The organism is Streptomyces sp. NPDC006798, assembly GCF_040635975.1.
Lineage (GTDB): Bacteria > Actinomycetota > Actinomycetes > Streptomycetales > Streptomycetaceae > Streptomyces.
Genome location: NZ_JBEYIS010000054.1, coordinates 1 through 47,879, shown reverse-complemented (window position 1 = coordinate 47,879; position 47,879 = coordinate 1). Strand labels below are relative to the sequence as shown.

Genomic DNA, 47,879 nt, shown 5'->3' with positions numbered 1-47,879 from the left:
CCCGCCGGGGGGGCCCCGGGCCCCCGGGGGGGCGGCCCCCCAGGGCCCGGCCCCGGGCCCCCCCCCCCCCCGGGGCCCGGGGGCGGGGCGGACGGGGGGCGCGGCCGGGGCGTCGGCCCGGCCGCCGTACAGCTCGGCGGCCGTCGCCAGGACCCGCAGCGCCGCGGGCGCGTCGAGGGCGGTGTGGTTGACGGTGGCGAACAGGGCCGTACCGCCGGGCCGTCCGGGGTCGGCGACCAGCTCCAGCCGGATCGGCGGGGACGCCGACAGCGGCGGGGCCGAGGCCAGACACCGCTCCCTGGCCCGTTCGAGCGCCCCCGGCTCCGGCGCCGGGGCCGCCACCAGGGCGACGTCCGGGTCCGGGGCCGGGGTGAGCTGCCAGAAGTAGCGGCGCCGGTACCAGGGGCCCGGCGCCTGGCGTACCCCGGCGCGCGGGTGGCGGCGGAGCGCCTCGGCGAGCGCCTGCCGGAGCCGGTCCGGATCGGGCCGCCCGGGAAGCCGGATCTCGATGTGGATCGACTCCGGCTCCTCCTCCCGCAGGCAGTGCCGCGCCAGCTCGTCCACGACCGGGAACGGCACCAGGACGGGCCGCCCGGCGGCGGCCGGGCGCGCGGGTCCGGCGAGTGCGGTCACCGGACGTCTCTTCCGGAGGCGCCGGGGGAGCCGGGGTCGTACGGCCGGGTGGTGCCCGGGGCCGTACCGCTCGGGGGAGCCCCGGGCGGGGGTACGTCCGGGTATCCGGCCGCCTCGTGGGTGCCACCGGGAGCCGGTGCCGTACCCCTGCTCTTTCCGAGGCGGAAACGGGAGCCCGTACCGGAGCCGTTGCCGGGCTCGGCCGCGGGTTCCCGGCCGTCGCGGCCGATTCCGCCGACGGTTACCAGGGCGGCGAAGAGCGCGGTGAACGCCAGCACCTGGGCCGTGTGCCCGAACGGGCCCGTCCCGGCGGCGAGCGGCTCACCCGCCCCGGTGGCCGCGACGATCCCCGCCCCGGCCATCGCGGTGAAAGCGACCGGCACCAGCAGGGTGTGCCGCCACAGGGCGATCAGGGCCAGCACCGGCACCAGCAGGGCCAGCCAGCCCGCGACCACCACGGCCACCAGCGTCAGCGCCACCAGCCCGAGGACCGTACCGGGACCGCCCGGAACCGGTACCGCCTCCGTACCGTGGTCGGGGTTCTCCTCGCGCCTGCGGTAGAGCACCAGGCCGATCAGGGCGAGCAGGGCCACACCGCTGACGATCAGCCCGACCTCGTACACCTGGTCCGGCTCGTACGCCAGCTCGATCGTGCCGCCCTCGCCCGCCGGGATCTCGAAGCCCTGCTGCCAGCCGTCGAGCCGGAGCGACTTGAGTTCCTTGCCCTTGAGGGTGGCCTTCCAGCCGTCGTTGAAGTTCTCGTACGTCGTCAGATACGAGACGTCGCCCCGGCCGACCGACACCTCGCGGCGGTCGCTCAGCCAGTCGCCGACGGTGATGGCCCGGCCTCCGACGGCGGGCGCGGCCGGGTTGCCCCGGGTGAGGGTGACATCGGTGATCGCGAGCGGACCGGCGTCCCCGGCCTCGACCTTGTGCTGTCCGGCGGCGAGTTCGAGCGTCGGATCCTCCGTGCCGTCCTGGCAGAGCGTCACCTCGATCGGGCGCCGCTGCCGCAGATCCCCGACGGTGCCCTTCGCGCTGGTCGAATGAAGGGTCTCGTCGACCAGCAGGGCCGGCCCCCGGCCGCACGCCAGGGTGAACGGGGTATCGGCTTCGGGCTGCGCGGTCCGGTACTTCGCCAGGGCCGGAACGTGCAGCTCGGAGAGGCCGACGGGGAGCTGGAGATCGTCACCGGCGACCGGGTTGTGCAGGGTCACCGGAGCGGTCTTGGTGATGGTGATGTCCAGCCGGTCGGTCTCGATCGGCGCGAAGCGGGCCCAGCCGTTGTCGTCCACATTCGCGATCGCCGCCCCGTCGGGCGAGCTGATCTCGATCTTCGTGGGGCGGGCCGAGAGACCGCCCGCGGCGGCCAGGACCAGCGAGTCCACTTTCTGCTTCGGGTCGGTCCAGGTCAGCCGGACCACCGGCTTGCTCCCGGCGATCCACGCGGTCGACAGATCGCCGTCGGTCAGATTCCGCGGCGAGAGACCGGTACCGAGACGGGCCGTCGAGTCGGCGGTGGCCGTGATCCGGCCCGGCTGCCCGGGCTCGGGCGGCGCCACCTCGTACAGCAGCTTGTCCAGGGCGTCACCGGGTACCGGGACCGCCTTCGCCTTCACCTCGTACGACCCGGCGGTACCGGTGGTGAAGGAGCGGTGCAGCCCCGGCTCCGTTCCGGCCGGGGAGAGCCCGCCCGGGTCGGACGGCCGGTGCAGGGAGACCAGTTCGCTCGCGGCGTCCGAGTCCACGCCGTCGGTGGGCAGCCGCAGCATCCGGGTCACGGTGACATCGGGTACGGAGATCTCGGCGAATCCGGCCCCGGCCAGGCCCGGCCGCCCGGACTCCACGGCCAGGATGGTGATCCTGAGCCAGCCGGTCTCACCGGCGGGCGCCTCGATCGTCTGGGGCTTGCCGTTGGTCGCCAGCGGGCTGATCGTGCTGCCCTTCTCCGTCTGCACCTTCACCCGGGTCGCGGCGGACCGCACCCCGTCCTGGGGGAGCGGGGTCACGTCCAGCGTCGACGGCAGGGTCTTCTTCCCGTCGAACGCGATCCGCAGCCACTGGCCCTTCGAGCTGCCGGACACACCCGTGGCCCACGCCGTGTCCGGGTTCCCGTCGAAGGCGTTCACCGGGTCGTACTGCGGCAGATGGAAGAGCCAGTTGCCGCTGGACGACGCCGTCACCGTACGGGCCCCGCGCAGTTCGGCGACCGTCTGCCGGTTCGCGCCCTTCACCGGCAGGATCTGCCGGGGCTCGTCCCCGGGGTCCTGCATGCTGCCGGAGTGGTTCCGCTCGTCCTCGGTGTACGTGTACGAGGTGTTGGTGTTGACCAGCCCGAACCGGGTGTCGGCGCGGCGCAGTCCGTCACCGGTCACCTGGAGCGCGGGCCGGTCGACACCGGGATGCCGGTCGCCGGTCAGTACGGTCGGCCGGCCGCGCAGCGACGGATCGGCCGAGAGCGGCAGCAGCGACTCCGGCCCGCCGGACACCACGGCCGTATCGGCGGCCGGGTAGATCCCGGCCCGGTCCGGCCGCCCGAAGCCTTCGGCGGGCGCGTAGATCTCGACCGCCCGCTGGCGCGGATAGAGCCCCTCGACCTGGAGCGGGGTGTCGTCCGCGATCCGGCCGCCGGTCATCACCGGGCCGAGGCCGGTGACCCGCTCGTAGCCGGACTGCTCCAGCGCCCGCTTCACGGTCGGGGTGGGCACATAGCCGATCTGGTCCGGGTCGAGGTCGTTGCGGACCACCACGTAGTGGAGTCCCGCCCGGCCCAGGTAGTCCCGCAGTCCGGGGATCTGGGCGCCGGTGAGCAGGGCCTGCTCCACGGCGTCCATCGCCCGCCGGTTGCCGGGCGTACCGAACGGGACGTAGTCGCGCTGCGCCCACGGCGATTCGGCGAGTACGTCGAGGGGCTGGTCGATGGGGGAGCCCCAGGTGTAGATGCCGTGCGCGGTGGCCGGGACCACCAGGGCCCGGGTGTCCGGGGAGTTCTTCTTCAGCCAGTCGGCCGTGGCCTCCCAGTACGTCGGCAGCTTCTGGAACGAGCCCGGCTGCAGTACGGCCCCGGTGACATACGGCAGGGCGAGCCCGGGGAGCACCAGCACCGCCGCGATCAGCGGCGCGTACCGCCGTCCCCACCGCACCCCGTGGCCCGGCCGCGCCCCGCGCGTCCGCTCGGCGACAGCGGTCAGATGGACCAGCCCCAGCACCAGGGCGAGCGCCAGACCGGGCTGGAACTTGTAGATGTTCCGGAACGGCGCCAGCGCCCCGTCCAGCAGATCCTGTACGGACCCCGCGAACGGCCCGCCGGACTTGCCCGCGTATCCGGCGAGGGTGAGCAGGGCGACCGTCGTGACGGTCAGCACCAGCCAGCGGCGCTCCGGCAGATCCCGCCGGGCCAGCCCGGCGAGCCCCAGCGCGGCGGCCAGCGCCGAGCCGAGCACGACCGGCACCGATGCCGCGACGCTCCATCCGGCGGGCAGCCACGCCTCGCCGAAGTGCAGATACGCCACCCAGTTGCCCGCGCCGCGCAGGGTCTCGGTGGCCGCCATGGTGTCCGTGGTGACCCGGGACGTCTCGATGTACGGCAGGAAGTTCTCACCGTACGTCCCGAGGAGCAGCAGCGGGATCACCCACCACAGCGTCGCCAGCAGCACCCCCGGCACCCACCACACCAGAAGCCTCAGCTTCCGGGGGCTGTTGGGACGGGAGAGCAGATAGAGGCCGACGGGGAGCAGCGACGCCAGGGTCGACGCCGCGTTCACCCCGCCCATGAACGGGATCAGCACGGCGGAGCGCAGCGCCGCGACCCGGGCGGAGTACCGGTCGTCGGTGAGCGGCAGCAGCACCCACGGCAGCAGCGCGCCGGGCAGCGCGGCGGCCGACGTGGAGCCGACGACGATGGTGAACGTCGGCCAGAGCGCGTACACCGCGGCACCGAGCAGCCGGGTCGGACGGCTGCCGACGCCCAGGCGTTCGGCCAGCCGCAGCGCGCCCCAGAATGCGGTGGCCACCACCAGCGACAGCCACAGCCGCTCCGCCAGCCACACCGGCGACTGCGCCAGATCGGCGAGGCCGTAGTAGGGGAGCATCGGGAACGCGTAGCCGATGTACTGGTCGGTGAGTCCGCCGAAGCCGCCGCGGTCGTGCCACAACTGTCCGAGATCGGCCATGAACCCCCAAGGATCGGTGGCGACACCGAGCTTGGTCTCGAACGTCATCCGCCCCGGCGACACCGCCAGGAAGAGCACGAACACCACGGCCCAGAAACCCAGGAGCCACCGCCGCGACCGGGGCCCGTCGGGAGGGTCCTGGGTCGCACCGGTGGTCCGGACGGCCGCCGGAGGGGGAGCCTGGGCCGCAGGGGCCGTACTGGTCATGGGCACCGCCGAAGAATGAGGAGGAGATTCCAGGTAGCGAACTCACGCAGGCCGGGCACCCGGGTCACCGCCCCGGCCAGGAACGGCCAGTAGCGGGACCGGGCCGAGACCACCGTGACGTCGGTCCTGGCCCGTACCTGGCGCAGGGTGGGACCGATGTGCACGGCGAAGAGGTTCTCGCCGAGGGTGTGCTTGGCGCGACGGCCGGTACGCCGCTCGTAGCGGGCCCGGGCCCTCGCGGCGCCCAGATAGTGCCAGGGCGCCCACTCATGGCCGCCCCAGGGGGAGAGCCAGTTGGTGAAAGAGAGATAGATCAGCCCGCCGGGGCGGGTGACGCGGACCATCTCGCTGATGAAGGTCTGCGGATCGTCCACGTGCTCCAGGACGTTGGAGGAGACACAGACATCGGCCGAACCGTCGGCGAGCGGCAGCAGATAGCCGTCCGCGACGACCGCGCCCTCGGGCGGCGCGGGTCCCAGCTCGCGCGGGTCCGGCTCGAAGAGGAGACCGTACGCGCCCCGGCGGCGGACCTCCTCGGTGAGATAGCCGCCCCCGCCGCCGATGTCGACGACGGTCCGGCCGCCGACGGGACCGTCGTACGCCTCGATCTGGTCGACGGCGTCCCGGGCCAGCAGGGTGTAGCACGCCCTCGGGTCCTGCTGCTCCCGCATGAAGGCCCGGAACAGGGCCCACGAGCGGCGGAAGGAGGGGTCCCTGAGCGTCGTGCGGCGATCGGTCGGCCGCGCGAGCCCGGGGGCGGTGCCCGCGACGGCGCGGACGGATGGAGCGGGGGTCGGCATCGGTACTCACTTCCGCCGGGAGGGCGTCGGGGCGGGCTGGGTGGCCTGAGCGGTCCGGGTGGTCCGGGCGGGGTAAGGGGTCTCCTGTGTTCCGGTCCGCCGGGCCCCAGGCCGGGGCACGCCGGAAAGATCGGGCCCGCGGGACTGTCCGGGCATACCGGACAGTCCTCCGTCCGGGCTCCGTTCGTGATCGAGGCCGTGGACGTGGCCGTGATCAGGGCCGCCGACCGGACCGCCGACCGGGCCGCCGGAACGGTCGCGGCTCGCGTCGCGGTGCCGGGCGGCGGCCTCCGCGGCGACGGCGCGGAAAGCCCGCACCGTATTGGTCCAGGTGTATCCGGCCGCCAGCTCCCGGGCGGCCCGCCCCATCGCCGCCCGCCGCTCCGGGTCGAGCGTCAGGGCGCTCCAGGCGGCGGCGAACGAACTCTCGCCCCGGGCCAGGACGCCGCTCACACCGTCGTCGACCGAGTCCCGCAGCCCCGGTACGTCGAAGCCGACCGTCGGTGTCGAACGGATCGCGGCCTCGGTGACCACCAGACCCCAGCCCTCCACGGCCGACGGATGCAGCAGCAGCCAGGCCGAGCAGAGCAGCCGGTGCTTCTCCGCCTCCGTGACATGCCCCGCGAACTCCACACCGGGGCCCGCGAGCCGCTCCAGCCGCTCCCGCTCGGGACCGTCGCCGACGATGACGAGCCGGCCGCCGGTCACCGGCCTGACCCGCTCCCACAGCCGCAGCAGCAGATCGATCCGCTTGTACTCCACCAGCCGTCCCAGCGCCAGGAACAACGGCTCGGGCGAGCGCGGATGCGAAGGACCCGGCTCCTCGACACCGTTGTGCACCAGACGGATCCGGTCCTCGTCGACGCCGATACCGCGGAGCGCGCCCGCCGTGGAGGGGGAGACCGCGACCATCAGATTCCGCCGCTGCGCCTCCCTGAGGGCCCAGTACTCCAGCCGGCGCCCGAGCCGGCCCGCCGGGGCGAGGACCCGGCCGCCGAAACGCATCTCCCACAGCTCGGTATGGACATGGTTGACCAGGCAGAGCGTCGGACCGCGATGCCACAGCGGAGCCAGATACGGCATCCCGTTGCAGACCTCGACCAGCAGATCGCACGGGCCGACCTGTCGCTCCAGGGTTTTGCGGGCTCGCAGGAAATGGCCGAGGTCGCCGCCCGCCGACACCACGCGGTAGTCGCGGTCGGCGGCCGGTCCGCCGCAGACGAGGGTGACTTCATGGCCCTGGCGCTGAAGGCCGTCGGCCAGTCGGTCGACCAGGAGTTCGGAACCTCCGGCGGCGGAGTTGCCGAGGTCCCGGCGGGAGAGGAAGACGATGCGGCGCGGATCGCCGGGCCGCGCCGCGGAGGGCTGAGCGGGCCGGGGACCGGCCGTGCGCAGCGAAGCGGGCACGTGCTGGGGCATGGGTGCTCCGATGCGTCTCGGGGTGCGGAACCGTGCGGCGGCCGCGGTGCGGTACCGCGTCCGGCACGGAAGGGCGGAAGGAAACGGACGGTGCGGGGTCGTGGGGACGGGGGTGAGTTAAGGGCGAGCGGGAGCGGTACGAGGCGGTACGGGACGGGCCGGTGCCGGGAAGTCGTACGGCGATACAGCGGATACGGGCCCTCGGTGGTACGGGTTCGGGACGGGCGGGTCCGGAGGGCGTGCCCGGTCCGGAGCCGCGCCGGGGAGCGACGGATGTCGCGCGCGGTCCCGGTCCCGGTGCCGTCCCGGTCCCGGTGAGCCGGCCCCGGAGGGTACCGGGGCCGCTCGGATGTGACGGGGTACTGCACGGATGGTGTGTTCGGGTGGGTGGGAGGGACAGTTTTCGCCCACCGGTTCATTGCGGCTACTCACCGGGATGACAAATTGCCCAACTGTTACCCGGCGTATCTCATCACCGGGTTGAGGATTCCGGTGCCGGGGCCGCGGCGGGGGACGCCGAGGGGTTCCCGGGACGTCCCCGGGCCACCAGGACCGTGCCCGCCACGGCCAGCAGCAGGCCGAGACCGCCCGCCCCGGCGGGCGCCGTCACCCCCACCAGCCTGAGCTTGCGGTTGTCGGCCTTCGCGATGTCGACCTGGGTCTTCTGCGTCTCCTCGGTGAACGCGATCCGGTCGCTGCGCAGCAGCACCACTTCGCCCTCGCCGGACTTCGCGCCGGGCGCCCGCAGGGTCTTGCGCGGACCGATCGCCGCGTACAGGATCCGCCCGGTCTTCCGGTCCACGACCAGCTCGATCCCCGTGTTGGAGTACCACTCCTCGGCGAGGACCTGGCCGCTCCCGCCCACCAGCACGCCCGGCACCTGCCGCGTCCCGGTCTTCGCCGGGGCGACCTCGCCGGTGAACCGGTAGCCCTCATAGCCCTGGACCTTCTTGGTGCCCCGGAACTCCAGCGGCACGGTGGCGCCCAGCGTGCTGTCCCACCAGCGGTAGGACCGCTTCTCCACATTGAACGGGAACTTCAGATATGCCTCGCCCTCGAAACGGGGCGTCTCCCCGCAGCAGTGCACGGGGGTGTTGGTCTTCCGGTCGGTCACCCAGCGTTCCACGGTCCACTGGAAGGCGTCGGTGGGATCGGACGCGGGCAGCGAGCCCGGGGTGTCGACACTGGTCGACACGTCCCAGACGGCCCGGCCGCTCTTCTCGCTGTCGGCCACGTCGCCGCGGACCTTACGGGTGATGGTGAGCTTTGTCTCATCGACGGTCTTGACCTTCTTGGCATCGAAATAACTGCCCTGACCTGTGAAGACCGTGGTCGCGTCGGTATCGATCGGGGTGCGCTGGGCGCGCGGCTCGACATACCAGGCGAGCATCGCGGCCAGCACCAGCAAGAAGGTGCCTATGCCCAGCAGAACGAGCGAGACGGGTGAGGTGGTACGGCGCATCCGGGCACTCCAGAAGGGGTTCGAGGCGGCTCGACACGGTGTCGGGAAATCACGGTCACGAGGTGACGGAACGTATGCGCGCGGGTGAGAAACGCAGCCGCGGTACGGGGCGGGAACCGTAGGCGCACCCTTGACGAGGTGTCAATGCATTGTTGAAACTGACTCCCGTCGGTCGGGGCCGACGCGCGCCACCAGCGGGACAGCGGGACCGGTAACGGGATCGGGAACCCGTTGACCCCCGCGATACGGGAAATCCGAGGGCACTGGCGCGGATCGTGTGGATGATCCAGGGTGGGGACGACCTTTCGACCGGAAAGGCTGGATCCCCAGCATGTCCAGACTGCTCGCCGCCGCACTCACCGTCGTGGCCGCCGCCGCCCTCGCCGTAGGCGCCGCCTTCGGTGTCGTGGCCGCCCTCGGCGCCACCCCGGACCAGCCCAACACGCCCCTCGTGACCTACGAGACGCCTGCCGGGGAGCGCTGACCGGATGCCCGCACCACCCCCCGGAACCCCGGGCGCGACCACGGCCTCCGCCGGCCCCGGGGACCGGACCGCGCCCCCGGCCGGGGCCCGTTCCGCCTGGCACGACGTACCGCGGAGCCAGGTCCGCCGGTTCGCGGCACTCGCCATGGCCGAGGCCCCCGCCCTGGCCGAGGAGATCCTGGCGGAGATCCGCCGCGAGTATCCGCACGTCCCGGTCATCCTCGACGACTCCGGGGAACCCAAATCCCTCATCGGCATCCGGCGTGCCATCGAGGTCTTCGTCCTCCATGTGGAGACGGGCGAGGACCGGCCCCGCGTCCACCCCGAGGTCTTCCAGGACTTCGGCCGCGGCGAGGGCATCGGCGGCCGCAGCCTCGACTCCCTCCAGGCCATCTACCGGCTCGGCGTCCGGCTCACCTGGCGGCGCCTCGCCGAGATCGGCCAGCGCGTGGACATCCCGCCGCCGGCCATGTACGAACTGGTCGACGCGGGCTACGAATACCTCGACGGCCTGGTCGACCAGTCGGTACGGGGCTATGCCGAGGCCGCCGCCCGGCAGGCCGGGGAACGCCTCCGGCTCCAGCGCGAGCTGATGGAACTCCTCCTCGCCGAACACCGCACCCGGCCCGCCGCGGGCCCGCACGAGATCGCCGCCGCCCTCGCCGAACGCGCCGCCCGGATCGGCTGGCCCCTGCCCGCCAAGGTCGCCGCAGGAGTACTGCTGCGCCCCGCCCGCCAGGCCGTCGCCCCCGCCGTCGGCGAGGGCGTCCTGCTGGACATGGAGGCCGAGCGCCCCCGGGTGGTCGTCCCCGATCTGGACGCGGCCGGACGGCCCGAACTGCTGCGGCGCGCCATGACCGGCTGGTCCGGCGCGATCGGACCACCGGTCCCGCTGGTCGACGCCGCCAAGTCACTGCGCTGGGCCGAGGCCGCCGTCCGCCTGATGGAACGCGGACTGCTCCCGGCGGGGGAGGTCCTGCACTGCACCGAACACACCGAGGCCCTGGTGCTCCTCCAGCCCGAGGAGCTGATCGACGATCTGGCGCGCCGCGCCCTCGCGCCGCTCGCCCACTGCGGGCGGACCCATGCCCGCCGCCTCGCCGAGACCCTGCTCGCCTGGCTGGAGACCCGGGGCGGCGCCCCCGAGGTCGCCGGGCGCCTCGGCGTCCACCCCCAGACCGTCCGCTACCGGCTCCGCCAGATCCGGGAACTGTGGGGCGACGAGATCGACGACCCCGACCGCCGCTTCGAACTCGAACTGGTCCTCCGCGCCCAGCGACTCCGCGGCGACCTGGGCCGGTTCACCCCCTGAGCCCGGTCACGCCCCGGGGGTGGCCCGGGCGCGGCCTGGGGTCCGCCCTCACTCTGCCGGGTCGTCCTCGTCGGGGTCGGCGAGATACCAGCCGATCACCCCACAGGACTCGCCCTCCTGCGGCGGCCGGGTCCAGGAACGGCTGGTGAAGGTATGCAGCCGCCCCTGTGTCAGCGCATGACGCGGCAGCCGGACACCGAACTCCCCTTCCACCGCCGCCAGCAGGGCCCGTTCCCGGTCGGCCCCGCCGTCCGGGTCGGCGCCGTCCTCCGGTGAGCCGAAGAACCGGTCCGGGGCCAGCGCCGCCGGTATCGCGCCGCTCGACCGGACCTCACCGTCGGCGTAGGTGAACGCGTACTCCTCGACCCCGTCGCGCGCCACCGAGAGATGGAAGGTGTCGTCCCCCGTTCTCAGATCGCTCCACACCACGACCGCGCGGGCGCCCGCCGCCGATGCCGCGGCGGCCGGGGAGACGAAGCGCTCTCCGTGGAACCGGGCGGGGCCGGAGTCGAAGGCGAAGCTCCAGCCTTCGCCCGCCCGGCCGACCGCCATCAGGGCCCGGTCATCGAGGGACGAGACCCCCCGTCGGCCCCGATACGCCTCACGATGAGCCTCCCAGGGGGTCATCGGCGGGTTCACCGGCCCTGTGTCGGCAACGCCGCCGTCCATCAGCCGCCCCGGTACGTCCGCCGGCTCCACCCCCTCCATCAGGACGAACCGGTACGACGTGCGGCTGCCGCCCGGGTCGGGCTCTGCGAGCCAGGCCAGGCCGTCCGGATCGAGCCCGGCTGTCGGCGCCGGAGCCGTACCCGACGCTCCGCCCCGGGGTGTGGCGAGCAGTTCGCGACCCCGCTCCTCGGTCAGCAGCGGTTCGAGTACGGGACTCGCCAGCCACCCCAAAGGGGCCAGGTAGTCCGGCCCCGGCGGCTCCCACTGGGGCAGAGCGTCCATCAGCGTCCGCCACGCCGCGTCCGTCTCGCCCCACCGGGCCAGCTCCCGCGCCCGCCCGACCGCTTCCCCGAACGGTCCGGCGGCCGGAGGGTTTTCGCCGAGGGGGATCGGGCCCGGAGCCCCTGTCGCCCACGCCCTCACCTCGCCTCCGGCGCCCTGCAACAGATATGCCGCCGAGTCGTCGCCCCCGGACGCCGGCTCCGTGCGGGTGGCCGTCATCGGCGGCAGCGGCTCGGCCGCCTCGGCCGTGATCAGTCCGCCGATCGAGATCATGTCGGTCCGACCGAGCAAACGGCGGATCTGGTCGCCCAGCTCGGTCGCGTGTGGTCTGCCGTATCCTGCGGCCTCGTCCAGCGCCGCCAGGGCCCCCTGCCAGTCGCCCTTCAACGCCGCCGTCCTGGCCTCTTCGACCTGGGCGTCCAGCCGCCGGGTTGTGGCGTTGGCGAAGACCGGCGCCCCGTCGTCCAGGCCCCGGCGAGCCCGCAGACTATGGAACTCCCGGTGCATGTTCCGCATGAAGGCGGCGAAGTCCTCATGCCGTTCGGGTGGGGCGGCCCGCCAGCTCGCCCAGGTGTACACCGCCCACTCGTCGTTCTCCGCGACGTCCTCGGGGTCCATCAGGACATAGGTGCAGTCGGACTGGACGTCCAGCTGGAGTCCACGCCGCCAGACGTCGACCCCCCGTCGCTCCTCGGGCCCGGCGTCCTCGTCCAGATACTCCTCGAACATCTCCGCCAGCCCCGACTCGTCGTCGTGGCAGCGGATGTGGTCGGTCCCCGCCAGCAGCCGGACGAAGCCGCCCGCGTGCTGCCAGCCGTCGCTGACCCGCAGGAACGACCGGTACGACGGCGGCAACCGCAGGCCCGTCCGCCGCTCCAGGGCCGTGATCCGCTCCTCGGACGCGGGCGGGAACCCCAGCCACCGCGCCTGCCGCGCCGCTTCCTCGTCCTCGTCCCGCGGGTCGTCGTCCACGAGGGAATCCGCCCACTCCCCGCTCCATTCGAGCAGAAAGCCCCGCCAGTCGAACGTCGTGGTGTTCGTCATATCGGCGATGCTGCCACCCGGCACTGACAACGCCCCGCCGCCGGCCGGGGCGACCCGGGCGCCGGACCGTGACGACGTCAACCGGGTCGTCGGCGATTCACCCTTCCAGGGGAGGGTGGCGGAGAGTTCGGCAGTGGCTTTCGGCCAGGACGGGGGCGGCCGTTGTGAGCGGCGCGATCCCTGGGACGGGGGTTGCGGCCCGGGGAGGACCCGGTCCCGGGAGGCGGGCGTGAACTCCGGTACGCGCGCGGGGAAACCTCTGGCACAAGGTTGACCGAACCCGCCCCTTCATCACTTTACGTATCAATGAACCCGCGTTTCGCTACCCACTGTTGCGGGCTGTCGCGGCGTACCAGCGGTACGTGCCGTCGGCGGTGCCCGCCTCCCGACAGCGCAGACTCGAAGGGGATGAACCATGGCCACACCTCCCGCTCCGCTCCGCGTCGCCCTCGTCAACGGAAGCTTCGAGAGCCCCGTCGTCACCGATATGGCGTTTCTGCCGGATGCCTCGCAGACCCAGACACCCGGACGGGTCCCCGGCTGGCTCACCACCGCGTCCGACCATCTGATCGAACTGTGGCACTCCGGCTTCCAGGGCGTGCCGGCGGCCGACGGCGCCCAGTTCGCCGAGTTGAACGCCAACGAGGTCTCGACGCTCTACCAGGACCTCCCCACCACCCCCGGGACCAAGCTGTACTGGCGGCTCCACCACCGGGGGCGACAGGGCCGGGACACCATGGCCCTGGACATCGGCGCACCCGGCGCCGCCGTCGAGCAGCAGCGGTTCACCGACGGCAATACCGAGTGGGGCCACTACACCGGCGTCTACACCGTCCCGGCGGGACAGAGCCTGACACGGTTCGCCTTCCGGTCCATCTCGGCGGCCGGAGGCAACCGCGGCGTCGGCAACTTCCTGGACGGCATCTTCTTCGGGACCGCACCGTTCGTGGTCCTGGAGAAGACCGCCGTGCCGATGGGGCCGCTGGAGGTCGGTGACACCCTCACCTACCGTGTCACGGCGCGCAACGAGGGCGGCGGCGACGCCGAGAACCTCGTCCTCACCGACGCCGTACCGGAGGGCACCACCTATCTGCCCGGTTCCCTGCGGATCGTCGACGGCCCCGGCACCGGTGTCAGGACCGACACCGCAGGGGACGACCAGGCGGAGTACGACGCCGCGTCCGGCAGAGTCGTCTTCCGGCTCGGCGCCGGGGCCTCGGCCGGTCAGGGCGGCAGTCTGCCCAACACCCTCGCGCTCCCGGCCGGGACGACCGCCGAGTACCGGGTCGTGATCGACCGGGCCGCGGGAGGAAAGAGGATCGTCAACACCGCCACCGCCACCTACGAGAACCGGCTGGGGGAGCGGCCCGAACCGCTGACCGCCACGTCCGACGAGGAGATCACCGAGGTCAGGCCCGCCGCCGACCTGGCGGTGACCAAGGCCGCCGACGGGACCACCGTCACCGTCGGGCAGACGGTGACCTACCGGATCTCGGTCCACAACAAGGGCCCGAACCGGGCGACCGGAGTCACGGTCACCGACCGGCTCCCCGAGGGCCTCGCCTTCCTGACGGCCAAGACCGCGTCGGGCGGCTACGACCCGGCCACCGGTCGGTGGACCGTCGGCGAACTGGCCGAGGGCGCGACGGCCACGCTGGTACTCCGGGCCAAGGCCACCAGGCCCGGACCGGTCGAGAACACCGCCACCGCCACCGCCGTCGAGAAGGACCCCGACCCGGCCGACAACACCGACTCGGTGACCATCTGCGTCGAACCGGCCCCCTCCTGCTGCGACCCCTGCGCGTCGGAGGGATGACCAGGGCCCGGCCCCGGCCCGGCCGCATGGCGGGCCGGGGCCGGGTGACTCACACCAGTACACTGGTCCAGTCACTCGAACATTGGTCTAGTGAGGGAGGGTTCATGACGGTCGACGAGGTCATGGCCGAGCTGGAGCAGTCGTGGAACACGGCCGACGGGGCCGCGTGGGCGGCACACTTCGAGGAGGACGCGGACTATGTCGACGCGCTGGGCCGCATCCAGAAGGGGCGGGCCGTGATCGCGGCCGAGCACCAGAAGATCCTCGACACCGTCTACCGGGACAGCAGGCTGCGGATGCGACGGCTCACCGGCCGGACGATCGGCGGCGGCCTGGAACTGGTGCACAGCGCGACCGAGCTGGAGGTGCCCGCCGGGCCCCGCGCCGGGCGATGGCACTCGGTCCAGACACAACTCTTCCGCGCCGGACGGATACTGGCGTTCCACAACACCATGCGGACGGACGTGGCCGACTTCTGCGGCCGGGACGAGGACTTCGCCCGGCTCTCCCCGCTCCAGTGGGGGGCCGGTGCCGTGTAGCGCCGCCGCCCGGACGCCGGGTCGCACCCCCGGCGCGAAGGCGGGCCGGAGCCCCGGGGTGCTCATCCCGGGGCTCCGGCCTCCCCGGTGAGCTGGGCCGTGAGTGTCTCCGTGTCCGGGGCGATCCACTCCTCGGTGAGGAGGCCGCCTGCCACCCCGTACAACTCGATACCGGAGTACTCGACGCGGCGGCCGGTGGCGGGCAGGCCCCGGAACTCGCCCAGGTGCGTGCCCCGGATCGTCACCCGGACCGCGACCCGGTCGCCCGTGCCGAAGGCGTCGTCGACCGTGACCCGGAAGTCGGGGAAGGCGGTACGCATCACCTCCACGTTCCGCCGCCACGCGGCACGGCCCGTCATCCGGAACGGCATCCCCGCGATATTGATGCCGAAGTCCTCCGTCATCATCCGGGTGCAGGCGTCGAGATCACGGCGGTTCAGGGCGGCGAAGGCGGCGCGGATCAGCGCGACGGGGTCCTCCCCGGGCCGCGCCGGTACGGGTACGCGTTCGGATACGGATACGGGCACGGGTATGTCGCCGGTCATGGCGGGACCTCCGACGGGTCGACGGCGGATCGGGCCGGTCGAGCCCGGCCCCTTTGGGGCAGGGGCGCGGGCACGTCACCAGGACACACCCTGACGCCGCGACAAGGTCAACCGCTGCGGCCCCTCAGGGGATCGCCCGCAGCGTGCCCCGGTGGAAGACGATGGACGAGCCCGCCGACGCGGTACCCAGCGCCGCGACCCGGGCCAGTACGAAATCGTGGTCGCCCAGCCTGCGGACGTCCTCGATCCGGCAGTCAAGCCAGGCCGCGGCGCCGGGGAGCAGGGGATTGCCCGAGGGCGACGTACCGTACGACAGTCCGGCGAACTTGTCCGTGCCGCTGGACGCGAACCGGGCGCACAGCTCCTGCTGGTCCCCGGCGAGGACGTTCACGGCGAACGTGGGCGCTGTCCGCATCTCCCGCCAGCTGGTGGACTTCTCGTCGATGAAGACGCCGACCAGCGGCGGCCGCAGGGAGACGGAGACGAACGAGCCCACCGTCAGGCCCGCGGGGCCGAGCCGGGTCGCCGCCGTGACGACGGTGACGGCGGTCGGCACCTCGCGCAGGACCCCGCGCAGTACGGCGGGGGCGATCCGCGCGCCGGCGGGCGCGGACGAAGTCGGGCCCATCGCTGACCTCCCGGTCGAGTCGGCCTGGCCCGACCCTGCCAGCCCGGCCTCGCGCGCCGGTCGCCCCCCGGTCGCGGTTGGCAAGGAGGCGCCCGCCGCCTGCCCGGCAACTCCCTCCGCGCGCCGGTCCGTCCCGGCCCCGCCGACGGCCCGGCGGGGGCGGGACACCGGCTCCGCCGTCAGCCGGCCGGGAAGAGCGTCCTGGTGAAGTACTGGGTGTCGAAGTACTCCCGCATCACGGCGATCCGGCCGTCCCGGACGGTGTAGACCGAGACGATGTCGGTCTCGTACGGCACCCCGGCGCGGGCCGTGGACCGGGCGACGCAGTCCAGGACCACCGTGTCGCCCTCGGCCACCAGCCCCCGGGTCTCCACGGTGTAGGGGGCGTCGGGGGTGAACCGCTCCATCAGCGGCAGCATGAACTTGTTGAGGATCTCGTCGAATCCGACCCACGCCCCGGCCAGCGGATGATCGCCCGGGATATGGAACACGGCATCGTCGTGAAGGGTGGCCGTGATGGCCTCCGGGTCCCGTGCGTCGATGGCCCGGAGATAGGCGAGGACGACACTTTTCGCGTCCGGATGCGTCATGGCGGCTCCTGTAGTCGAGACGAGAAGTGCATGTAGAGCGGGTGGAAAGCGCTGTAGGCGGAATCCGGGATTTCCGTTCCGCTTATCCGGTGGGCCGGAGTCGCGGACCGCCGGAATCCCGCGGTCCGTCGGTGAACGCGAAGATCGCGGTCCCGGCGGCGCCGAGCGCGGCAGTTCCGCCCGCTCAGGACGTTACACGGGTCGGCCGACCACCAAATCCGGGCAATGAGTAGGGAAAAGTGGTCGAAGGGAGTTCAATTACCGTCCGCGGAGGGGTGGGAGGGCGTGGAATGGGTCTGCCGTCCTGAGCAGCGCCGATGGGGCACGGAGCGGCTCGTGGAGTGGCCGGAAACGCGCTGGAACCAGAAGAGGGGCACTGATACTTACACTTGTTTCAGGACATCACGAAGGTTAATGTACCTCCACAAGCCAGGCGCGGATTGACCGCCGATGGGGCTGGCATACGTCACACACGGGGTTCCGTCGCTGATCTGACAGCGGCGGAGTGACACGCATAGGGGACATCGCGCATGCAGCAGAACTGTGCATCGAACACTCCGGAGTACCGCGCGCCACGGGCCGCGGACACCGACTGTCGACCGTGCGGTGCGTCCGCGGGACGCCCGGGGCGGAATTAGCTGTTCCGTTCCGTTGTCGCTCCGGCGGTGTGCGGACATCGCCGGGCCGACGGCGCGGAACCGCGGCCCGAAGCCGAACCCGGTCCTGGGATCGGAAACGATCACTCATGGGCCGACCGGGGGACGACACCCGGAGCTTCGGGTCCGTCGGCGCGCGGAGACATCCGCGACCCGGGGATCAGATTCCCGCAAAGAAACACACCAGTCCGCTGTCTCGGATTAAGTCAATTGCGGAGCAGTCATGTGGTTTCGAGTGCTAGGACCATTAGAAGTCGTCAAAGAAGATCACATCATCCCGCTGGGCGGTACCAAGCAGCGGGCGACACTGGGCTATCTGCTGCTCAACGCCAATCGCGTGGTGTCGTCGAGGGAGCTCCTCGGCGCCCTCTGGCCCGACGGCGCCCTCCCGGCCACCGCGCGCAAAATCCTCCAGAACGCCGTATGGGGCCTGCGGGGCGCCCTCGCGGCCGACCGGGCCGACCGCCAGGCCGGTGTCCTGCTCACCAAGGCACCCGGCTACGTCCTGCGGATCGACCCGGACCAGGTCGACCTCCACCTCTTCCACCGCGGGCTCCGCGAGGGGCGCGCCCTGCTGGAGTCCGGCGCCTCCGCCGAGGCCGCCGACACCCTCCGCAACGCCCTGGCGCTGTGGCAGGGGCAGGTCCTGGCCGACCTGGTGGAAAGCGGGATCAACTGGCCCGAGCTGGCCGCGGCGGCCAGCGCCCGGCTGGACGCCATGGAGGACTACTTCGAAGCCGAACTCCGCTGCGGCCGGCACCAGTCGATGCTGGGCGCGCTGGAGGCGACGGTCGAGGCCGAACCCCTGCGGGAGCGGCTCTGCGGCCAGCTGATGCTCGCCCTGTACCGATGCGGCCGACAGGCCGACGCGCTCAATGTGTACAGCCGGGTCAGGGCGTCCCTGATCGAGGATCTCGGCCTCGAACCCCAGCGGGAGCTCCAAGCCCTCCAACAGGCCATCCTGCACCAGGACTCGGAGCTGTCCCCGGCGGCGACCGGTTCGCCGACGGTCGCCGCCCCGACCCCGGCCCCGACCGCGGCGCCGGTTCAGGCCGTGGCGGCCGCCCGTGCCGCGCCCGGCGCGCGGCAGGAGCCCGTACGGACCGGTTCCCCGCGGCCGGTCGTCCCGGCGCCCGCCGCCGAGGCGGCATCGCGCGCCGGGGACGCCGCCCGTGAATCGGACGGCCCGGAGGGGCGGCTGCCCGCCAGCCGCCGCCCGGTCAGTGTGCTGCTGCTGGACGCCCGGCTGACCTCCGGGCCCGACCGGAGCAGGCCGGAGGGCGCCGACGAACTCCGCGACACCGTCACCGGACGGATCCGGGAACTGGTGCACGGCTTCGGCGGATCGGTGATCTGCTCGATCGGCTCCACCCGGCTCGCGGTCTTCGGCCCCGAGGGCGGCGGTGACGGCTACGCCGAGCGGGCGGTCCGCGCGGCGCTGGCGATCCGGGGCGAGTTCCACGCCCCGGACGGGGTGATCCCGCTCAGCCGGTCGATCCGCCGGGCCTGCGAGGTCACGGTCAGCGCCGCGGTGGCCACCGGGCAGGCGCTGCTGCGGTACGAGGAGCGCTGCTCCGAGGCCCTGGCCTCGGCGGACGGGTCGCTGCTGGACGAGTGCCAGTCCCTGCTGTCGCTGGCCGCCCCGGGGGACATCCGGGTCTGCGACGCCACCTGGCGGATGACCGTCCCGGCGCTCTCCTACGTCCAGGCCGGGGAGGCGCCCCGGGTCTGGAAGCTGACCCGGACACCGCGCCGGGACGAGCGGGCCCAGCGGCCCCGGGTGGTCGACCGGGAGATCGAACTCGACGTCCTCCGCGGCATGCTGGAGCGCGTCCGGCAGAGCGGCACCCCGCATGTGGTGACGGTCTTCGGCGAGGCGGGCACCGGCAAGAGCCGGCTGCTGGAGGAGTTCGAGCGGCGGGCCATGGGGCAGCCTTCGGCGATGCGCTTCGTGGTTCCCGGCGGCCTCGGCGGCGACGGCGAGACCTGCTGCGACGCGCATCTCTTCCACTCCCGGATGAGTCCGCTGCTCGATCCGCACGGCGCCGAGACCCGCAAGATGGACCTCGGCCAGCTGGCCCGGTCCACCCGGACCCCGCTGGTCGGCCTCGAACCCCACTGTCCGCTGGTGGTGATGGTCGACGATCTGCACGAGGCGGACGACGCCGTACTGGACTTCATCGGTGCCGTCGGTCAGGAGACCGCCGAAGGCGCCGTGTTCATCGTCGCCACGGCCCATCCCAAGTTCCTGGAGCGCCGTCCGGGATGGGGCGGCGGCGTTCCCCGCTTCACCACCCTCTCCATAGGCCCGGCGGGGGCGGCGGCCCGGCCGCTGCCTTCGCCGTCCCGGGCCGATCTCGTCGGCCGGAGCTTTCCCGGCTATGCCGACTGCACGCCCTGACACGGGCGATATCCGCCCCGGCGACCCCGGAGCGGAGCGCGCCGAGGGGACGGAGCCGCCATGGCTCCGTTCCCTTTGCGTCGTACGGCCGCCGGGGCATACGGCGACCGGTTCCGGTTCTTCGTCACGGCTGACACTCTCGTCACTGCGGTACCGGGCCGACCGCTGCCCCGGGCCGTGAAGAATATATTCACGGCGTATGTCGAGTGGCTTTGGTCATGCCCCGGTAACCGTCCCGAATGGTGGAATTCCGCCCGGTCGGTGAGCGCAACGGTATGAGCCGTCGATTGACGCGAAATGTGCGACGACGGCTAGCATCATATTTTAGCTGCAATTGAATCGCATTTTACTCGACTTCGCCAGTACGCCAGGCAAAAGATCCAGGTCGCTTACCGGGAAGGTGTACGAGACATCGTGGAATTCTCCGTACTGGGACCTCTGCGGATGCTTGAACGCGGGGTGTCCTACACACCGACTGCACCGAAGCAACGGCAACTGCTGGCCTTGCTCCTGCTCAACGCGAACGAGGTGGTGTCGACCGGTACATGTATCGAAGAGCTGTGGGAGGACGCTCCTCCCAACAGCGCCCTGTCGACCCTTCAGTCGTACATCCTCCAACTCCGGCGCAGTTTGCGCCGGGTGCCCCGGATCGGCAGTCTTCAGGCCGCCCGGGGGATTCTGGAGACTCGCGACGGGGGATATCTGCTCGCCGTGGCCGACGGTGAACTCGACGCCGACCGGTTCTGGGGGCTCGTCAGGGAGGGGCGCGGGGCGCTCCGGCACGACGACGAACGGGGTTCGGCCCGGCTGGCGGAGGCGCTGAGGCTCTGGCACGGCGCCGCGCTCTCCGACGTCCAGCGGGGGCCGGTGCTGCGGGCGCACCTCGTGGGTCTGGAGGAGGAGCGCGTCAGCGTTCACGAGCAGCGGATCGCCGCCGATCTCCGGCTGGGGCGGCACCAGGAACTGCTGGGCGAGCTGAGCGGACTCACGGTCCGCTATCCGACGCACGAGAGCCTGCACGCCCAGTTCATGCTGGCGCTCTACCGGGCGGGCCGGCGGACCCAGGCCCTTGAGGTGCAGCGGCGGCTGAGTACGGTGCTCCGTACCGAGCTGGGGCTCGATCCGTCGCCCCGGCTGCGGCGGCTGCACCAGGCCATCCTCATGGGGGACGCGACGATCGACGCGCCCGCCGACACGGACGGCGTACTGTCCGCCGACCGCCCGGCGCCGCCGTCCGGCCGGGGCGCCGCGGCGGCGAGCGGTGAACTGGTCGCCGCCGCCCGGACCGCGCGCCGACGGGAGCCGCTGCTGAAGCGCTGAGCGCGGTAAGGGGGTAAGGGGGTAACGGGGGTAAGGGGGGTAAGGGGGTAAGACCTCGGAAGGGGGCCGGTACGACACCGCGCGGGGGTGTCGTACCGGCCCCCTTCCACGAAGGTCCTCCGGGAAGCCTGTGCCAGGTGGGTGCCCGCGCCGGGTGCCGGGGGGTTCCGGCGTTCAGGCCCCGGTGTCCGGCCGGGCCGCCGGGTCCCCGGCTGTATCCGCCGTACCGGCCGTGAGGTTGGCCGCGAGGAAGGAGTCGGCGACGGCCCTGACGTACTCCGGGCCGAAGGTGCGCTCCGCCAGCAGCCGACGGAAGATCAGCGGACCCGCCAGCTGGTCGATCGCCAGCTCCACATCGAGATCGGGACGGAGCGTCCCGTCGTCCCTGGCCCGCCCGACGATCGCCCGGAACCCCCCGGAACCCGCCTGGTACAGGGCTTCCTTGAGTCCGGAGAAGGCCGGGTCGACGCCCGCGCGCTCCACGACCGCCCGCATACCGCGTTCGGCCACGGGATCGTGCAGCAGCTCGCGCAAGCCGTCGAGCTGGCCGATCAGATCGTCGCGCAGTACTCCCGTCGGCGCGGGGCGCACCGAGGCGATGCGCTGGGCGATCGCCTCGTAGAGCAGGGCGGCCGCGTCGGGCCAGTGGCGGTAGAGGGTCGTCCGGCCCACTCCGCTGCGGGCGGCGACCGTGACATGGGTGACCGCCGCCCAGCCCTGTTCCACCAGCAGCTCCTGCGCCGCGGCCAGGGCCGATGCCCGGCTGCGGGCCGCCCTCGGGTCCATGCCGCGCCCGGGCACACGCGGGCCGTGTCCCGTGGTGTCGGCCTGTGCGGACATCTGCTCCCCTTGGCTCGTCGTCCCCGGTCGGTCTGTTGTACGGGCCCGAGTCTGCCACTTCCTTCCGGCCCGCGGGCGCCCCGGGGCATCCGGTGCCACCCGTACGTGCCGGGCCGCCGCGGCCGCCCTCCGGGGGCTCCGCGGCGGCCCGGTCGTCCGGTCTTCCGGTCGCTCAGCCGCGGAAGGCGTCCAGATGGTCCCGGGCCCAGTCGGCGAAGGAGCGCGGCGCGCGGCCGAGGACGTCCTCGACGTGCGGCGAGAGCCTGCCGTGGAGTTCGGCGCCGTGGGCCACGGCCTCCTCCAGGGTCCTGATCACCCCGTTCGCGGTCTCCTCGTTGAACCGGGTCAGCAGCATCCGCCGGAAGTCGGCCAGGGGGATCGGTTCGAACCGCAGTTCCCGGCCGAGGAGGCCGCCGAGTACGGCGGTCTGCTCGCGGGCCGTCAGGGCCTCGGGCCCGGTGAGCTCGTACACCCGGCCCCGGTGTCCCTCGCCGGTCAGGGCCCGGACGGCGACCCCGGCGACGTCGCGCGGGTCCACGACGGCCTCGGGGACGTCCGCGAGCGGGCCGCGGGCGGTCCCGTCGGCCTTGATGCCGGGCGCCCAGCCGAGGTTCATGCTCATGAAGCCGTTCGGCCGGAGCACGGTCCACGGCACACCCGACTCCCGCAGCGCGTCCTCGGCGAGCCGGTGCCAGTGGCCCAGCGGATTGGCCCGGGGGTCGTCGGCGACCTCGACTCCGAGGGTCGACAGCTGCACGATGTGCTCGACCCCCGCCGTCCGCGCGGCGGCCACGAGCCGGGCGTCGTGGGTGGCCTTGTCGGCGCCCAGGGACATCAGGAAGACCTTCTGGATCCCGTCGAGCGCGGCGGGCAGGGTCTCGGGTCGGTTCAGATCGGCGGTCACGACCTCGAACCCCGGCCCCGGCACCAGCCCGCCCGCCGCCGGGTCACGGCTGAGCGCCCGTACCTTCCGGCCGTCCTCGCGCAGCAGGGACAGCACCTTTCCGCCTACGTTCCCCGTCGCTCCGGTCACCAGGATCACAGTCGTCTCCCTGTCTTTGTCGTCATCGTCATCAGCGTCATCGGTGTCGGTTTCGGTGTCGCAGGTGTCCTCATCGATCGCCGCGGCGCGGTGCCGGGCGGTCGAGTACGGTCCGCAGGGCGCCCTCCAGCGCGCGGACCGCCGGGTCCGTCCCCCCGGCCGGGCCGGGCGAGCGCCAGGCGACGAACCGGTCGGGGCGGACCAGGACGGCCCCGGCCCCGGTGATCCCGTAACTCCGCAGCCAGTCGCCGCCGCCCAGCCGGTGTACGGGCAGCGGGAGGCCGAGCCGGGCGGCGACCTCCGCCGCCGCCGCGCTCCATTCGTCCGCCGGACCGTCCCCGGCCGCCCCCGTCAGCAGGACGAAGGACCTGCCGAAGAGCGCGGTGGTGGCGGCGGCTGGCGCGCCGTCGGGCAGTTCCGCGTACGGCGCCCGGGACCCGGGGCGGCCGGTCGGCGCGGCCGGGTCCTCCAGCGGCTCCCCGGTGTCGTCCGGCTCGCGGACCACGGCCCGGGAGAGGTGGCGGTAGCCGAACGCCTGGACCACCGGCGGCAGCGGCGCCGCGAGTGCCCCGTCGTCGAGATAGGGCGCCAGCCGTTCCACGGTGTTGCGGAGCTGCTGCTCGCCGATCATCTCGGAGACCGGCCGGCGCTCGGCGTCATGGCTGTCGAGCAGTCCGGGGCCCGCCTCGCCCTTGAGGACCATGGCCAGCTTCCACGCCAGGTAGAAGCCGTCCGTGACGGCGGTATTGCCGCCGAGACCACCAGGGGCCGGGACCAGCCGGGCCGCGTCGCCCACCAGGTGCACCCGGCCGTCGCCGAACCGGTCGGCGATCATGCTGAGGATCTCGGTCCGGCCCGTCTCGACCACCTTCAGCGGCAGATCCGGCAGCCCGAGCCCGGTCCTGACGAGTTCGGCGCACCGCTCGTCGGTGAAGGCGCCGAAGTCCGGCGGGTGCTGCGACATCCCGAGCACATAGCCGTACCGGCCGGGTACATCGGTGGTGTAGAAGACGCCCGGCACCGGTTCCTGCAACCAGAACAGGGCGAATCTGCGGCCTTCGGCGACCTCGGGCAGCGCGGCCAGCGGCTCGCTGAGATCGGCGTCGAAGAAGACCCGGAAGATCTCGCCGAGGTCGCCGCGCCCGTGCATGCCGATGCCCAGGCCCGCGCGGACCGGGCTGTGCCGTCCGTCGGCGCCGACGAGATAGTCGGCGGTCACGGTCCGCTCGGCGCCGGTCCGCCGGTCGTACAGTACGGCGGTCACCGCGTCCGCCGACTGCGCGAAGGACACCAGCTCGGTGTCGAACCGCAGCTCGGCGCCCAGCTCCCGGGCCCGGTCGGCGAGGATCACCTCGGTCCGCTCCTGGCTCGCCATCGCCCAGTCCTCGGGCGACACATGACGCATCGCCATATCGGCGCCGGTGATGGTCTTCCGGACCGGCCCGGTGAGGGAGTCGGCGATCACCATCAGGAACTCGCCGGTCCCGCCGTCGGGTCCGGCCGCCGCGATCCGCTCGGCCACCCCGGCGATCCGCAGCACCTCCATGGTGTGCGGGTACTGGCCCCGGGCCTTCATCACGACCGACGTACCGGGGTGCTTCTCCACCACCACGGGCCGGATGCCGTACGAGCCCAGGAAGAGGGCGGTGGTCAGCCCCGCCAGGCCGCCGCCCGCGATCAGTACGGGCAGGTGTTCATCCGCCACCAGGACTCCTCGGTCGTCGGGGGAGTGCTTCTCGGGGTGCCCAGTCTGGGGAGCCGGGTTGGTGCGCCGATGGGGTCCCCGTCCACGCCGGATCCCGTCCGCGCCCCTCCACCGCCGCACCAACGGCGCATCAGCGCCGGGACCGAGGGTGAGGGGCGGCGACGGGGCAGACCGCCCCGCCCGCCGCGGGGGAGCCCCACCGGCCCCCGCCCGTCCGCCGGACGAACAGGAGTCGTCGTGGTCGTCTTCGTCAACAAGCTGACGCTCACCGGAGCGGCCGAGGACCTGGAGCGCGTCTACGCCCATGTCGCGGAGTTCATGCGCACCAGGCCCGGACTGATCCGCTATCAGCTCGTACGGTCGCAGAACGATCCGTCCGTCTACTTCAACGTCGCCGAGTGGCAGGACCAGGGGTCCTTCGAGGCTGCCCTGAAGGAGCCGGAGTTCCGGGCCAGGCTGAGGGCCCTGGGTACGGTCATCAAGGGCGAGCCGCATCTGTCCGACCCGGTCGAATCCGGGGTCGGGGAGGTCTGAGCCGTGTCCGGACCCCTGAAGGCCGCCACCCCGGTCGACGGCGACACCTACGCCGGAATCCTCCAGTTCTACGCCGAGCACATGCAGCTCCTCGACGAGCGCGCGGCCGAGGAGTGGGCCGACGGCTTCACCGAGGACGCCGTCTTCGAGCAGAACGTCAAACCGGAGCCGTGGCGCGGCCGGTCCGTGATCGCCGAGCGGATGCGGGCCGGTCTCGCCCGGCAGGCCGGGCGGGACGTCCAGCGCCGTCACTGGTTCGGCATGGTGGCCTGCGACCGGCGGGCCGACGACACCGTGGTGACCCGCTACTACGCCCAGGTCATCGAGACCCCGAGGGGCGGGCGGGCCACCACCTACCTCAGCACCACCGGCGAGGACGTGCTGGTGCTGCGGGACGGCCGGTGGCGGATCCGCCACCGGCTGATCACCCATGACGCGACCTGAGAGCGGAGGAGCCCGAGCATGAGCGAGCCCGAGACCGGCCCCGAGACCGGCCCCGATACCGCGCCCGAGCTGACGCGGGAGCGGGTGGCGGCGGCGTACGCGTCGCTGGTGACCGGGGACCGGGAGCTGATCGCCCGGTACTGGTCGGAGGACGTACGGTTCCAGATGCCCGGAAACCACCAGTACGCGGGCTGGTTCGAGGGCCTGGACGAGTATCTGGAGAAGATGGGCAAGCTGATGGCGGCTACCAAGGGCCGGATCAGCTCCGAGACCCTCGACGTGCTGATCGACCCCGTGGCGGGCGTCTCCGTCGACGTCTACCGCCTCGACGGCCACCGCGGCCATGCCGAGGAGGGCGCGACCTCCCCGTACGACCGGCTGCGGATCGAGGGCGTCCACGTCCTGCGCTGGGAGGACGGCCGGATCGCCGAGGGCCGCAGCGCGCTCTTCGCCGACGGGGTCACCCAGGCCAACCTGTGGTGGTCCCCGGTCGGCGCCGACGGCACCCGTCACGAGTACTGATCCGGCGCGGCCGGCCGGAGGTGTCCGGACCTTCGCGGGGCCGTCCGGGGCTCCCGGGCGGCCCCGCCCCGCGCGCCGCGACGAGGAAGGGGACCTCCCATGGCACACGCACAGCCGGCGTCACAGGAACCAGTACATACTCGTACATATCCATATACACAAGCGCGGCCGGAGCGGGCGGAGTACGCGTTCGAGGGCCGTACGGTGGTCGTCACCGGCGGCGGCTCGGGCATCGGCCGGGCGACGGCCCACGCCTTCGCCGACGAGGGCGCCCGGGTCCTGGTGGTGGGCCGCAGGACCGAGGCGCTGGCGGAGACCGCCCGGCACCGGCCGGGGATCCGCTGCTACGGCGCCGATCTCTCCGACCCGGAGGCCCCGGCGGCCGTGGTGGCCGAGGCCGTCCGGGAGTTCGGCGGGATCGACGTCCTCGTCAACAACGCGGCCCGGCTGCGGCCCGAACCCCTCGGCCGGATCGACGACCTCGACGCCCGGACGGAGCTACGGGTCAATCTGCTCGCGCCGCTCTTCCTCACCCAGGAGGCGCTGCCGCGGCTGGAGGCCGCCAAGGGCACCGTCGTCAATGTCTCCACCGCCGGGATCGGCCGGGGCTGGGCGGGGCATTCGGTGTACGGCGCCGCGAAGACGGCGCTCGACTTCCTCACCCGGACCTGGGCGGTGGAGCTGGCACCGCGCGGCATCCGGGTCGTGGGCATCGCACCCGGGCCCGTCGACACCCCGCTCGCCGAGCGCGCCGGACTCGGACCCGACGAGGTGGCCCGGCTGCGGGCCCGGCAGAGCGCCCGGGTGCCCCTGGGCCGGGTCGGGCAGCCGGAGGAGGTGGCGCGCTGGGCGGTCGAACTGGCCCGACCGGAGGCCGCCTTCACCACCGGACTGGTCCTGCCCGTGGACGGCGGGGCGAGCGCCGTCTTCTGACCGTTTCCCACCCCGACCGTCACCATCCGGGAGTCCGTATGGAATTCGGCATCAACTTCTTCCCCACCGTCGGACCCGGCGACAAGGACGCCGCCGACTACTTCGAGGAGGCCCTGCGGCTGGTCGAACGCGCCGAGGAGTACGGCTTCGACCATGTGAAGACGGTCGAGCACTACTTCTTCCGGTACGGCGGCTACTGCCCCGACCCGGTGACGTTCCTGGCCGCCGCGGCGGCCCGTACCGAGCGGATCCAGCTCGTGACCGGGGCCGTCATCCCCGCCTTCACCCATCCGGTGAAGCTGGCGGGGAAGCTGGCCATGCTCGACAACATCTCCCGGGGCCGGCTCCGGGTCGGCTTCGGACGGGCCTTCCTGCCCGGTGAGTTCGACGCCTTCGGCATCGACCTGGACGAGAGCCGGGCCCGGTTCGACGAGGGCGTACTGGCCTGCCGCAGGCTCTGGTCCGAGGCGGACGTCGTCTTCGACGGCGCCTTCCACTCCTTCGGCCCGGTCACCCTGCTGCCCCGGCCCCACCAGCGGCCCCACCCGCCGATCCTGGTCGCCACGGCCAAGACCGCCGCCTCCTGCGAACAGGCGGGCCGGGACGGCCACGGCCTGATGATGGTGCCGTCGATCAACAAGCGGGAGACCGTCCAGGAGATGCTCGGCCTCTACCGCAAGGCGTGGGCCGACGCGGGCCACCCGGGCGAGGGCGAGGTCCACATGAGCTACGGCTGCTATCTCAGCGACGACGCCGACGAGGCCAGGACCAAGGGCCGGGAGTACGCGCGCCGCGCCAACGCCGTGATGCGGGACGCGGTCGCCGCCTGGGCCGAACGCCGCAGCACCGGCTACGCCGGATACGAGAAGGTCGTGGAGAACATCGCCCGCCACGACTTCGACCGGTCGCTCGCCGAGAACAAGACCCTGGTCGGTACCCCCGACGAGATCGTGGAGCGGCTGCGGACCATCCGGGAGTGGTTCGGCGAGATCTCCGTCAGCCTCCAGGTGATCTCCGGCAATCCGCCCTACGAGGAGTCCGAGCGGACGATCCGGCTCTTCGCGGAGGGCGTGCTGCCGCACTTCCGTACGACGGGCTGACCCGAGGTCTTACGTACGTACGGGCCGGGCCCCGGGGGACATCCGGGGCCCGGCCCGTACGTATGACGTGCGACGCCCGCGCGGTGCGCGGCCGGTCGTCAGGCGCCGGTGGTGACGTCCTGGACCAGGTGCCGGGCGGACCGGGCCGCGACCGCCGTGACCGTGAGGGCGGGCGGCACCCCCGTACCGGGCAGCAGGGAGCCGTCGATCACATACAGACCGGGATGTCCGGCGACCCGGCCCGCGTCGTCGGTGGCCGTGCCCAGCGGGACGCCGCCGACCACATTGCCCCCGGTGGTGCCGATCCGGCTGAAGGCCGTACGGCTCCCCGGGTTGGCCTCGTCCAGCCGGTCCAGGGTGCGGGTGATCGAGGCCCGCGCCCCCGCGAAGGCGGGATCGTCGACGGGCCAGCTCAGTACGGCGTCGTCGAGGTCCGGGTCGTAGCGGAAGACACCGAGCGCCGGGGCGGGCACCGAACCGATGGTGGTGATCCAGCCCTCGCCCGCCGGGGCGTCCGGCCAGGGGAAGTTGAGCAGGGAGACGGGCCGGGCCGGGTCGTCCTTGCCGTCCTGGGCGATGATCGCGGACGGGCCGCCCTGACGGGGGTTGTTCTCCGCCATGCCCGTCCGGGCCGTGATGACCTCACTGTTGCCGACCCGGCTGCCGAGGGCGGCGGGGAGTCCGGGCAGGGCGCCGGTCGCCCGGGCCCGCAGCAGGATCCGGTTGGTGCCGAGGGTGCCCGCGGCCAGGACCAGCCGGTCTGTGACGATCCGATGCCGGGACACGACCTCGCCCCGCTCGTCGATCCGGTCGTAGTCGACCCGGTACCCGCCGCCGTCGCCGGGCGCGGTGCCGTCCGCCGGGCCGATCGCCGTCACCGTACTGAGCGGCCGGACGTCGAGCCGTCCCGACGCCTCGGCCCGGGCCAGCAGGGTGCGGTCCAGGCTCAGCTGGGCGCCGCTGTTGACCCCGAACACATTGAGCCCGTCGACCTGGGACCGTACCCGGGCCCCGGTCATCTCCTCCCGTACGGCGTCCCAGTCGACCGCCAGATCGACCTTGCTCCACGGGATCCCGGCCCGCTCCAGCTGGTCTGCGAACGAGCGCGCCGAGCGGTAGAACGACGACTCGTAGACGTCGTCCGGGATGGGCGCGCAGCCGATCAGCTCCCGGGCCTGCGGATACCACCGCTCCACCATCTCCCGGTAGTCGAGGACGGTGCCGAGCGTATGGGCGAACAACTCCTCCGACGGCAGGCACATCGTGCCGTTGGACGCCAGGGACGCGCCGCCCACCCCGGCCCCGGCGAGCAGATTCATCCCGTCGCCCGGTACGAATTCGAGTACACCGCAGTAGACGTCGAGTTCGGCGTCGGTGAGCGGGGACGTCCGGCTCAGCCAGGCGGCCCGGCCGTCGGGCGCGGTCTGGGTGGCGAACGTGGTGCCCGAGCCGTCGACCGGCCAGCGCCGGCCGCGCTCCAGCAGGACCGCGTCCACCCCGGCCTCCGCCAGCCGCAGTGCGGTCACGGCTCCTCCGTATCCGCTGCCGACGATCACCACATCGGCGCGGTGCTGTTCTCGAACCACTGGGCGGCCTCCTGCCGTGTCGCTACGGGACTGTGCCTGTCGAGGGGCCGGACGGCCCCGGTGGTCGTGCTCGCCCGGGGCGGGGGCGGGCGTTCAGAGGCCGTACGGGGGCGGCGGGTGTTCGATCTCGACCACCGCCGACGACCAGGTGAACCCGGCGCCGACCCCGGTCAGCAGGACCCGCTGACCCGGCCGGAGCAGGCCGCTCCCGACGAGCTGGGCCAGCCCCGCGAACTGGTCGCCCGCGCCGAGATGCCCCACGGTCCTGGCGAACGGCCAGGTCGTGATCTCCGGGGCGATTCCCCAGCTCCGGAGATAGGTCCGGCTGAGCCTGCGGAGCCCGAAGTGCGGCAGGACGAACCAGTCGATGTCGGGGAGTCCGACCTCGGCGTCGCTCAGCGCCCGCTTCAGCGCCTCCGCCTCGCCCGCGCCGACCCGGGCGACGCTGTACGAGATCCCCACCTCGTCGACGAAGGCCCGTTTGGTGGCCTCCAGGTCCATCGGCCGCCGTACCGCGAACGGGGCCGTACCGAACGGGTCGCCGCCCCGGTGCATCGCCTCCAGCTCCGGCTCCGAGACCGTGGCCAGGCTCCGCAGCCGGGCGAAGCCGGGCCGCCGGGAGAGCAGCAGGGCCGTACCGGCGTCGCCGTAGACCGTGCCCGGATCGCTCTGCCAGCGGTCGAAGCCGGGGGCGCAGAACCGGTCGCCCGTCGTCAGCAGGGCGCTGCCGCCGCGGGCGCCGCCGGTGAGCGCGCTCGCGGCCAGCTCCAGGGCCGCCATGCCCCCGTTGGAGAGCTGGCGGATCTCGATCGCGGGGCAGCGGTTGCCGACGGCGACGCGCTGGATGTACGAGGCCGGGGCCCAGAGGTCGTGGCCCTGGTAGTAGACGTCGGCGTGCAGGATCAGCTCGATCTCCCGCGGTGCGATCCCGGACCGCCGCAGGGCCGCCGCGGCGGCACCGGCCGCCATCTCGGGTGCCGACTCGCCGTCCGAGACCGCGACGGAGAGCAGATCGGCGCGGTCGGCGAGTCCGGCGTCGAACAGGCCGTCCGCGACGGCGTCCGCGACGGTGACCCGGCCGGGGACGTGGACCGCCGCCGCGGCGATGTACAGATCGTCGAACCTCATAGGGCGCATGCCTCTCGTCGTTCGGGCGCGGTCGCGCGGTCGCCGCCGCGGCCGGTACTCGTCGCCCGGCCGCCTCGCCGCCCATGGGGACGGCCGCCGGGCGACGGTGTGTTGACCGTGGCCCGGCGGCCGGGGTGCGGGGCGCGCGCTCGGCCGATCAGCGGGTCGCGCCACGTCGGCCGTCTCCAGTCTCGGAACGGGGCATGGGAGCGGGGTGGAGACCGGGTGGAGGAGAGGGGCGTGGTGCTCCGCCCGGGGTTGGTGGCGGGACTCTTCGAGCCCTCTCGGACGACCGGGTTCCGCCCGGCGGGCGGGGGCTGTTCGCGGTCCGCGGGCCGTATGCGGCTGGTCGCGCGGTTCCCCGCGCCCCTGGCCCCGGGGCGCGTTCCCGTCAGGCTCCAGGAGGGTGTCAGCGGCCGGTGCGACGCTGGAGGCCGTGCCGTTGTTGTGCCGTAACCAACGAGGAGGCAGTTGTGCGAGCCGACATTCCGTCCCCGGCCGCCGCCGGGCCGCGCGGTCCGGTGCTCACCTTTCCCGGTCAGGGGGCCCAGCAGCCCCTGATGGCGGCCGGGCTCTACCACGGTCATCCGCCGTTCCGCCGCCATCTCGACCGCGTCCTCGACCTCTGGGGCGCCGAAGGGGCCGCCCTCCGGGCCGATCTGCTCGCGCCGGTCCCGGCCCTCGACCCCGACGGGGTGCGCCGGGCCCAGCCCCTGCTGTTCGCCGTCGACTGGGCCCTGGGGCGTACGGTGCTCGACTGGGGCGTCCGGCCCACCGCCCTGCTCGGCCACAGCGTCGGCGAGATCGCCGCCGCCGCCCTCGCCGGGGTCTTCACCCTGGAGGAGGCCGCCGGGCTGATGGCCGACCGGGTCGAGCACATCGCGGCGGGCCCGGCGGGCGGCATGCTCGCCGTCTCCGCGGCCCCCGGCGACCTCGCGCCCTATCTGCACGCCGATGTCGTCGTCGGCGCCGTCAACGGACCCCGCCAGGTCGTGCTCGCGGGCTCCGCCGAACCCCTCGCCGAGACCGGGGCCCGGCTGCGGGCCGACGGCTTCACCTGCCGCGCGACCCGGGCCCTCAGCCCCTTCCACAGCCCCGCCCTGGCCCCGGCCGCGCGGGCCGCCCTGCCCGCGGTCGCCCGGTTGCCGCTGCGGGCGCCCCGGCTGCCGCTGCACTCGGCGTACACCGGCGGCCCGCTGACCGCCGCCGAAGCCGCCGACCCCGCCTTCTGGGCCGGGCAGCCCGCCGCGCCCGTCCTCTACGGGCCGACCCTCGACGCCCTCCTCGGCACCGGCCGGCATCTGCTGCTGGAATGCGGACCCGGCCGGGGCCTGACCACCCTCGCCCGCCGCCACCGCGCCGTCGGCAGCGGCCGTTCGACGGCCGTCGCCCTGCTCCCGGCCCGCGCCCGGGGCGACTCCACCGACCTCGACAGCGTCCGCGCCGCCGTGGAACACCTGATCGCGGAGGGGGTGCTGACCGGCGATCCGCTGCCGCTCGGCACCATGGCACCGGGGCAACCGGGTGACCCCCGGCTCGGACCGGCCCGTCGCCCCGCACCCGGCACCGGCGTACTCCCAGGACCGCACCACCCCGGCTCCAGGCCGGACTGCGAGCGTGACAGGCCGGGGCCGGTCACCGGCCCCGCCGACTGCGAGGTGAGGTGAGGATGTCATGGAGCGACGCATCGTCGTCACGGGGATCGGCACCGTGGCGCCCGGCAAACCGGGCACCAAGGAGTACTGGGAGCTGATCTCGACCGGACGTACGGCCACGCGCACGATCTCGTCCTTCGACGCGACTCCCTACCGGTCCCGGGTCGCCGCCGAATGCGACTTCGACCCCGTCGCCGCGGGGCTCACTCCACGGGAGGCCCGGCGGATGGACCGGGCCACCCAGTTCGCCGCCGCCGCCGCCCGCGAGGCCGTCGAGGACAGCGGGCTCGATCTGCCCGCGGCCGACCCCTCCGTCGTCGGGGTGGCCCTCGGCAACGCCGTGGGCTGCACCACCAGCATGGAACGCGAGTACACCGTGCTCAGCGACGGCGGCGCCGACTGGCTGGTCGACCACCGCTACGCCGTACCCCATCTCTACGACCACTTCGTGCCCAGCTCCATCGCCGCCGAACTCGCCCGGCTGGTGGGGGCCGCGGGCCCGGTGGCGCTGGTCTCCGACGGCTGCACCTCCGGCCTCGACGCCATCGGGCACGGCGCCGACCTGATCCGCGAGGGCAGCGCCGACATCGTCATCAGCGGCGGTACCGACGCCCCCGTCTCGCCGATCACCCTGGCCTGCTTCGACGCCATCAAGGCCACCACGCCCCGCAACGACGACCCCGCGCACGCCTCGCGCCCCTTCGACGCGACCCGCAACGGACTCGTCCTCGGCGAGGGCGCCGCCGTACTGGTCCTGGAGGAGCTGGCACACGCCCGGCGGCGCGGGGCCAGGATCTACGCCGAGGTCGCCGGAGTCGGTACCCGCTGCAACGCCTACCACATGACCGGACTCCGCGCCGACGGCGCCGAGATGGCGGACGCCATCACGGACGCGCTGGCCCGGGCCCGGCTCGCGCCCGACGCGCTCGACTACGTCAACGCCCATGGATCGAGCACCCGGCAGAACGACCGGCACGAGACGGCCGCCTTCAAGACCGCCCTCGGCCGGTACGCGTACGAGACCCCCGTCAGCTCGGTGAAGTCGATGATCGGCCACTCCCTGGGCGCCATCGGGGCGCTGGAACTGGTCGCCTGCGTCCTCGCGATGCGCGACGGGCTGATCCCGCCGACGGCCAACCTCCACGAACCCGACCCCGAATGCGATCTGGACTACGTTCCCCTCACGGCCCGGGAGACCAGGGTCGACTCGGTACTGAGCGTCGGCAGCGGATTCGGCGGCTTCCAGACCGCCGTCGTGCTGGCCCGGCCCGAACGGGAGACGGCATGAACGACCTCCGCACCGGCCCCGCGGGCCGTACCGCCGCCGCCACCGACACCCGTACCGACCGGGCCGGACGTACGAACGGCGGCGGCCCGGCCGGCACCGTACGGGCCGTCGTCACCGGAATCGGCGTCGCCGCCCCCAACGGGCTCGGTACCGGCGCCTACTGGGCCGCGACCCTCGCGGGCCGCAGCGGCATCGCGCCCACCACCCGCTACGACACGGCCGGATATCCGCTCCGGCTGGCCGGCGAGGTCCCCGGCTTCGACCCCGGCGAGCACATCCCCGGCAGACTGCTGCCGCAGACCGACCACCACACCCGGCTCTCGCTCTTCACCGCCGACGAAGCCCTCCGCGACAGCGGACTCGACCCGGCCGCCCTCCCCGCCTACGGCATGGGCGTGGCCACCGCGTCCACCATGGGCGGCTTCGAGTTCGGGCAGCGGGAGCTGCAGAATCTGTGGAGCAAGGGCGGCCGGTTCGTCAGCGCGTACCAGTCCTTCGCCTGGTTCTACGCCGTCAACACCGGCCAGATCTCCATCCGGCACGGGCTGCGCGGCTCCAGCGTCACCCTGGTCACCGACGCGGCGGGCGGCCTCGACGCCGTCGGCGACGCCCGGCGGCGGATCCGCCGGGGCACCACCGCGATGCTCACCGGCGGTGTCGACGGGGCGCTCTGCCCGCTCGGCCTCGCCGGACAGCTCAGCGCCGGGACCATGGCCACCGGCGGCCACCGGGCCGACCGCGCCTATCTGCCGTTCGCCGACGGCGCGCCCGGCCAGGTGCCGGGGGAGGGCGGGGCGTTCCTCGTCCTGGAGGACGCGGAGAGCGCCGTCCGGCGCGGCGCCCGGATCTACGGCGAGATCGCCGGATACCGGGCCACCTTCGACCCCGGGCCCGACCCCGCGGGGCCGGGGTCGACCGGGCTCGTCCGGGCGGTCCGGGGCGCCCTGAGGGACGCGGGCGTGTGCCCGGCCGATATCGGTGTCGTCTTCGCCGACGCCGCCGGGGTGCCCGAACCGGACCGGGCCGAGTCCCGGGCCCTCGCCGAGGTCTTCGGTTCCGCCGCCGTCCCCGTCACCGCGCCCAAGAGCATGACGGGGCGGCTCTTCGCGGGCGGCGCGGCCCTCGATCTGGCGACCGCGTTGCTGGCCCTGCGGGACGGGGTGATCCCGTACACCGCGAATGTGACGGCCCCGGGCCCCGACCACCCCATCGACCTCGTCACCGGGGAACCCCGCCGCGCCGACCTGCGGTACGCGCTCGTCGTCGCGCGCGGACGCGGCGGGTTCAACGCGGCGGTCGTCGTACGGCGGGCCGGGGTATGAGGCCGCCTTCGCCGTCCGGAGCCGTATCCGCGCGCGTTTCCGTATCCGATTCCGGATCCGCATCCGCATCCGACCGACGCTTCCGCCGAAGGGACATCCCATGAGCGACATCCGTACGGGCCCGGCCGCACTGGCCGTGGCGGACCTCATCCGCATCATGCGCGAATCGGCCGGTGAGGACGAGTCGGTCGACCTCGACGGCGATGTGCTCGACGCCGACTTCACCGACCTCGGCTATGACTCCCTGGCCCTGCTGGAGACCGCCGGGCGGATCTCCCGGGAGTACGGGGTCGACATCGGCGACGACGCCCTGGACGGGGTGGCGACGCCCCGCGACTTCCTGGCCGCGGTGAACCGGGTGCTGTCCGCGAGCGGCTGACGGCCTGCCTTCGGTAATGGGGGACCCCAGCGCCTTGGCTCTCCGGGGCGCCGCCCGAACTACCCGGGTCTCGTCCGGCGGCCTGATGTTGTCGGCGGTCCGCGGCCCGCCTGTGGCTTGTCGCGCAGTTCCCCGCGCCCCTGGACGCTCTTCCCCGCCCCGGCCCTGAAAGGGCGACCCAGCCGGCGCTTGGGTCCCCTCAATGCCGAAGGCACAGGAGGCGGAACCGCGCGACAAGCCCGAGGCGGCCCGCAGTCGGAACACCTCTGGAAGAGGTACTGTCCCTGCCCGGAGGGCGTTCCCCTCCCGAGGCCGGCTCGGGAGAGGTGCTCAGGGGCGCGGGGACGCTACGGCGCGGTGCGCGAGGCGAGGATCTCGGAGAGCAGCCGGGTCGCGTTGCGGTGGAGGGGGAAGTCCAGGGCGGGCGGCAGGATTCCGGTCCGGGTCAGCAGACGGGTGACCCGGGCCGTCAGAACGCAGAAGCGGAAGGCCGCGTACAGCTCGTAGTACTCCAGGTTCCCCACCCGGTGTCCGGTCAGCTCCTCGTAGTACGCGACCGTCTCCGCCCGGTCCGGCAGGCCGGGGAGCCGGGGCGCGCCGATGCCCTCGCTCAGATGCCGGTCCAGATGGAGGAACCAGGCCAGATCGGCCTCCGGCGCCCCGATCCCGGCCATCTCCCAGTCCAGTACGGCCGCCGGGGACTCGCCCGCGTAGACGATATTGCCGATTCTGGCGTCGCCCCAGAGCAGCCGGGGCGGGCCGGACTCTTCGGGGAGCCGGGACCGGAGCCGGGCGAGGGCGGCCGTCGCGACCGCGTTGTGCTCGGCGCCGTAGAACGGCAGCCGGGCGGCGTCGTCGGCGAGCCGTCCGGCGAGCCCGCCGCCGTGGGGTCCCGGCCGGTCGAGGAAGCCGAGGCCGGTGGCGAACGGGTCGAGGCGGTGGATCGCGGCGAGGGCCTCCACCCCGCCGAGCCAGACCGCGCGGCGGCGGTCCGGCGGGAGCTCGGCGAGCCACCCCTCGCGGTGGTACGAGGGGAGGTCCGCGGGCACCCGGCCCTCGACCCGGCGCATCACCAGGAACGGCGCCCCGAGTACCGCCGGGTCCGGCTCGTGGCCCAGCAGCGGGGCGACCCGGACCGGGGTACCGGTCAGGATTCCGTGCAGCCGGACCTGGTCCGCCCAGTTGTCGCCGGGGAGCACCCGGTGGCCCGTCGGCGCCACCCGTACCGCCAGCGGTTCCACCGCGCCGTCGGGCCGGGTGGCGTCGCAGAGCAGGATCTCGCCGGAGAACCCGGCGCCGCCGGGGACCCGGACCGGGCCGACGTCCACCGGCCCCGACCCGGGCGTACGGGCCGTCAGCCAGGCGGCGATGGCCCGCCGGGTCCGTTCGGGATCGCGTTGTACGGGTACGGGCACGGCCGCCTCCAATGCCGCGGGGCCTCCCACGGGCCCGCCGGAGCCCGAGTCTGGCCGCCGCGCCTCGGACACCGGTCCAGCGCCGCTGGGGTGCCGCCGACCGGCGCCGGGCCGTCCGGCTCCAGCGGGGCACTCTCGGCCCGCCAGCGGCGGCGAGCAGCATCGACCGCGCGAGCCCGGACGGGCCCGGCGACTCGGGGAGGAACGATGCTGCTTCAGGGCAGGACGGCGGTGGTCACCGGGGGAACCCGTGGCCTCGGCCGGGCCGTGGCGCTGGCCATGGCCGACGCGGGTGCCGTCGTCGTGGCGGCGGCCCGTGACGTACCGGAGGAGGCCGAGGACGGGGACAGCCGGATCGTCGCCGCCGAGGCCGATGTCACCGTGCCCGCGTCGGTGGAGGCGCTGATGAAGACCGTCGGCGCCCGGTACGGCGGTCCGCACATCGTGGTCGCCAATGCCGGGATCAGCAGGCCGGGGCCGGTGGCCGGACTCTCGTACGAACACTGGGACGCCGTCGTCGGTACCAATCTGACGGGGGTCTTCCACACGGTACGGGCCGCCGTGCCCTATCTGCGGGACGTGGCCGACGGCCGGATCATCACCGTCTCCTCGATCCTGGGCCGCCGGGCCGTGCCGGGCGCCGCGGCCTACTGCGCGTCCAAGGCCGCCGTGGAACGGTTCACCGAGGTCTGCGCCCTGGAACTGGCCGCCGACGGCATCACGGCCAACTGTCTGGCGCCCGGCTTCATCGACGAGGGCCAGGGCCGTGCGCTGATGGCCGACGAACGGCTCTGGCCGAGGCTGGCGGCCGGGCTGGCGACCGGACGGCCCGGGACCGGTGCCGAGGTCGGCGCCGCCGCCGTCTTCCTCGCCTCCGCGCGGAGCGGCTATGTCAACGGAGCCGTACTGCCCGTCGACGGCGCGGTGCGCTGGTGACACCCGCCGCTGGTTCCGCCACTGGTTCCGCTTCCGCGTCTGCTTCCGGTGGCGGTGGCGGTGGCGGTGGCGTACGGGGGCGAACGCCTCCGCGCCCGGGTCCGGTCCGCCGCGACCTTCTTCCGTCCGTGCCGTCCGTACGTGCCATCCGTCCGCGATCCGAAGGGACGTTCCCGTGCTCGCACATCTCACCCCCGCCGACGGCGGCCTCAGCCTGAGGCCGAGCCCCGTGGCCGAGCCCGAACCCCGGCCCGGCCAAGCGGTCGTGGAGGTCCGGGCGGTCTCCGTGAACCGAGGCGATCTGTCGCTGCTGGCGATGCTGCCACCCGGGACCCGGCTCGGTTTCGACGTGGCGGGGACCGTCGTACGGGCCGCCGCCGACGGCAGCGGCCCGCCGCCCGGGACCCGGGTGGCGGGCGTGGCCGGACAGGACGGCTGGAGCGAGCGGGTCGCGCTGGACACGACCCGGCTGGCGCCGCTCCCCGACGGAGTGGAGTGGGCGGCGGCCGCGGCCGTGCCCGTCGCCGGGCTCACCGCGTTGTACGCCCTGCGGTACGCCGGATCCGTCCTCGGCCGACGGGTGCTGGTGACGGCGGCCGGTGGCGGGGTGGGCCGGATCGCCGTCCAGCTGGCGCGGGCCGCGGGCGCCGATGTGGTGGCCTGGGCGGGCTCCGCCGAGCGGACAAAGGGCCTGACCGGGCTCGGCGCCGGTACCGCGACGACCTACGCGGAAGGACCCGCCGCCACCGGACCCGTGGACGTCCTTCTCGACAGCGTCGGCGGCGATGTGCTGCGGAGCGCCTACGGGCAGGTGGTCCGGCGCGGCACGGTCGTCTGCTACGGCAACACCGTACGGGCGGAGCTGAGCCTGCCCTTCGACTGGGGGCACGCCCGGCCCGGGGTCGGACTGCGCTATCTGCACCTCTTCGACGAGATGACCCGCAGACCGGTCGGCCGCGATCTGGCCGCGCTGCTGCGGCTGGTCGCCGACGGCGGGCTCGACCCCCAGGTGGCGTACACCGGTGACTGGACCGATCCGGAGCCCGCGTTGCGCGGGCTCGCCGAACGCCGGATCAACGGCAAGGCGGTCCTCCTGCGGTGAGCCGGATCGGTCCGGGCCGGTTTGGTCCGGAGCCCGGCGTACGACCCGGGGCACGGCTTTCGGCCGAGCTCCGGCCGCCCCGGGCCGTGCCGTACGGCCCGGGGCGGCGAGGTTCCCGGGCCGCTGCGAGCCGGGAACGGCCGGTGCCGGAGACCTACGGGGACGCGAGGTTCCGGCACCGGAGTCGGGGGAGGGGCTCAACGGGCCCCGGCGGGGCGCCGCCAGGGCGAGTTCCGTGCGTAGCGGGGTCGCCAGAAGGCGCCGTACACCAGCCGCAGCGGAACCGGCAGCACGGCCAGCACGGACCGCCGCTCGTCGCCGGAGACCCCGTCCAGCAGCCAGGGGATGAACGTCGGCGCGCCCCGGAGGCCGACCCGGCGACGCTGCCCCGCGACGAAGCCCCGCCACTCGGCGGCCGTCAGCAGGGCCTCCAGCATGGGCAGCGCCCGGGCCTCCTCGTGGTCCAGATGGTCCGTCAGACAGGCGGTGACGTCCGCCATCAGATCAGCCGGGACCGGTGTGCCGGGTTCGCCGTCGAGCGCCGCGTCCACCTTGGCCAGTACCTGGTCCAGCCGGGTGTGTTCGGCCTCCATCGCCCGCAGCACGGCCAACTCCTCGGGCCTGCCGTCCAGCTTGGTGCGCAGTACCGGCCAGAGCGACTCGTCCTCGGAGACATGGTGGATCGTCAGATAGCCGGTGAACAGCCGCCAGCCCGCCCGGAAGCCGGCCGGATCCGGCCGCCGGGCCGCCGTCAGCCGGCCGAGGTCCCGCCGCAGGGCGCGGTGGACGGCGTACATCATGGTCAGATCGACGCCGGACGTACGGCCCGGTCGTGTACCGCCCATCGCGGTCTCCTCCTGATCGGCATGCGGATCGACGTGCTGTCCGGCCCGGTGGCCGGCGTGCTGTGCGGCGTTGGGCGCGGCGTGTTGTGTACGCGAGCCCGAACGCGGCCCGCTGTCCACTGTTCGCGGCTCGCCGCCCCCGGGCCGGGCTGCCGTCGGCCCGGCCCGGCGGTCCGGGGCGGTCAGATCACCACACCGGGTTCGGCCCCGGCGGCGTCCTCGGCGGAGACCCGGATCACCGTGACCGCCAGGACGAAGGCGGCGATCAGGACGAAGGCCGTGGCCAGGAACGCGATGCCGTAGCCGTGTGCGAGGGAGTCGTAGACGGCGACGCGTACGTCCGGCGGCATCTTCGCCGCGTCGGCGGGCCCGTAGTGCTCGGCCGACGCGGCGGCCGCGGCGCCCATCAGCTCGGTGAGCCGGTCCTTGGCGGCGGCGACGGCGACCGTGCCCAGCGCCGCGAGCCCGAGCGCCGCGCCCACCTGCTGACCGGCGTTGAGCAGCGCCGACGACACCCCGGCCCGGGCCTTGTCGATCCCCGCCACGGCCGCCAGGGTCAGCGGTACGAAGCAGAGGCCGACGCCGCTGCCGGCCAGGATCAGCGGACCCAGCAGATCACCGGCGTATCCGGCGTCCGGGCCGATCCCGGAGAACCAGAAGAAGGCGACGGCCGCCAGCGCCGTCCCGGCGGCGAGCAGGGCCCGCGGGCCGACCCGGCCCAGGACCTGGCTGCTGATGGTGGCGCAGACGGCCGCCCCGACCGCGAACGGCAGAAACGCGAAGCCGGTCCGCAGCGCGCTGAAGCCCATCACGATCTGCATGAAGAGGGTGAGGAAGTAGAAGAGGACGATCATCCCGGCGCCCAGCGCCAGCATGATCGCGTAGGCGCCGGACCGGTTGCGGTCGCGGAAGATGCCCAGCGGCATCAGCGGCGATTCGGTCCGGGCCTCGACGAGCACGAAGAGGGCGAGCAGGGCGGTGCCGACGGCCAGCGGGCCGACGGTCCCCGCACTGCTCCAGTCCTCGGTGGCCGCGTGGATCAGCCCGTAGACCACCAGGGACATACCGACGGTCGAGGTGACCGCGCCCGGCAGGTCGAGCCGCCGCTCGCCGGCGGTGATCCGCTCGGCGGGGAACGCCCGGACCGCGGCGAACAGCAGGAAGATCCCGATCGGCACATTGACGAAGAGGACCCAGCGCCAGCTCAGGGCGTCGGTGAAGACTCCGCCGAGGACATTGCCGAGCGCGCCGCCCGCACCGCCCATCGCGGCGTAGACGCCCATGGCCTTGGTCCGCTCGGCCCCTTCGGCGAACGTCCCGGCGATCAGCGCCAGGGCGGCCGGCGCGACGAGCGCCCCGGAGAGGCCCTGCACCGCGCGGGCGGCGATCAGCCAGCCCTGATGGGTCGCCATCCCGCCGAGCAGGGACGCGATCGTGAGGACGGCGACGCCGACGAGGAAGGTCCGGCGCTGGCCGTAGAGGTCCGCGATCCGGCCGCCGAGCAGCAGCAGCCCGCCGAAGGCGAGGGCGTAGGCGTTGACCACCCACTCCAGATTGGTCGCCGAGAAGTCGAGGGCGTTCTGGATGGACGGCAGCGCCACATTCACGATCGAGACGTCGAGGACGACCATCAGCTGGGCGACCGCGATCACGGCCAGGGCCAGCGCCTTGCGGTCGCCGGTGCCCGGCACCTCGGCGGCGGGGGGTGGTACGGCCCCGGCGGGGCGGGGCCGCTTGACGGATCGTTCGGACACCGGATCTCTCCTGCGGGTGAGTCGGACGGGGCGAGCGGCCGGAGATCCCGGCCCGGCGGCTCCGTGCCCGGTACGGAGCCGCCGGTGGCCGGAGCCCCCGGGCGGTACGGAGCCCCTGGTGGTACGGGGCCGGAAGCGGCACGGATTGCGGATGCCGATACGGAACGCCGCACCGGCCGTTCGTGGTTCGGAACCGGGTGCGCAGCGGCACCGATCGCGGTACGGAGCCGATCGGGATACGGCACCGTTCGTGGCGCGGGCAGCCGACCTCCGATCTTCGGGGCAACTTGTTCCGAAGATGTGGAGCAGCATGCCCCAGAAAGAGGGCGGGCGCAAGCCGGCCGGCGGATACCGGCCGTCCGGCCCACCACGGCACGTGCCGCTCTCCAACCCGGCGTCAGATCGTGGGAACGGCGCGGCAGTCGGCCCGCCGAAGGTGTGAAGGAGCCCCGATGCGCTTGTCGCCCGATCCGGCCCCCGGCCCGCCGCTCCCGCCCCGGCCCCGGCCCAGGCCCCGGCTGGAGGAGCTGGCCCCCGGCATCCACGCGTACATCCAGCCGGACGGCGGCTGGTGCCTCGGCAACGCCGGGGTCCTGATCGGCGACGACACGGTCGCCCTCGTGGACACCGCCGCCACCGAACGGCGGGCCCGCGCCCTGCGCGCCGCCGTCGCCACCCGTACCCCGCTCCCGGTGAGTACCGTCGTCCTCACCCACCACCACGGGGATCACCACTTCGGTATCTCGGTCGCCGCGCCCGGGGCCACCGTGGTCGCCCACGAGAACACCCGGGAGGAGATGGCGCGGCGCGGACTCGCCCTCCGCGACGTCTGGCCCGGCACCGAATGGGGCGATATCCGGCTCGCCCTGCCCACCCTCACCTTCCGCGACCGGGCGGTGCTCCGGATCGGCGCCCTGACCGCCGAACTCCTGCACATCGGCACCGCGCACACCACCGGCGACATCGTCGTCTGGCTGCCGGAGCGGCGGATCCTGTTCGCCGGGGACGTCCTGATGCCCGGCTGTACCCCGTTCGTACTGATGGGCTCGGTCGACGGCACCCTGCGCGCGATCGAGCGGCTGCGCGCCCTGGCCCCGGCGGTCGTCGTGGGCGGCCACGGACCCGTCGCCGGACCCGAAGTGCTCGACGCCACCCGGGACTACCTCCTCCTGGTCCGTACCGCCGCCCGGCGCGGCCTCGCCGCCGGACTGCCGCCGCTGGAGACGGCCCTCGGTACCGACCTCGCCGAACACGCCGGTCTTCGCGACCCCGAACGGCTGGTGGCCAATCTGCACCGCGCCTACGCCGAGGAGTCCGGCGCGCCCGCCGGTACCGGGATCAGATCGGCGCCGGTCTTCGCCGAGATGGCCCGCTACAACGGGGGCGCCCCGATCACCTGTCACGCCTGAGCCGCGCGGACCCGGCCGCCCCGGACCGGGGTGCGCCAAGGGCCCGGACCGCGCCGAACGCGCGGATCCGGGCCCATGGCCATGCCGTGCCGTCAGCCGGCCGCCGGGGACCGCTCGGTGAACTCCTTGGCGCGGCGGAGCGTCGCCAGACTGTTGGTGCCCAGCGCGTCCCGGACGTACGACCGCGCCCCCGCCACCGTGGAGCCCGGCCCGAGCAGATGGACCGCCGACGGATCGATCACCACCGTGTGCCGGGCCGTGGCCGTGGTCGTACCACCGGACTCCGACAGCAGCCAAGCGCCCACATGGGCGGTCAGCAGCGGCGGCACCCGGAGCTGCTTGTAGACGATCCGGGCCGGGTCGGGGCTCACCCGTACCGACGCGGTCGTATGCCGGGAACCGTCCCTGGCCAGCGTCTCCATCTCCAGCGTCTGCACATCGGGCCGGGGCTCCGTCAGCTCCACCCGCGCCACATGCGGCAGCCGCTCCTCCCAGTGCTCCGCCCGCCACAGGAAGGCGTGCACCCCGGCCGCCGGGGCCTCGATCCGGACCGAGTCCTCGAAGACATGGAGCAGCTCGCCCAGGCCGTCCGCCGACTCCGCCGTGGCCTTCATCCGGCTCAGCTCCGCCGAACTGTTCTCGTCCAGCGCCCGGTTCAGCCACGCCACATGGCCGGGATCGTCGTCGACGGCCGTGAACTCGTGCAGCAGGACCACCTCGCAGCGCGCGTCGGCGAGCGGACGGATCCGCCACTCGCCGCCCATGGACGCCGCCGGGGCCGGGGACCGTACCTGCCGGAATCCGATCGTCAGCCCGGCCGGGTCCAGCCGCCGCCGCGACTCCCACGACTTCACCCCGCCGTTGGCCGTCGCCCAGACCCGCAGCGTCTCCTCCCCGCCGCCCAGCGGGGTCTGCTCCACATGGACCGACGGGGGGAAGACCCGCGGCCAGGCCGCGGCGTCCGCGATGATGCCGTACACCGTGCGCGCCGGGGCGCCGACGGTGATGGTGTGCCGGGCTCGATGCGTCACTGCCATGGGGAAACCCGCCCTCCTCCTGCGGCCGGGGCGCCGACGGCGCCGTACCGCGCCATCAGTAGTTGCCCAGACCGCCGCAGACGTTGAGCGCCTGCGCGGTGATCGAGGCCGCGGCCGGGGTGACCAGATAGCCGACCAGGGCGGCCACCTCGTCGGCCGAGGTGTAGCGGCCCAGCGGGATCTTCGCCTCGAACCGCTTCAGGACCTCGTCCACCGTGACGTCCCAGTGGCCCGCGTACCCCTCCCGTACCGACCGGGCCATCGGGGTCTCCACATAGCCGGGGCAGACCGCGTTGACGGTGATCCCGGTCTTCGCCAGCTCCAGCCCCAGCGACTTGCTGAAGCCGACCACGGCATGCTTCGACGCGCTGTACGGCGCCCCCAGCATCACCCCCTGCTTACCGCCCGTGGAGGCGATATTGACGATCCGGCCGGGCCCGCCGTGCCCCATGCCGCCCGCCGTCAGCACCTCCCGGGTCATCCGGAAGACACTGGTCAGATTGGTCGCCAGGACGTCGTCCCACAGCTCGTCCGGGATTTCGGCGGTCACGCCGCCACCGCTGCGGCCGGCGTTGTTCACCAGGATGCCGACCGGGCCGAACCGGTCGACAGCCGCCGCCACCGAGCGGACGACGTCCTCGCCCCGCCGGACGTCGGCGGCGGCCCCGGCCGCCGTGACGCCCTCCGCCGTCAGCTCCCTCACCGTCGCCGCGACGTCGCCGGCGTCGCGCGCGGTGATGAAGACCTTGATCCCGGTCCCGCCCAGGGTCCGGGCCACCGCCCGGCCGATCCCCCGCGTGGCCCCGGTGACCAGCGCGACCCGGGACTCCCTGGTCCGCGGCTCCGTAGTCATGGCGCTCCTCCCGATGGGTCCGTCACTGTCCCGGACAGCCTGCTCGGCGGCGGTGGAGTACGGCTGAAGGGCCGGGCGAGCCCCGCAGGCGCCCGGCGCGTGACCGCTCGGGACGCCCGGTTCGGGAGAGGCCGGAGAACGGACCGGGGCGCGCGGTTCGGGGAGGGGGAATCCGGCGAACGGACCGGGGCGCCCCTCCGCGGACCGTACGCGGAGGGGCGCCCCGGGGCACCGGTGCGGCGATCGCCGCTCAGAGGACCTTCCTGCTCAGAGGACCTTCTGCATCCCGCCGTCGATCAGATAGTCGGCGCCGGTGATGTAGGCCGCCGCCGGGGACGACAGGAAGACGATCAGATTGGCCACCTCCTGGGGCGTGCCCCAGCGGCCCGCGGTGATATGGCCCAAAGTGGTGATCTCGGTGGCGAACTCGGCGAAGTCCATCCCGTACTCCGCGGAGACCTTGGGACCGTACTCGTCCCACAGCGGGGTACGGATCAGCCCCGGCGAAACCGTGTTCACCCGGACGCCCCGCTTGCCGTACTCGTCGGCCAGGGCCTTGGCCCACGCCGTCAGCGCGGCCTTGGACGAGCCGTAGTAGTACGGGCCCTGGCCGGGCCAGCGGGCCACACTGCTGGACACATTGACCACGGACTCCCGCAGCAGGGGCTCCAGCGCCTTGGTGACCTGGACGCTGGAGTAGAAGTTCAGCCGGAACGCCCGGTCCCAGGTCTCGTCGCTGACCCCGGAGAACTGGGTGATGTCCAGGCCCGCCATCCCGCCGACGACATTGACCAGCAGATCGACCCCGTCGAACTCGGCCTCGGCGGCCCGGAGCAGCGCCTCCACGCCCTCCACGGAGGTGAGATCGGCCTCGACGGTGACCGCGCCGGACTCCTTCAGCGGGCCGGAGACCGCGACATCGGCGGCCAGCACCCGTACGCCCTCGTCGAGCAGGGTCCGGGCCACCGCGCCGCCGATACCGCCGCTCGCAGCGGTGACGACCGCGGTCTTGCCCGCCAGTTGCAGATCCATCGTTTCCCTCTTCCCCTCCGCCGGTCCCGCCACCGGGCCTCGGTGAACGACCCGACCGAAGGTAGGGGACGGCGCACACTCCCCGGCCATCGGCGGACCATCGGGCCCGGGGCCGATCCCACGGGGCGACCACGAACCGGTAACGGGGCCGGGCTGACGGGCGGCGATGGTCATTACTGGGCCGTGACTGACCGCTCCTACGTTGGTGCCGTCATGTGGCATGGGTGGGGGGCACCGGGAACCCGCCTTCTCTTCCTCTCTCACGCTCCGATGTTCGCTCCGTCGCTAGGGGGACTGATTCATGAAGGCGCAGGACGGAACCGAGGCCCGGCCCACGCGGGACCCGCGGGACGAGCGGATCGCCGTCACCGGGATCGCCTGCCGGCTGCCCATGGCGCCGGACCCCGCGGCCTTCTGGAGTCTGCTGCGCGGCGGTTCGCACGCGATCACCGACGCCCCCGAGGGCCGCTGGGACATCCCCCAGGACTCGGCCGCCGACCCGGGTACGCGCCGGGGCGCATTCCTCGACGACCCCGGCCTCTTCGACGCCGCCTTCTTCGGGATCTCCCCGCGCGAGGCCGTCGCCATGGACCCGCAGCAGCGGATCGTCCTCGAACTGGCCTGGCAGGCCCTGGAGGACGCGGGCGTCGTACCGGAGTCCCTGCGCGGCAGCCGGACCGGGGTCTTCGTCGGATCCCTGCGGGACGACTACGCGAGCCTGATCCACCGGCACGGCTCCGACGCCATCACCCGGCACACCATGACCGGCGCCAGCCGGGGCGTGATCGCCAACCGGGTCTCGTACCACCTGGGGCTGCGCGGACCCAGCCTGACCGTGGACTCCGCCCAGTCGTCGTCGCTGGTCGCCGTCCATCTGGCGTGCGAGAGCCTGCGGTCGGGGGAGTCCGAGACGGCCCTCGTCGCCGGGGTCAACCTCAATCTCCTCACCGAGAGCGCCCTCGCCGAGGAGCGGTTCGGCGGACTCTCGCCCGACGGCCGCTGCTACACCTTCGACGCCCGGGCCAACGGCTTCGTCCGCGGTGAGGGCGCCGTCGCCCTGCTGCTCAAGCCGCTCGGCCGGGCCCTCGCCGACGGCGATCGCGTCCTGGGTGTGATCAGCGGTTCCGCCACCAACAACGACGGCGCCACGGACGGACTCACCGTCCCCAGCGCCGGGGCCCAGGAAGACGTGCTGCGCCGGGCCTACGACAACGCGGGGATCGCCCCCGAAGCGGTCCAGTACGTCGAACTCCACGGCACGGGCACCCGGGTCGGCGACCCGGTGGAGGCGGCGGCGCTCGGCGCGGTCTTCGGCCCCGACCGGAGCCCGGAGGCCCCGCTGCTCGTCGGCTCGGCCAAGACCAATGTCGGCCATCTGGAGGGCGCGGCCGGACTCGTCGGGCTGCTCAAGGTACTGCTCAGCCTGCGCCACCGGGAGCTGCCGCCCAGCCTCAACTACGCCTCCCCGAACCCGGGGATCCCCATGGACGAGCTGGGGCTCGCCGTCCAGCGGAGCCTCACGCCCTGGCCCCGCCCCGACCGGCCGCTGATCGCCGGTGTCTCCTCCTTCGGCATGGGCGGGACGAACTGCCATGTCGTGGTCGAGGAGCCGGAGGCAGGGCCTCAGGAGGAGTCGGCCGCCGAGCCGGGCTCGGGCGCCGGTGCCGGTGGTGTGGTGGGTGGCGGCGTGGTGCCGCTGGTGCTGTCCGGCGGTACGCCCGGTGGTGTCCGGGGTGTGGCGGGCGGCCTGGTGCCGCTGGTCGAGGGCGGCGCCGATATCCGGGGCGTCGCGGACGCATTGCTGAATTCACGTGCCCTGCTGGGGTGGCGCGGTGCGGTGGTCGGCGCCGACCGGGACGAATGGGTGTCAAAGCTGAACGCGCTCGCCGGTGAGGGGGCGGCCCCGGGTGCGGTGATCGGTTCCGGTCCCGTCACGGAAAAGCCCCGGGTGGTGTTTGTGTTTCCGGGGCAGGGTCATCAGTGGGTGGGGATGGCTGTGGGGTTGTTGGATTCGTCGGTGGTGTTCGCGGAGCGTTTGG

38 protein-coding genes and 1 pseudogene are annotated in these 47,879 nt (G+C 73.5%); 19 read left to right on the top strand and 20 right to left on the bottom strand.

Going from position 1 to position 47,879, the window contains the following annotated elements:
- The 5 genes and pseudogenes from ABZ714_RS28600 to ABZ714_RS28580 form a co-directional block, all read right to left on the bottom strand.
- Window positions 1–633: pseudogene (locus tag ABZ714_RS28600) on the bottom strand (condensation protein); the annotation flags it as partial.
- Window positions 630–5,012: an alpha-(1->3)-arabinofuranosyltransferase family protein gene (locus tag ABZ714_RS28595; protein WP_358828240.1), complete on the bottom strand. Its 4,383-nt coding sequence runs from the start codon at window positions 5,010–5,012 to the stop codon at window positions 630–632. The gene ABZ714_RS28595 and the pseudogene ABZ714_RS28600, both read right to left, overlap by 4 nt.
- Window positions 5,009–5,812 (bottom strand): class I SAM-dependent methyltransferase, encoded by an 804-nt coding sequence (locus tag ABZ714_RS28590; RefSeq protein WP_358828238.1) that lies wholly within the window; start codon window positions 5,810–5,812, stop codon window positions 5,009–5,011. Before ABZ714_RS28590 ends, ABZ714_RS28595 begins: the two co-directional genes overlap by 4 nt.
- Before the next feature lie 6 nt (window positions 5,813–5,818).
- Complete coding sequence (locus tag ABZ714_RS28585) at window positions 5,819–7,231, bottom strand: glycosyltransferase family 4 protein (protein WP_358828237.1); 1,413 nt, start codon at window positions 7,229–7,231, stop codon at window positions 5,819–5,821.
- Window positions 7,232–7,703: 472 nt separating this feature from the next.
- Window positions 7,704–8,693, bottom strand: coding sequence for a DUF3068 domain-containing protein (locus ABZ714_RS28580; protein WP_358828236.1), 990 nt, complete (start codon window positions 8,691–8,693; stop codon window positions 7,704–7,706).
- A gap of 331 nt (window positions 8,694–9,024) precedes the next feature.
- Between ABZ714_RS28580 and ABZ714_RS28575 the strand changes: the two genes are divergently transcribed.
- Both ABZ714_RS28575 and ABZ714_RS28570 read left to right on the top strand, forming a co-directional pair.
- Window positions 9,025–9,177 carry a hypothetical protein gene (locus ABZ714_RS28575; RefSeq protein WP_358828235.1) on the top strand — a complete coding sequence of 51 codons (153 nt, stop codon included), beginning with the start codon at window positions 9,025–9,027 and terminating at the stop codon, window positions 9,175–9,177.
- Between the two features lie 4 nt (window positions 9,178–9,181).
- The gene (locus ABZ714_RS28570; protein WP_358828234.1) at window positions 9,182–10,489 is read left to right on the top strand and encodes a helix-turn-helix domain-containing protein; all 1,308 of its coding nucleotides are present in this window, start codon (window positions 9,182–9,184) and stop codon (window positions 10,487–10,489) included.
- Window positions 10,490–10,537: 48 nt separating this feature from the next.
- Here the strand turns inward: ABZ714_RS28570 and ABZ714_RS28565 are convergent, their stop codons facing one another.
- Window positions 10,538–12,484, bottom strand: coding sequence for an SMI1/KNR4 family protein (locus ABZ714_RS28565; protein ID WP_358828233.1), 1,947 nt, complete (start codon window positions 12,482–12,484; stop codon window positions 10,538–10,540).
- Window positions 12,485–12,899: 415 nt separating this feature from the next.
- Between ABZ714_RS28565 and ABZ714_RS28560 the strand changes: the two genes are divergently transcribed.
- Window positions 12,900–14,300 (top strand): hypothetical protein, encoded by a 1,401-nt coding sequence (locus ABZ714_RS28560; protein WP_358828232.1) that lies wholly within the window; start codon window positions 12,900–12,902, stop codon window positions 14,298–14,300.
- A gap of 104 nt (window positions 14,301–14,404) precedes the next feature.
- On the top strand, window positions 14,405–14,839 hold the full coding sequence (locus tag ABZ714_RS28555; protein ID WP_358828231.1) for an SgcJ/EcaC family oxidoreductase: 435 nt from the start codon (window positions 14,405–14,407) through the stop codon (window positions 14,837–14,839).
- A 62-nt stretch (window positions 14,840–14,901) separates the two neighbouring features.
- Here the strand turns inward: ABZ714_RS28555 and ABZ714_RS28550 are convergent, their stop codons facing one another.
- The 3 genes from ABZ714_RS28550 to ABZ714_RS28540 all read right to left on the bottom strand — a co-directional run bounded on the left by ABZ714_RS28550 (window position 14,902) and on the right by ABZ714_RS28540 (window position 16,602).
- The gene (locus tag ABZ714_RS28550; protein ID WP_358828230.1) at window positions 14,902–15,384 is read right to left on the bottom strand and encodes an ester cyclase; all 483 of its coding nucleotides are present in this window, start codon (window positions 15,382–15,384) and stop codon (window positions 14,902–14,904) included.
- 124 nt (window positions 15,385–15,508) lie between these two features.
- Window positions 15,509–16,012, bottom strand: a complete 504-nt coding sequence (locus tag ABZ714_RS28545) for a flavin reductase family protein (protein ID WP_358828229.1) — start codon at window positions 16,010–16,012, stop codon at window positions 15,509–15,511.
- Window positions 16,013–16,191: 179 nt separating this feature from the next.
- On the bottom strand, window positions 16,192–16,602 hold the full coding sequence (locus ABZ714_RS28540; RefSeq protein ID WP_358828228.1) for a nuclear transport factor 2 family protein: 411 nt from the start codon (window positions 16,600–16,602) through the stop codon (window positions 16,192–16,194).
- 879 nt (window positions 16,603–17,481) lie between these two features.
- Between ABZ714_RS28540 and ABZ714_RS28535 the strand changes: the two genes are divergently transcribed.
- On the top strand, window positions 17,482–19,659 hold the full coding sequence (locus ABZ714_RS28535; protein WP_358828227.1) for a BTAD domain-containing putative transcriptional regulator: 2,178 nt from the start codon (window positions 17,482–17,484) through the stop codon (window positions 19,657–19,659).
- A 459-nt stretch (window positions 19,660–20,118) separates the two neighbouring features.
- Window positions 20,119–20,979, top strand: coding sequence for a BTAD domain-containing putative transcriptional regulator (locus tag ABZ714_RS28530; RefSeq protein WP_358828226.1), 861 nt, complete (start codon window positions 20,119–20,121; stop codon window positions 20,977–20,979).
- A 174-nt stretch (window positions 20,980–21,153) separates the two neighbouring features.
- Here ABZ714_RS28530 and ABZ714_RS28525 read toward each other — a convergent pair whose 3' ends face one another.
- The 3 genes from ABZ714_RS28525 to ABZ714_RS28515 form a co-directional block, all read right to left on the bottom strand.
- Window positions 21,154–21,819, bottom strand: a complete 666-nt coding sequence (locus tag ABZ714_RS28525; RefSeq protein ID WP_358828225.1) for a TetR/AcrR family transcriptional regulator — start codon at window positions 21,817–21,819, stop codon at window positions 21,154–21,156.
- Window positions 21,820–21,991: 172 nt separating this feature from the next.
- Window positions 21,992–22,852 (bottom strand): SDR family oxidoreductase, encoded by an 861-nt coding sequence (locus ABZ714_RS28520; protein ID WP_358828224.1) that lies wholly within the window; start codon window positions 22,850–22,852, stop codon window positions 21,992–21,994.
- Window positions 22,853–22,931: 79 nt separating this feature from the next.
- Window positions 22,932–24,566 (bottom strand): FAD-dependent monooxygenase, encoded by a 1,635-nt coding sequence (locus ABZ714_RS28515; RefSeq protein WP_358828223.1) that lies wholly within the window; start codon window positions 24,564–24,566, stop codon window positions 22,932–22,934.
- Between the two features lie 237 nt (window positions 24,567–24,803).
- Here ABZ714_RS28515 and ABZ714_RS28510 point away from each other — a divergent pair, with 237 nt between their 5' ends.
- The 5 genes from ABZ714_RS28510 (at window position 24,804) to ABZ714_RS28490 (ending at window position 28,099) form a co-directional block, all read left to right on the top strand.
- Entirely contained in the window at window positions 24,804–25,100 is a 297-nt protein-coding gene (locus tag ABZ714_RS28510) for an antibiotic biosynthesis monooxygenase family protein (protein WP_358828222.1), read from the top strand.
- A 3-nt stretch (window positions 25,101–25,103) separates the two neighbouring features.
- Complete coding sequence (locus tag ABZ714_RS28505) at window positions 25,104–25,544, top strand: nuclear transport factor 2 family protein (RefSeq protein WP_358828221.1); 441 nt, start codon at window positions 25,104–25,106, stop codon at window positions 25,542–25,544.
- A gap of 18 nt (window positions 25,545–25,562) precedes the next feature.
- Window positions 25,563–26,066 carry a nuclear transport factor 2 family protein gene (locus ABZ714_RS28500; RefSeq protein ID WP_358828220.1) on the top strand — a complete coding sequence of 168 codons (504 nt, stop codon included), beginning with the start codon at window positions 25,563–25,565 and terminating at the stop codon, window positions 26,064–26,066.
- Window positions 26,067–26,270: 204 nt separating this feature from the next.
- Entirely contained in the window at window positions 26,271–26,999 is a 729-nt protein-coding gene (locus tag ABZ714_RS28495) for an SDR family oxidoreductase (RefSeq protein ID WP_358828219.1), read from the top strand.
- A 38-nt stretch (window positions 27,000–27,037) separates the two neighbouring features.
- Window positions 27,038–28,099, top strand: a complete 1,062-nt coding sequence (locus ABZ714_RS28490) for an LLM class flavin-dependent oxidoreductase (RefSeq protein WP_358828218.1) — start codon at window positions 27,038–27,040, stop codon at window positions 28,097–28,099.
- Window positions 28,100–28,197: 98 nt separating this feature from the next.
- Here the strand turns inward: ABZ714_RS28490 and ABZ714_RS28485 are convergent, their stop codons facing one another.
- Together ABZ714_RS28485 and ABZ714_RS28480 are read right to left on the bottom strand one after the other, a co-directional pair.
- A complete protein-coding gene (locus tag ABZ714_RS28485) occupies window positions 28,198–29,685 on the bottom strand; it encodes a GMC oxidoreductase (RefSeq protein WP_358828217.1) in 1,488 nt (495 codons plus the stop codon).
- Window positions 29,686–29,778: 93 nt separating this feature from the next.
- Window positions 29,779–30,813, bottom strand: a complete 1,035-nt coding sequence (locus ABZ714_RS28480; protein WP_358828239.1) for a ketoacyl-ACP synthase III family protein — start codon at window positions 30,811–30,813, stop codon at window positions 29,779–29,781.
- Between the two features lie 473 nt (window positions 30,814–31,286).
- Between ABZ714_RS28480 and ABZ714_RS28475 the strand changes: the two genes are divergently transcribed.
- The 4 genes from ABZ714_RS28475 (at window position 31,287) to ABZ714_RS28460 (ending at window position 35,457) form a co-directional block, all read left to right on the top strand.
- Complete coding sequence (locus tag ABZ714_RS28475) at window positions 31,287–32,480, top strand: acyltransferase domain-containing protein (protein ID WP_358828216.1); 1,194 nt, start codon at window positions 31,287–31,289, stop codon at window positions 32,478–32,480.
- A gap of 7 nt (window positions 32,481–32,487) precedes the next feature.
- A complete protein-coding gene (locus ABZ714_RS28470; RefSeq protein ID WP_358828215.1) occupies window positions 32,488–33,756 on the top strand; it encodes a beta-ketoacyl-[acyl-carrier-protein] synthase family protein in 1,269 nt (422 codons plus the stop codon).
- On the top strand, window positions 33,753–35,078 hold the full coding sequence (locus ABZ714_RS28465; RefSeq protein ID WP_358828214.1) for a ketosynthase chain-length factor: 1,326 nt from the start codon (window positions 33,753–33,755) through the stop codon (window positions 35,076–35,078). Before ABZ714_RS28470 ends, ABZ714_RS28465 begins: the two co-directional genes overlap by 4 nt.
- Window positions 35,079–35,178: 100 nt before the next feature.
- The gene (locus tag ABZ714_RS28460; protein WP_358828213.1) at window positions 35,179–35,457 is read left to right on the top strand and encodes an acyl carrier protein; all 279 of its coding nucleotides are present in this window, start codon (window positions 35,179–35,181) and stop codon (window positions 35,455–35,457) included.
- Window positions 35,458–35,804: 347 nt separating this feature from the next.
- Here ABZ714_RS28460 and ABZ714_RS28455 read toward each other — a convergent pair whose 3' ends face one another.
- Window positions 35,805–36,872: a phosphotransferase family protein gene (locus ABZ714_RS28455; RefSeq protein ID WP_358828212.1), complete on the bottom strand. Its 1,068-nt coding sequence runs from the start codon at window positions 36,870–36,872 to the stop codon at window positions 35,805–35,807.
- A gap of 207 nt (window positions 36,873–37,079) precedes the next feature.
- Here ABZ714_RS28455 and ABZ714_RS28450 point away from each other — a divergent pair, with 207 nt between their 5' ends.
- Together ABZ714_RS28450 and ABZ714_RS28445 are read left to right on the top strand one after the other, a co-directional pair.
- Window positions 37,080–37,808: an SDR family NAD(P)-dependent oxidoreductase gene (locus ABZ714_RS28450; protein WP_358828211.1), complete on the top strand. Its 729-nt coding sequence runs from the start codon at window positions 37,080–37,082 to the stop codon at window positions 37,806–37,808.
- A gap of 175 nt (window positions 37,809–37,983) precedes the next feature.
- Window positions 37,984–38,910 carry a zinc-binding dehydrogenase gene (locus ABZ714_RS28445; protein WP_358828210.1) on the top strand — a complete coding sequence of 309 codons (927 nt, stop codon included), beginning with the start codon at window positions 37,984–37,986 and terminating at the stop codon, window positions 38,908–38,910.
- A 197-nt stretch (window positions 38,911–39,107) separates the two neighbouring features.
- Here the strand turns inward: ABZ714_RS28445 and ABZ714_RS28440 are convergent, their stop codons facing one another.
- Both ABZ714_RS28440 and ABZ714_RS28435 read right to left on the bottom strand, forming a co-directional pair.
- Window positions 39,108–39,755: a hemerythrin domain-containing protein gene (locus ABZ714_RS28440; protein WP_358828209.1), complete on the bottom strand. Its 648-nt coding sequence runs from the start codon at window positions 39,753–39,755 to the stop codon at window positions 39,108–39,110.
- Window positions 39,756–39,937: 182 nt separating this feature from the next.
- Complete coding sequence (locus ABZ714_RS28435; RefSeq protein ID WP_358828208.1) at window positions 39,938–41,509, bottom strand: DHA2 family efflux MFS transporter permease subunit; 1,572 nt, start codon at window positions 41,507–41,509, stop codon at window positions 39,938–39,940.
- Window positions 41,510–41,961: 452 nt separating this feature from the next.
- On the opposite strand from ABZ714_RS28435, the gene ABZ714_RS28430 reads away from it, so the two are divergent.
- Window positions 41,962–42,918: an MBL fold metallo-hydrolase gene (locus ABZ714_RS28430; protein ID WP_358828207.1), complete on the top strand. Its 957-nt coding sequence runs from the start codon at window positions 41,962–41,964 to the stop codon at window positions 42,916–42,918.
- Window positions 42,919–43,010: 92 nt separating this feature from the next.
- Here ABZ714_RS28430 and ABZ714_RS28425 read toward each other — a convergent pair whose 3' ends face one another.
- The 3 genes from ABZ714_RS28425 to ABZ714_RS28415 all read right to left on the bottom strand — a co-directional run bounded on the left by ABZ714_RS28425 (window position 43,011) and on the right by ABZ714_RS28415 (window position 45,840).
- On the bottom strand, window positions 43,011–43,955 hold the full coding sequence (locus tag ABZ714_RS28425; RefSeq protein ID WP_358828206.1) for an aromatase/cyclase: 945 nt from the start codon (window positions 43,953–43,955) through the stop codon (window positions 43,011–43,013).
- 55 nt (window positions 43,956–44,010) lie between these two features.
- Window positions 44,011–44,808 carry an SDR family NAD(P)-dependent oxidoreductase gene (locus ABZ714_RS28420; RefSeq protein WP_358828205.1) on the bottom strand — a complete coding sequence of 266 codons (798 nt, stop codon included), beginning with the start codon at window positions 44,806–44,808 and terminating at the stop codon, window positions 44,011–44,013.
- Window positions 44,809–45,075: 267 nt separating this feature from the next.
- Entirely contained in the window at window positions 45,076–45,840 is a 765-nt protein-coding gene (locus tag ABZ714_RS28415) for an SDR family oxidoreductase (RefSeq protein WP_358828204.1), read from the bottom strand.
- A 301-nt stretch (window positions 45,841–46,141) separates the two neighbouring features.
- Between ABZ714_RS28415 and ABZ714_RS28410 the strand changes: the two genes are divergently transcribed.
- The coding region (locus ABZ714_RS28410; RefSeq protein ID WP_358828203.1) for a beta-ketoacyl synthase N-terminal-like domain-containing protein at window positions 46,142–47,879 on the top strand (1,738 nt) is incomplete at its 3' end.

What these genes read in the sequence shown, in the direction of transcription:
- ABZ714_RS28595 (WP_358828240.1), bottom strand. Translation starts at nt 5,012, where the DNA reads ATGACCAGTACGGCCCCTGCGGCCCAGGCTCCCCCTCCGGCGGCCGTC.
- ABZ714_RS28590 (WP_358828238.1), bottom strand. Translation starts at nt 5,812, where the DNA reads ATGCCGACCCCCGCTCCATCCGTCCGCGCCGTCGCGGGCACCGCCCCC.
- ABZ714_RS28585 (WP_358828237.1), bottom strand. Translation starts at nt 7,231, where the DNA reads ATGCCCCAGCACGTGCCCGCTTCGCTGCGCACGGCCGGTCCCCGGCCC.
- ABZ714_RS28580 (WP_358828236.1), bottom strand. Translation starts at nt 8,693, where the DNA reads ATGCGCCGTACCACCTCACCCGTCTCGCTCGTTCTGCTGGGCATAGGC.
- ABZ714_RS28575 (WP_358828235.1), top strand. Translation starts at nt 9,025, where the DNA reads ATGTCCAGACTGCTCGCCGCCGCACTCACCGTCGTGGCCGCCGCCGCC.
- ABZ714_RS28570 (WP_358828234.1), top strand. Translation starts at nt 9,182, where the DNA reads ATGCCCGCACCACCCCCCGGAACCCCGGGCGCGACCACGGCCTCCGCC.
- ABZ714_RS28565 (WP_358828233.1), bottom strand. Translation starts at nt 12,484, where the DNA reads ATGACGAACACCACGACGTTCGACTGGCGGGGCTTTCTGCTCGAATGG.
- ABZ714_RS28560 (WP_358828232.1), top strand. Translation starts at nt 12,900, where the DNA reads ATGGCCACACCTCCCGCTCCGCTCCGCGTCGCCCTCGTCAACGGAAGC.
- ABZ714_RS28555 (WP_358828231.1), top strand. Translation starts at nt 14,405, where the DNA reads ATGACGGTCGACGAGGTCATGGCCGAGCTGGAGCAGTCGTGGAACACG.
- ABZ714_RS28550 (WP_358828230.1), bottom strand. Translation starts at nt 15,384, where the DNA reads ATGACCGGCGACATACCCGTGCCCGTATCCGTATCCGAACGCGTACCC.
- ABZ714_RS28545 (WP_358828229.1), bottom strand. Translation starts at nt 16,012, where the DNA reads ATGGGCCCGACTTCGTCCGCGCCCGCCGGCGCGCGGATCGCCCCCGCC.
- ABZ714_RS28540 (WP_358828228.1), bottom strand. Translation starts at nt 16,602, where the DNA reads ATGACGCATCCGGACGCGAAAAGTGTCGTCCTCGCCTATCTCCGGGCC.
- ABZ714_RS28535 (WP_358828227.1), top strand. Translation starts at nt 17,482, where the DNA reads ATGTGGTTTCGAGTGCTAGGACCATTAGAAGTCGTCAAAGAAGATCAC.
- ABZ714_RS28525 (WP_358828225.1), bottom strand. Translation starts at nt 21,819, where the DNA reads ATGTCCGCACAGGCCGACACCACGGGACACGGCCCGCGTGTGCCCGGG.
- ABZ714_RS28500 (WP_358828220.1), top strand. Translation starts at nt 25,563, where the DNA reads ATGAGCGAGCCCGAGACCGGCCCCGAGACCGGCCCCGATACCGCGCCC.
- ABZ714_RS28490 (WP_358828218.1), top strand. Translation starts at nt 27,038, where the DNA reads ATGGAATTCGGCATCAACTTCTTCCCCACCGTCGGACCCGGCGACAAG.
- ABZ714_RS28480 (WP_358828239.1), bottom strand. Translation starts at nt 30,813, where the DNA reads ATGAGGTTCGACGATCTGTACATCGCCGCGGCGGCGGTCCACGTCCCC.
- ABZ714_RS28470 (WP_358828215.1), top strand. Translation starts at nt 32,488, where the DNA reads ATGGAGCGACGCATCGTCGTCACGGGGATCGGCACCGTGGCGCCCGGC.
- ABZ714_RS28465 (WP_358828214.1), top strand. Translation starts at nt 33,753, where the DNA reads ATGAACGACCTCCGCACCGGCCCCGCGGGCCGTACCGCCGCCGCCACC.
- ABZ714_RS28460 (WP_358828213.1), top strand. Translation starts at nt 35,179, where the DNA reads ATGAGCGACATCCGTACGGGCCCGGCCGCACTGGCCGTGGCGGACCTC.
- ABZ714_RS28450 (WP_358828211.1), top strand. Translation starts at nt 37,080, where the DNA reads ATGCTGCTTCAGGGCAGGACGGCGGTGGTCACCGGGGGAACCCGTGGC.
- ABZ714_RS28440 (WP_358828209.1), bottom strand. Translation starts at nt 39,755, where the DNA reads ATGGGCGGTACACGACCGGGCCGTACGTCCGGCGTCGATCTGACCATG.
- ABZ714_RS28430 (WP_358828207.1), top strand. Translation starts at nt 41,962, where the DNA reads ATGCGCTTGTCGCCCGATCCGGCCCCCGGCCCGCCGCTCCCGCCCCGG.
- ABZ714_RS28425 (WP_358828206.1), bottom strand. Translation starts at nt 43,955, where the DNA reads ATGGCAGTGACGCATCGAGCCCGGCACACCATCACCGTCGGCGCCCCG.
- ABZ714_RS28420 (WP_358828205.1), bottom strand. Translation starts at nt 44,808, where the DNA reads ATGACTACGGAGCCGCGGACCAGGGAGTCCCGGGTCGCGCTGGTCACC.
- ABZ714_RS28415 (WP_358828204.1), bottom strand. Translation starts at nt 45,840, where the DNA reads ATGGATCTGCAACTGGCGGGCAAGACCGCGGTCGTCACCGCTGCGAGC.